Below are 52,814 nucleotides of genomic sequence, written 5' to 3' on the forward strand. Positions count from 1 at the left end.
GGCGAGATCGGGACGGGCATCTCGACGTCGAGCAGGATGCAGAGCCGACCCGAGTACAGGAAGTTCGGATCGTGGTTCACGAACCACCCGCCCCCGGCGATCCGCAGGTAGGTCTCACCGATGTATCGCGTGGCACCATCGTTGAAATCGGTGTCCTGCTCCTGCGCGAAGGACTGGCGGTCAGGCCAACGGTCGAGGATGAGCCGCTCGAGGGAAACGAGCGAGTCTCGCGTGTAATCGGTGACGACCTCGCGGGGGGTGAGGAAGTTCTCGAACCGCGCGAGGCGGGGGTGCATGATCTCCAGCCACTCGAGCAGCAGGCTGTCCTGCTCCGGCAGGTTCCCTGGCTCGCTGGTCCCGGTGCGTTCGTCGTCGGGCATCCATCGACCGTACCGGGCGGTCGCCGCCCGCGGCATGGGCAGTCCTCTCCTCGGCGGTCGCCTCAACGGCGCCTGGCGTTCACCGCGCCCCCTCGAAGGTCTGCGTCCCGAGCACGGCGAGCAGTTTCAGCTTGCCCTCGGCCGGCGTATGGGGTGCGGCGGTGAGCACGAGCAGGGACTGCGACTGGTCCTCGGTGAAGAGCGCCTGGCAGTCGAGCTCGATGGGGCCGATCTCGGGATGGATGAGCACCTTGTGGTCCTCGAACCGGCGCCCGACCTCGTGCGTCGCCCACAGACGTCGGAACTCCTCGCTGTGCGCCGAGAGGGCGTCGACGATCTCGCCCGCCGGCGACTGTGCGCCGAGCGAGCCGTAGGCCGCACGGAGGGAGGCGACCTGGGCCCGACTCTGTCGCTCGCGATCCTCCTCCGGGTAGCGGAGCCGCTCCTCGGGCCGGACGAACCAGCGGTGGATCGCGCTGCGTTCGAGGCCCTGGTACCGGCTCTCGTCGCCGAACAGCGCGCGGGCGGGGTCGTTCTGGACGAGCGTCTCGCCGAGGGCCGACAGGATGAGCGCCGGCGTGTCCGTGAGTCGGTCGAGGACCCGCAGCAGCGCGGGGGCGACGTAGTCCGAGGTCGCGAGGCGCGTGGGTGCGTTGTGGCCGGCGATCCGGTACAGGTAGTCGCGTTCCTCGGCGCTCAGTCGCAGCGCACGGGCGAGCGAACCGAGCATCTGCGTGCTCGGCTGGGGACCGCGCTGCTGCTCCAGTCGCGCGTAGTAATCGGTGGACATCGCGGCGAGCTGCGCGACCTCCTCGCGCCGGAGCCCCGCCGTCCGGCGCCGAGGACCGGCACTCAAGCCGACATCCGCGGGCTGCAAGGCCGATCGGTGACGGAGGAGGAAGTCTGCGAGCGCTGGGCGATCCATCCGGCCAGTATCCGCCCCTGAGGTCCGGCGATCCAGGGACCGCGGATCCCTGGATCGGCGAACCCTGGTGGCGAGCGTCGGACGGCCGCAGACTCGACGCATGCAGATCACCGGAAACACCGTCTTCATCCCCGGCGCGACGAGCGGCATCGGCCTCGCTCTCGCACGACGCCTCCACTCGGCCGGCAACACCGTCATCGTCGGCGGGCGCCGCACGGAACTCCTCGAATCGATCGCCGCCGAGGAGCCCGGCCTCCACACCGTGCGCATCGACACGACCGACCCGGCGAGCATCCAGGAGGCCGCGGCCCAGGTCATCGCCGAACACCCCGAGCTCAACGTCCTCATCACCATGGCGGGTGTCATGCGTGGCGAGGACTGGACGGCTCCGGACTTCGTCGCGACAGCGGAGGAGATCATCACGACGAACGTCCTCGGCCCCATCCGGCTGATCGGTGCGTTCATCGAGCACCTCCGCAGCCGGCCGGACGCCACCATCATGACCGTCTCCTCGGGCCTCGCGTTCACGCCGTTGCGCGTCACCCCGACGTACAACGCGAGCAAGGCCGCGATCCACATGCTGAGCGAGTCCATCCGCCTGCAGCTCGCATCCACGAGCGTGCACGTCGTCGAACTCGTCCCGCCCGCCGTCCGCACCTCGCTCATGCCGGGGCAGGAGACGAGCGACTTCGCGATGCCGCTCGACGCCTACGTCGACGAGGTCATGGCGCTCATCGAGGCCCAGCCCGACGCGACCGAGATCCTGGTGGAGAACGTCAAGTTCCTCCGGTTCGCCGAGGCCCGAGGCGACTACGCGCAGACCGTCGCGACGGTCAACCAGCTCGACCCGCACGGGAACTGAGTCAGCATCACTCCGAACCGAGTCAGGGTTCGACGTACTCCTGGCGGACGGCGCCCCGGGTGGCCAGCTCGAGGTACCCGAAGTCGTGGTCCGCGTTGAGGACGACTGCGTCGTTGGCGACCGCATACGCGGCGATCAGGCAGTCGAATGCCGCTGCCGCCCGGACCAGCCCGTTCTCCCACAGCGCCTGCTGCAGGGCCAGAGCCTCAGACGCGGACGGGTGCTCCCACGCAGGGAGCAGCCCGTCCATGTCCTCGCGAAGCTCGCGATACTCGTCGGCAGTGCGCGCCGAATGGCAGTACTCCAGGACCTGCGGAGGACACGTGATGATCAAGTGGTGCGGTGAGAGGTCCCGAAGTCGCTGCGCGATGCGGGCACTCGTGTGCGCCCGTAGCCAGATGCTGTTGTCGACGAGGTAGACGGTCACCGGGCGGCAGGCCCGACCGTCGGCGTGATCGTGGGTGCATCCAACTGATCCGGCTCGAACGACCGCCCGATGATGCGTTCGACAGCGGCAGGCTGACGGCGGACGGCGATGAGCGTCCTGAGGGCGAGGTCGACCGTCTCCCGGTTGGAGGTGGTTCCGGCGAGCTCCTTCGCCTGCTTGAGTTCGGCTTGGTCGATGTCGATGGAGGTGATGGTCATGGATGCTCCCGTCTTATATAGAGCATTGTATAACACGCGGCGGGCACTGGCGCCGACGGTCAGGACGTCGAAGGAGCCTCCACAGCCTCCAGGTCGAGGACGACGTCGCGCAGGCCGGCACCGCTGACCGTGACCGTGATGGATCCTGGCCCGGTGGGGCGGATGATGGCGAGCGCCCGCCCGTCGAAGGTGGTGCGGGTGGTGGCGTCGAACCGCTCGGTCGTGCTCGGCGTGCCGGTGCCGAACCCCGCGAGGACCCCGGCACCGGAGACGTCGATCGAGACCTGGCGGTCGGCTCCCGTGACGAGCACGCCGGCGGTGTCGCGCAGTTCGATCGCGACGAAGGAGAGGTCGGTGTCGTCGGCGCGGATCACCGTGCGGTCGGCGGTCGCGACGAGCTGGGTCGGGCTGGTGGCGGAGGCGAGCGCGGTGCGGCCGACCACCGCCCCTGAGCGATAGGCGACGGCCTCGAGCGTGCCCGGCCGGTAGACGGTCTCGAACGAGGCGAGCATCGGTCGGCGTGCACCCACCTGCCCGCGTGCGACCTCCGTCCCGTCGAGGAGCAGCGCGACCTCGTCGGCGTCCGCCGCGACCTCGACCGTGACCGGCGCTCCCTCGAAGCCCGGCCATGTCCATGAATCGACCGAGTCGCTCCACGCCCACGGCGACTGCATCGTGACCGTCTGACCGTGGCGCTCGGGGCGCAGCACGGCGATCGCCGGTTCCGTGCGCCGGCCGAAGACGATCTCCCGGTAATAGGAGACGGGTCGGCGCCAGCCCGTGAGGTCGAGGTCGCCGCACCAGGCGGTGAGGTACGGGAACTCGCGTTCGAGGGCCCCGTTCGCCTCGGGGTCCTCGGCGTAGGAGGTCGCCCCGATGCCGACCTCGCCGAGGTAGTCCCAGCCGGTCCACGTGAAGTCGCCGATGACGTTCGGGTTGGCCTCGACGAGCGGCCAGAGCTCGCCGATCTGTGTCGGGAACGTTTCAGAACCCACGATCACCCGGTGGGGGAACCGTTCGGCGTCGCTCGCGTAGCGGCCGTCCGCGTAGTTGAGGCCCAGCACGTCGAGCGCCGCGCTGGACTCCTCGGTGCGGGTCGTGACGGCGTCGGAGGAGCCGATGAGGCTCATCATGTTCGCGCCGGCCTCGCCCATCAGTTCGTTCAGCCCCTGGTCCGACGCCATGATCTCGTCGAGTTCGTCGAGCACCGACAGGGTCGCGTTCACGCCGTTCGTGACCGGTCGGGTCGGGTCGAGTGCGCGGACGTGCTCGGCGAGCTCTCGGGCCAGGATCGCGCCGTGCGGGGTCCCGACCTCGACGATCTCGTTGCCGATCGAGTACATGATGACGCTCGGGTGGTTGACGTCCTTGTCCACCATCGACTCCAGGTCCGACCGCCACCACTGCTCGAAGTCGAGTGACGGGTCGAAGGTGGTCTTGCCGCGGTGCCACTGGTCGAAGGCCTCGTCCATCACGAGCATCCCGAGGCGGTCGCAGGCGTCGAGCATGGCCGGTGAGGCCGGATTGTGGGCGGCCCGGATGGCGTTGAACCCGGCGTCCTTGAGGAGTTGCATGCGACGCTCCTCGGCACGCGCGATCGAGGCCGCCCCGAGCGGGCCGTTGTCGCTGTGGATGCAGGCACCCCGCAGGAGCACGGGTTCGCCGTTGATCCGGAGTCCCTTCCGCGGGTCGACGGTGACGGTTCGGATGCCGTGGACGGTGTGCACGGTGCTGCCGGCGTCCGACTCGTCGGCGGCGGGTGCCAGCGTGGTCTGCGCGGTGTACAGCGAGGGGGACTCGACGCTCCAGAGCGCCGGATCCTGGACGTAGAGTCGCTGCCGGATGGTCGCCGTGCCGCCCGGCGCGACCGTGACGGGCGTGCGGTCCTGTTCGACGACGACACTCGCAGGCGAGGTGAGCTCCGTGGTGAGGACATGGGACCTCGTCGTGAGGCCGCGGTTGGCGACGGTGGTCACGACCTCCAACACCGCCTGGTCGTCCTCGATACGGACCGTCGTGATGCGGACGCCGTCGGGCACGATGTGCGTCGGCTCGTCCACGTGCAGGAGGACCGGCCGGTGGAGACCTGCGCCGGCGTACCATCGCGAGTCCTGCCCAGAGCGCACCTCGATGCGCAGCGTGTTCGTCGCACCTGCTCGGAGGTACGGCGTGAGGTCGACGAAGAACCGCGCGAAGCCATCGGATCGGTTGCCCGCGAACTCGTCGTTGAGGTACACCATCGCGTGGCGAAAGGCGCCCTGCACCTCGAGTCGCACGATCCGCCCCGCCCACGCGCCTGGAGCCTCGAAGGTCTTCACGTAGCTGAAGGCCCCGGCCGGGAAGTACGCGGCCCCACCCTTCGCCGGGGCGTCGGCTGAGCGGTCGGCGTCGCGGAGGGCATCGTGCGGGAGCGTCACGGCCACCGAGTCGTCGGCACCACCCTGCACGGCCGCGAAGGGCCCCCGAGGTGCCCGGACGATCCAGCCGTCGGTGAACGAGGTGATGGTCATGGCGCGCTCCAGTGCGATTCGATGCGAAAGTCTTTCGTCGGTGGTCGACGGTCCGCTCACGGTATGCGAGCGGCTTCGCTCCGGTCAACGCGTCGACCACGAAACTGTTTCGCTACGCTGGGTCGATCCGTGACCCTGATCTTGGAGGAATCGCATGGCACGCACGCCGATGACCGGCCCGACCCTGGCGTCGATCGCCGAACGCGCCGGCGTCTCCGTCGCGACGGTCTCGAAGGTCGTCAACGGCCGCCAGGGCATGTCCGAGGCGACGCGGGCGCGCGTGGAGGCGGCCGTCCGTGAGCTCGGGTACCGCCCGGCCGCGCGCTCGGCTGGTAGCGGTCCACGCCAGGTCCACGTCGTGTTCGACACCCTGCACAGCGTGTACTCCCTGCGGGTGCTCGACGGCATGGTCGCGGCCGCGCAACGCCTCGACGTCGACCTCGTGACCCGGGTGCTGTCGCCCGCTTCCGGATTCGGGACCGACGGCGCGACCGGTGACGAGGTGGCGCTCGACCGCGCCTTCGTCGAGCGGGTCGCCGCGCGGGGCGCGCTCGGCATGATCGTCGTGACGACACCGATCGACGCCGACGTGGTGGACGCCTGCCTGGATGCGGGCGTCGCGCTCGTCGCGGTCGACTCCCCGGATCCGCTCGCCCGGTCGGTGGCGAGCATCGGCTCCAGCCACGCGGTCGGCGGGCAGCAGGCCGTCGAGCATCTCATCGGCCTCGGCCACCGGCGGATCGCCTTCGTGGGCGGCCACCCGGCGAATCCCGGGCTGCGTGCACGGGCGGTCGGCTACCGCGAGGCGCTCCGCTCCGCGGCGATCCCGCTCGACCCCGGGCTCGTGTCGGAGGAGGGGATGGGCACCTCGGCACCCGCCGTCGAGCGCATGCTCGCGCTCGACGACCCACCCACGGCCGTTTTCGCGACCAACGACGCCGACGCCTTCGCGGTCATCCGCACCCTGCTCCAGGCGGGGCTCCGCGTGCCGGAAGACGTCAGCGTCGTCGGCTACGACGACACGTACTCGGCCATGCTCACCGTTCCTCGCCTGACCACGGTGCACACCTCCATGCACGACATCGGCCGCGCGGCCGTCGACACCCTGCTCCGGCTGCAGGCGGGGGAGCGGCCGTTCTCGCACCACCTGGAGCTCGCGACGACGCTCATCGAACGGGAGTCGACCGGTCCCCGTCGGCCCGATGACCGCTGATCGGTCGGCACCCGTCGTTCAGCGCCGCGCTCCGATCAGGCGAACCGTCGCAGGTCGGCGAGCGTGAACCGTCCGGCGGGGAGCGCTGCGCGGATGCGTGCCTCGTCGAACCGCCGCTGGGGTCGCAGTGCCTCCGGGAGTTCGGGTGTCGGCGGTGCCGCGGCGTCGACGCCCTCGGCGAGCATCTGCGCCTGTGCTTTCGCGACGAGCGGTGTCACCATGAGCCGCTCGGTCAGACGCGCGAGCAACCGGATCGTCCAGACCGGCACCGGGACGTACAGCGGTCGTCGGCCGGCGACGCGTGCGATCCGCCGGACGGCCGTCCCCAGTGGCAGCGTCTCGGCGCCCATCACCGCGACCGTCGGCTCGGTGACCCGGCCCTCGAGGGCGGCGAGGAGGACGTCGACCGCATCGGCGACCGGCACCGGACGCACGAGGCGTTCGCGGTACCCGACGGTCGCGAACACGGGGAAGGTGCGGACGGCTTTCGTCACGTGGTCGATCATGTGGTCGCCGGCCCCGTAGATCATCCCGAACTTCAGGACCGTGTGCGGGATGCCCGACCCGCGGACGAGCTCCTCGGCCGCCCACTTCGTCTCGTGGTAGCCCGAGCCGCAGTCGGGGCGGGCGCGGAGGAAGCTCACGAGGACGAGGCGCCCGACGCCCGCTCGGCGGGCCGCGTCCACGACGGCCTGGGTGCCCCGGACGTGCACGCGCGCGAAGGTCTGCTCGCCGATCTCCCGGTTGATCCCGGCGCAGTGCGCGACGGCGTCGCAGCCCGCGAACGCCGTCGCGAGTGCCTCGGTGTCGTCGATGTCGACCCCGGTGCGCCGAGAGACGATCACCGTCTCGTGGCCGTCCCCCTGCAGGCGTTCGGCCAGGTGGCGACCGACGAACCCGGTCCCGCCGGTGATGGCGATGCGCATGACAACTCCTTCGCTTGTTAGCAATAGAGCTAAACCGTATATCGCAATTGTGCTAGATTGCAACCATGGCAGATACAGCGTCGGACATCTTCGCCGCACTCGCGCACCCGACGCGACGACAGATCCTCCAGGACCTCAAGGACGGCGAGCTGGCCGCCGGCGAGATCGCGTCGCGGTTCGACGCCACGGGGCCGACCATCTCGCGCCACCTCAGTGTGCTGCGGCAGGCCGGGCTCGTCTCCGAGCGTCGCGACGCCAACCGGATCCTCTACTCGCTCGTCGGCGAACGCCTCGCGCTGTCGGTCGGCGACTTCCTGTCGACGGTGTGCCCGGAGCAGATGGTGCTCCGCGAGGTCCGCAAGCGCCGCACCGCCTAGACGCGCGACCGGTCGTCTCCCGGCCGGGTCAGCGGCTGGGTCAGCGCAGCCCGCGGGCGACGCTCCGGACGATCGTCTGCGTCGCCGCCTGCCCCGAGCGGGTCGGCAGCAGCGCCCACACGTGGAACTGACCGACACCCTCGTGGAAGTCGAGGGACACCCCGGCCGCCCGGGCACGCGCGACGAGCAGTTCGGCGTCGGGGTTGAGGACGTCCCGCGTGCCGCTCAGCAGGGTGATCGGTCCGAGCCCGGCGAGCTCGCCGAAGAGGGGACTGACCGCCGGCTCGGTGAGCTCGAGGTCGCCGCGCCAGTGCTCCGCGAACACCCGACCGCCAGGGGTGGCGAGCCACGGGTCGCTCGGCTGCACGAGCGGGATCCGCGGGTTGCTCCACGTGAGGTCGAGCGCGGGGGACAGGAGGGTGGTCATGGGGAGGACGATGCCGTCATCGCGCAGGCGGAGCGCCGCGGACAGGGCGATCTGGCCGCCGGCGGAGTCGCCCGCGAGGACGGTCGGTCCGTGTCGGTCGAGGCTGCGTCGGACGAGCTCGACCATGCCCGTCCGGGCCTCCGCCGCGGTGCCGTAGGGCACGAGGGGGTAGATGGGCAGGGAGACGGTCGCGCCCGTCTCCGCCGCGATGGTGGCCGCGAGCACCCAGTGCTGGGGCGCGATCTCGCCGACCCACCCGCCGCCGTGCGCGTACACGACCCCGCCGGCGGAGGCACGCTTCGTCGGGCTGACCGTGTACACCGGCCAGTCGCCGAACCGCTCGACATCGACCCGGACGTCCGGCCGCAGCGTGGCCGGTGGTCCGTAGGGCACCGGTCTGAGCGTCCGTTCCCGGATCCGGCGCCGGGCACCCGCTTCGCTCACGAAGGCGCGGTTCGCGCGGATGAGGCGGAGCGCCGGGCCGACGAGGGCGTTGGGGACGATCAACACGGTGCCTCTTCTCTGGACGGTGCCGCCACGGTAGCAGCGCCCGCTGGGGAGGACTCCCCATCGCCCACGTGCCGGAGAGCGGACAGACTGGCGGCATGACCCGTCACCGCCTCCTCCCGTCCGTCGCCGTCGCCCTGCTGCCGGTGGGGCTCCTGCTCACCGGTTGCAGCTTCAGCGCCAGTGCCGGTCTCACCGTCCCCGCTTCGGACATCGCGGACGCCGCGGCCGGAGCCCTCGAGGAGCAGGTCGGCACCCGGCCCGACCTCGACTGCGGGGACGAGCGCGTCAAGCTCATCGACGAGACCACCGTCGACTGCACGCTCACCGACCCGTCCTCGGGCTCCGAGTACGACGCCGTCGTCACGATCAGCGACGTCGAGGGCACGAAGTACCACGTGGCCGTGCAGGTCGCCGACACCGCGAACTGATCACGCGGTCGGTCGCCGGGCGTGCCCGGTCGCATCGGTGTCCTCCTGACGCGCTCGGGCCCTGTGGTGCGTGGGAGACTGGCAGACGGCGTCGGTCGCTCGATCACGCCGTCGCAGCCCGCCCCGGAAGAAGCACATGACCGTCGTGACCCCAGCCAGCATCGAGTCCGTCTCCTGGGACGACGAGCGGGCGGTGCGGCTGCGTGCCGCGATGGACGAGGAGATGGGCGCGCGGTACGCGTCCGCCTGGGAGGACTGGAACGCTGAGGCGGCCCAGCGGGCGCAGGCGGCGTTCACCGTGGATCCCGCGGACATCCGGGCGACCTTCCTCGCGCTCGTCGACGGCGAGCCGGTCGGCCATGCCGCGCTGCGACGGCTCGGCGAGGAGTGGGAGCTCAAGCGCGTCGTGACCCTGCCCGGCCACCGTGGCCGGGGCGTCTCACGGCTGCTCATCGCGGCCGTCGAGGACACCGCGCGGGCCGAGGGTGCCTCCCGACTCATCCTGCAGACCGGCGACCGGCAGCCGGAGGCCGTCCGCTTGTATGAGTGGCTCGGCTACGAGCCGATCCCCATCTACTCGCCGTACGAGGTCATCCCGATGTCGCTCTGCTACGCGCGGCGGCTGCACTAGCGTCCGGTCGTCCGGCCGCTACCGTCAGTGCGAGGTGGTCGCCGGCTGCTTGCCGGAGCGCAGGCGCGAGATGCCGAGGACGATCCCGACCACGATCAGGCCGAGCACGAGTCCGAACACGGCCGACATCGCGGTGTCGGCGATCCAGACCACGACGGGTCCGGCCGCTTCGATGGCGTGCGTGACGACGTGGAAGAGGTCCAACGGGCCGTGCCAGATCGTCTCGGCGAGGTTCGCGACGACGAGGTGGCCACCGACCCACAGCATCGCGACCGTGCCGACGATGCTGATCACGCGGAAGACGGCGGGCATCGAGGCGACGATGCGCGCACCCGTGCGCCGGACGCCGCGCGAGGGGTTCTTCATGAGCCGGAGTCCGATGTCGTCGATCTTCACGAGGAGCGCGACCGCGCCGTAGACGACGGCCGTCATGACGAGGCCGATGACGAGGAGTGCGCCGAGGGTCATCCAGATGCCGATGTCGGCGTCGAGGCTGGCCAGCGAGATGAGCATGATCTCGGTGCTGAGGATGAGGTCCGTGCGGACGGCGCCGGAGACGAGCTTCTTCTCGTCGCGGACGTCCTCCTCCGCTGCTTCGTGGTGCACGCCGAACCACTCCATGACCTTCTCGGCGCCCTCGAAGCAGAGGTAGGTGCCGCCGATGATGAGGAGGAACGGCAGGACCCAGGGTGCGAAGGCGGTGAGCAGCAAGGCGATCGGGATGATGATGACGAACTTGTTGATCAGGCTGCCGCGGGCGATGCGCCAGACGACCGGCAGTTCCCGCGCCGGCGTGAGTCCCTGCACGTACTGCGGGGTGACGGCGGCATCGTCGATGACGACACCCGCGGTCTTCGCGCTCGCCTTCAGGGCGGCGCTGAGGATGTCATCGACAACGGCGAGCAGGCCGACCGACATGTGCTTCTCCTTGACTCGGGTGTCGCGCCACCGCGGGCTCGGCGGGGACGGAGTCCAGAGTAGTGCGGATCCGCGGCGTCGCAGGCGGTCGAGTGCGCATCACAGGCACGCTGGCGCGGGCGTCGTCCATCGGGTAGGGGCTGCTCCCTTCCGCCCGGATACCACCCCGGTACTGTTGGCACTCACGACAGATAGGGGATTTCGAATGGTCGAGACCACACCGCGCCGCTCACGGTCGGCCGTGCTCGCGCTGACCTTGACGATCGGAACGCTCGTCGCGGCGGCGATCATCGGCGGGTACTTCATCATCGTCGGCGATCAGGCCGACATCGCCGGACGCGTCTGGCTCACACTGCTGCTGCTCGCGGCGTTCGTCGGAGCCGTCTCACTCGACGCGGCAGCCGGACACGGGCCCAACAAGTGGTACCTGGCCGTGTCGACCCTGGTGAACATCTTCCTCGTCACGGTCGGGTTGTTGAAGCTGTGGAACGGGTGGCTCCAGCCCCCGAACACCGACGACGGCTTCGTCTGGTCCGGGCAGATCATGCTGTTCTTCGGCATCGTCATCATCACCCGCGTGGCACTGATCATCATCCAGGTGTACTTCCTGCACTTCGTCACGCGTGCCTCCTCCACCGTGATCAGGGCCACCGGCATCGTGACGATCTCGCTCATCATCGCGACGGTCCTCGTGCTCGTACTGCCGATGGCGTTCCCCGAGGGCACCTGGGCGGACTGGTGGTGGCGCATCGCAGCGGCCACGACGCTCGCTGCAGCCATCTCCGCCGTGATCCCGGTGATCGTGCGTGCGTTCTCGCCGAAGCCCGAGGGCGAACCGGTGAACTACGGCCAGCAGCCGTACCGTCCCGAGGTGTACCAGAGCGCGCCCGCGTACCCGGTCCAGGGCCACCCCGGGCAGCACCAGCCGCCCTACCAGGGGCAGCCGCAGCAGGGCTATCAGGGCCAGCCGCAGCAGGGGTACCAGGTTCAGGGCTACCAGAACCAGCCGCAGCAGGGGTACCAGGGTCAGCCGTATCCCGGTCAGTCCTACCCGGGGCAGCCGAGCCACGGTCAGGGTCAGGGTCAGCAGGGCCAGGGCTACCAGGCTGCGCCGTCCCAGGGGCAGTACGGGCAGCCGCAGGGGCAGCCCGCACCGCAGCCCGGCCAGCAATGGTCGGCACCCGCGTGGCAGGGCTCGGCGCCAGGTCAGCAGGGGCCGACGCCGAACGCCGCGCCGCAGCAGTGGGGACCTCCGCAGGCCGGGCCGCAGGCGCCAGGACGGCCGTCGAACCCGCAGCAGCCGCCCGCTCCCGCGCAGCAGCCGCCCGTTCCGCCGCAGCAGGTGCAGCAGCAGGTGCAGCCGCCCGCTCCTCCGGAAGAGGTGGCGCCGCCCGAGCGGCCGACGCCACCCGCCGAGTAGGCGAACGCACGATGAACCGGCTGGAAGCCCTCGCTTCCAGCCGGTTCTGTCGTACGAGCCGCTCTGCGCAGATCCGCGTACGGCCGGACGGAGCATCTTCGCCTCACGACGGATGTGCGGCGGGCGGCCTCCCGCGAGGATGGAATCGGCGCGGTGCGACCGCCCGCCGCCGGCTCCACACGACGGGTGACGATGCGCAAGCTCCTGAAGGTTCCACTGATCACGATCGCCACGATCGCCGGCCTGATCGGAGCGACCCTCGCCACCACGAGCATCGTCAACGCTGTCGCCAGCGCCGCTGAGGCGGCGGAACTGCAACCGTACGGTCAGCTGGTCGACGTCGACGGCAAGCAGATGAACGTCGTCATCAGCGGCGACGCATCCGAGACGATCGTCCTCCTGCCCGGGCAGGGCACCGCCGCACCCGGTCTCGACTTCCAGCCGCTCGTCGCCGAACTCCGCGACCAGTACCGCGTGGTCGTCGTCGAACCCTTCGGATACGGCCTCAGCGACCAGACCGACGTCCCCCGCACCTCGGCCAACATCGCGGGCGAGGTCCACGCCGCCCTGCGCGGCCTCGGCATCGACCGCTACGTGCTCGCCGGACACTCGATCGCCGGCATCACCGCCCTTGAATACCTCCAGCGGTACCGCGACGAGGTCACCGCGTTCATCGGCATCGACACGAGCGTCCCCACACAACCGGGTGCGGACGAGGCCACGCCGACCGACGGCCTCGAGGCCCTGAAGTCGCTCGGGATCCTCCGGGTGCTCACCGCGATCGCGCCCGACCCGACCGCAGGGCTGCCCTATGATACGGCGACGAAGCGACAACTCGCGATCCTCGCGAACCGCAACGCCATGAACCCGACGCTGCTCGACGAGATTGCGCACACCCCCGCCAACTTCCGCGCCGCCCGGTCGCAGTCGTTCCCGGCCGACCTCCCGATCCTCATGTTCGTGGTCGGAAACGACCCGGAACTCGCCGACTGGGTATCGCTCCACGAGGCCCAGCTCGCCGGCATCGAACGGTCCGAGCTCGTCCTCCTCGACGGCGGCCACTACCTGCACCACACCGAGTCGCCGCAGATGGGCGCCGACATCAAGCGGTTCCTCGGCGACACGCCGACCGGCTGACGACCCGGGCGGATCCGGGCTGGCGTGTCGACCGATGTCGGGTTAGGCTCGCTGTCTATCGAACGTATGTTCGAATGACGGGAGGCCACTCATGTTGATCACGAGCACCGAGATCGCGGTCTGGACGACGCCTGCAGGTGTGCCGGAGCGGTTGTTCTGGGAAGGGGCCCGGTACCTCGTGACCGACACGCCGACACCGCTCGAGCCGAACGTCGCCTTCCTCACCCACCCACCGGCGGCCACACCGGCATGGCGGTTCCAGGCGACCGCGACCGACGGCCGGACCTTCGTCTTCGACATCCGCCTCGACGCGGTCCGCGGCCGCTGGCAGCTCCTGCGGGCCTACGAGTGACCCGCCCCGCCGGTCACGACAGCCGAGCGCCCGCCGGCTGCAGCCGCACCACGATGGCTTTCGAGACCGGGGTGTTGCTTCGGTCGGCCGTCGCGTCGAGCGGGACGAGGACGTTCGCCTCGGGGAAGTACGCCGCCGCGCACCCCCTGGCCGTCGGGTAGGAGACGGCCCGGAAGCCGAGGAGTTCCCGGTCCGGCTGCCCCGGCCACTCGCTGAAGACGTCGACCGTCTGGCCGTCCTCCAGCCCGAGCTCCGCGAGGTCGTCCGGGTTGACGAACACGACGTTGCGTCCCTGCTTGATCCCCCGGTACCGGTCGTTCAGGCTGTAGATCGTCGTGTTGAACTGGTCGTGCGACCGCAGCGTCTGCAGGAGCAGACGGCCCGGCGGGCAGCGGAGCGGTTCCAGCTCGTTCACCGTCAGGAGCGCACGACCCTCGGGGTTCGTGAACGTGCGGGAGTCACGGGGACCGTTCGGCAACACGAACCCGTCCTCACGACGGATCTGCTCGTTGTAGTCCTCGCACCCCGGGATGACCCGTCCGATGTGCTCCCGGATGGTGTCGTAGTCGTCCTCGAACGCCTGCCAGGCGATACCGGAGTCCTCGCCGAGGGTCGCCCGCGCGAGTCGCGTGATGATCGCGACCTCGGAGAGCAGCCCGGGCGCTGCGGGTGGGATCCGTCCGTGCGAGGCATGGACGGCGCAGACGGAGTCCTCGACGCTGACCATCTGCGGGCCGCTCGCCTGCAGGTCGATCTCGGTCCGTCCGAGGGTCGGCAGGATGATCGCCGCGTCGCCCGTGACCACGTGCGAGCGGTTGAGCTTCGTCGAGATCTGCACCGACATCCCGGTTCCGCGGATCGCCGCTTCGGCGGCGGCGGTGTCGGAGATCGCGGCGACGAAGTTGCCGCCGAGCGACACCCAGGTGCGGATCTCACCGCGTTGCATGGCGCGGATCGCGTTCACCGCGTCGACCCCGTGCGCGCGCGGCATCGGCACACCGAACTCGTCCTCCATGGCGGTGAGGAAGGACTCCGGCATCTGCTCCCAGATGCCCATGGTCCGGTCGCCCTGCACGTTGCTGTGCCCGCGGATCGGCGAGGCGCCGGCACCGGGCTTGCCGATGTTGCCGCGGAGGAGGAGCAGGTTGATGATCTCCTTGATCCCGTTCACGGCGGCCTTGTGCTGCGTCAGCCCCATGGCCCAGGTGACGATCGTCGCGTTCGAGTCGATGTACCGTTGCGCGAACTCGTCGATCTGCTCGCTCGTGAGCCCGGTCGCCTCGAGCACCTCTGCTTCGTCGAGCTCGGCCAGATGCGCCGTGAGCTCCTCGAGCCCGAGACAGTGCTCGGTGAGGAACGCGTGGTCGAGCACGGTTCCGGGTGCGGCTGCCTCGGCCGCCAGGACGCGCTTCGAGACGGCCTGCAGGAGCGCCATGTCGCCACCGAGCCGGATCTGCAGGAACTGGTCCGAGATGACGGTGCCCCGCCCGACCATGCCCCGCACCGTCTGCGGGTTCTTGTACCGTTCGAGCGCGGCCTCGGGAAGCGGATTGACGGAGACGATGGTCGCCCCGGCCCGCTTCGCGTCCTCGAGGGCCGTGAGCATGCGCGGGTGGTTCGTGCCAGGGTTCTGGCCCATGACGACGATGAGGTCGGCCTGCTCGAAGTCGGCGTAGGAGATCGTGGACTTCCCGATGCCGATCACCTCGCCGAGCGCGGTGCCCGTGGACTCGTGGCACATGTTCGAGCAGTCCGGCAGGTTGTTGGTGCCGAACGCCCGCACGAACAGTTGGTAGGCGAACGCCGCCTCGTTCGACGCCCGTCCGCTCGTGTAGAACGCGGCCTCGTCCGGGGAGTCCTGCCCGCGCAGCTGTTCACCGACGAGCGCGAAGGCCTCGTCCCAGCTGACCGGCTGGTAGTGGTCGGAGCCCGCCGGCTTGTAGACCGGTTCCGAGAGTCGGCCCTGCATGCCGAGCCAGTACTCCGACTTGTCGGCGAGCTCGGTGAGCGAGTGCTCCGCCCAGAACGCGCTCGGGATGACGATCGGGGTCGCCTCCCAGATCACGGCCTTCGCCCCGTTCTCGCAGAACTCCAGCTTCTTGCGATCGTCGGGGTCGGGCCAGGCGCAGCTCATGCAGTCGAAGCCGCCACGCTGGTTGATCGACGTCAGCAGCTCGGCGGTCCGCAGCGGCCCGAGCTGACGGAGCGCCGGCTCCATCGAGTGCAGGATGCCGGGGAGGCCGACGGCCACGTGCTTCGGCTCGGAGACCGTGATCGCGGCGTCGGTGACGTCCTCGACGGGCGGCTCGGCGCTCATGCGCTGACCCCGTGCTCGCTGACCTCGTGCTCGACGACCTCGTGGACGACCGCCGGGTCCGGCGACGCCAGTCGGTGCGCTCCGCTGTAGACGACCATGGAGTCTCCGCGGAGGAACCCGACGAGCGTCATCCCGAGTTCGGTCGCCAACTCGGCCGCGAGCGACGACGGCGCGGAGACGGCGGCGAGCATCGGGATGCCGGCCATCGAAGCCTTCTGCGTGAGCTCGAAGCTCGCCCGACCGGAGACCATGAGCACCATGGACCGCAGCGGGAGCAGGCCCTCCTTCGCCGCCCAGCCGACCACCTTGTCGACCGCGTTGTGTCGACCGACGTCCTCCCGGAGCACGAGCATCTCGCCGGTCGTCGCGTCGAACAGGCCCGCAGCGTGCAGCCCGCCGGTCCGCTCGAACACGGCCTGCTGGGCGCGGAGGCGGTCGGGGAAGGTGATGAGGAGCGCCGGGTCGAGGCGGAAGTCGTCGTCCGCGACGGTGTACCGCGAACTCGTCCGGACGGCGTCGATGCTCGCCTTCCCGCAGAGCCCGCACGAACTCGTCGTGAAGAAGTTCCGCTCCAGGCTCGGGTCGGGGGCGGGGACGCCGGGAGCCAGGGCGACGTCGAGCACGTTGTAGGTGTTGACGCCCTCGTCGGTGGCACCGGCGCAGTACCGGGCGGTCCTGACCTCGTCACCCCGAGCGACGACGCCCTCCGAGACGAGGAACCCGATGGCGAGGTCGACGTCGTGGCCGGGCGTCCGCATGGTGATGGCGAGCGAACGGCCTCCGACGCGGATCTCCAGCGGCTCCTCGACGGCGAGGACGTCCTCGCGAGTGCGCGCGGGCTGTCCCACGGTGATCCGGGTGACGCGTCTACGCGCCGTGATGCGAGTCATGGCTCATGGCTATCACCACCTCCCGACGAGGGCAAGGTGCCTCACCGGATCCGCAGCCGCCGGTGAGGCTGACGAGCGGCCTAGGCTGGTGCCATGCCCGTCGACGCGATCATCCTCGCGGGAGGGCGGTCGTCCCGCCTCGGCGGGGTCGCGAAGGCCTCGCTGCTGCACGACGGACGGACGCTGCTCCAGCTCGCGATCGAGGCCGCACGTCTCACCGACGGGACGATCGTGGTCGTCGGACCCGATGCCGAGACGGCCGAGCCCGTCGCTGAGACGACCGAGCCCGTCCGATTCGTCCGCGAGCACCCCGCCTTCGGTGGTCCCGCCGCCGCCATCGCCGCGGGCTTGCACGCGCTCCACGAGCCCCAGCCCACTCGAAACCTCCGGTCCCCGAGCTTGTCGAGGGGCGTCGCCGTCCTCGCCTGCGACATGCCTGGCGCGGCCCCGGCGCTCGCCGTCATCCTCGAGACCGCGGCGCTCGCGACCGCCCAGGAACCAGACGTCGACGGTTGGATCGCGGTCGACGCGGGTGGCCGCGACCAGCCGCTGCTCGGCGTGTACCGGAGCGACGCGCTCGAGCGTCGGGTGGCCGAGCTGCAGGCTGCGCAGCCGAGCGGCGATCTCACGGGGGTCGCCGTGCGTCACCTCCTGTCCGGACTCGACCTCCGACGCGTCGCCGTCCCCGAGGGCGGCTCTGCCGACGTCGACACCTGGGCCGACGCGGCCGAGCTGGGCGTCGTCGCGAGCGATACGCCGACGACGCCGGCTCCGACGGATCCCGCGTCCACCACCACGTCCAGCCCCCCGAGGAGTCCCCATGACCGATGACCTGCACGCCGTCCTCGCCGAGTGGAGCGACCGGGTGTCCGAGGCGCTCGACCTCGGTGACGTCCCGGTCGACATCGACGCCGTCCTGGGGCTCGCCGGCACCGCTGCCCACGCGGTCCGTCGTCCTGCCGCACCGCTCACCACCTACCTCGTCGGCATCGCCGTCGGGAAGGCCGTCGCGGCCGGGGCCGACCCGACAGCCGTCGCGCAGGCGGCGACGGCGGCGGTCGAACGGCTGGCCGCCGCGGCGTCCGACGAACCCGACAGCGATACTCCCGACACCGGCGGCACGGCATGACGAGGTCGTCGTGGTCGGACGCCCGCCGCATCGCCCACGCGGCCGGGGTCGAGCAGCGATCGCAGGTCGTCGACAGCGTCGAGCTCATCACCGCGCTCGGCCACGTCCTCGCCGCGCCACTCGTGTCGCCCATCGCGATCCCGCACTACGCCTCCTCGGCGATGGACGGGTGGGCCGTCGCCGGCGCAGGGCCCTGGGAGCTGGTCCGTGGGGCCGCTGCGGAGCGCGCGCGCTCGGTCGGCCTGGAGGTCGGCACCGCGGTCGAGGTCCTGACCGGCGGGCTCATCCCGACCGGTGCCGTCGCCGTCCTGCAGCGGGAACACGGCGTCGTGGAGGAGACCGCCGACGCGCTCCGACTCGGTCTCTCCCCGCAGGCTCCGCGCGACGAACCGGCAGCGGGGCGCCACATCCGGAACGCCGGGACGGAATCACCGGCGGGGACGATCCTGCTGGACCAGGGCACCCGGCTCGGCCCCGTGCACCTCGCGGTCGCGGCCGGCGGCGGTTTCGACCGGGTGCCGGTGGTGCCGCGGCCGAAGGTCCGACTCGTCCTCACCGGTGACGAGGTCGTGACGAGCGGGGTGCCCGGCGCAGGGTTCGTGCGCGACAGTTTCGGCCCGTCGCTGCCGGGGGTGATCGCGTCGCTCGGCGGCGTCGTCACCTCGAGTGTCCGGGTGCGCGACGACGCCTCCGCAACGGCCGAGGCGCTCGGCACCACGACGCTCGGCACCACCGCGCTCACCGAGCCACCCGCCCGTCGGGCAGGCGAGGTCATCGTCACCACCGGTGGGACGGGCGGCTCGCGAGCCGACCACGTCCGCGCCCTCCTGCGTGATGCGGGAGCGGAGTTCCTCGTCGACGGTGTCGAGGTGCGCCCCGGCGGTCCGGCACTGCTCGCAAGGCTGCCGGACGGCCGGCTCGTCGTCGGCTTGCCGGGCAATCCGCTCGCGGCGTTGCTCAGCGTCCTCACCCTGGTGCAGCCGCTGCTCGCCGGCCAGCAGGGGCTCGGGCTGCCGCCCCTCCGGCCAGTGGTGCTCGCGTCTCCCGTCGACCCGACCCGCTCCGAGACGGTGCTGCGTCCGTACCGGGCGGTGCTCGACGCCGACTCGGCGGCCGTCACCGCAGAGCCGTCACCGTGGCACGGAGCCGCCATGCTCCGTGGCCTGGCCGACGCCGACGGCGTACTCGTGCACCCGGGCACCGGCGCGGCGGCGGGCACGGTGGTGCCGTCCCTCGACCTGCCCTGGTAGCGGCAGGCCGGGCCAGAGATCGGCGGTCAGCGGATCAGCGGATCAGCGGATCGCTCGTCCGCCCTGCGCCGCGGCCGTCATGAGCCGGAGCAGCTCCTCGCCGGCGAGGATGCCACGTCGCCCGGTGACGGTGAGGGTGTCGAGCGCGAACCCCTCGTCGTCGAGTTCGCCATGGGCCGGCCGGAACGCGAGGTCGGCGGTCTCGAGCATCGACTGGTCGAGGAGGGAGTCTCCGGCGGCGAGGACGAGCGGGCCGTCGAGTCGGCGCGCGACCTCGCTGACGGCGTCGTGCTTCGTGAGCGTCCGCGGCACGCAGTAGAGCTTGCGCCCCTGCAGGGACACCGTCCACCCGAGTCGCTCGCACTCCTGCTCGACCTGTTCCAACCAGCCTGCGGGGATCGCGTCGCGTTCGACGATCGAGTAGAAGAACAGCGCGTCCGCGACGTTCGTCTTGTGGATCCACGTCGGCGACGCCAGCTCCTCGAATCGCGCGAGCGCCTCGTCGAGTGGTGCGGTGTGGTCGGTGAGGTGCGTCCGCACGCGCTCACGCCAGTCGGCGTCGGGGACCCCGTCGACGAGGATCTCGCCACCGTTGCTCGTGATCGCGTAATCAGGGGCGCCGCCCGGCAACTGCACCCGCTGGTACTGCGCCACGGTCCTGGTCGTGACCGGCATGAACACGGCCTGCGTCCGCAGCTCGATCAGCAGACGCTCCGATTCGCGCGTCATGAACGAGATCGGGACGCCGTTCCAGAGTTCCGAGACGACGATCGACGGCGCCTCCGGGTCCGGGGTCTCGAGCCAGAACGCCTTCGGCGAGTAGATGAGGGTGCGGTCGAGGTCGCAGGCGACGAGCGCGCTCACTGGGCGTCTCCGGCGGCGGCGTCGCTCAGCGGGTTGATGAGCCCGACGCAGCTGTAGGGCAGGCCGGGCACGACCTCGACCGGCACCCCGCGTTGTTCGGCGAGGAGGAGTACGTGCGCCACGTCGTCGAGGGCGTCGGGCGACACGAGCACCTTCCACGGCACCCGGCGGAGGAGGACGCGCGTGGTCTCGCCGACGCCAGGCTTCACCAGGTTGACGCTCGGGATGTCGTACTGCTCGCGGATGCGCTCGACGGCGGCCCACCCGATCCAACTCGGCTCACGGTCGGCCGTGGAGGCCTCCTGCACGCCGGCGGCGACATCGTCGAGCACCTCGGAGAAGCGGCCCGACACGGCGTCGAGGAAGGCTCCGGAGACGTCGTGGCTGCTCAACTCCCGGTAGAACTTGGCGCCGTGGAACTGGTCGTCGGAGAGGAGCTCGCGGTTGTAGACGGTGCGTGAGACGAGCCCGGAGACGGTGGAGTTCAGGCAGGCCGAGGGGATGAGGTAGTCGTCGCGGGTGCCGTACACGGGGACGCAGTGGCCCGGGTCGGCGAGGACCGCCAGCTCGTCGGAGAATCGGACACCGTCGGTCTGGGCGAACAGCTCCAGCGCCTCCGTGAGTTCACGTGCGATGGCGCCCTTGCCGGTCCAGCCGTCGATGAAGGCGATCTGCTCGGGGTCGTGGTGGGCGGCGAGGTACCGCAGCGCCGTCCCGTCGACCCCGACGCCGCGGACGATGCTCATCGTGTAGTGCGGGGCGTCGATCCCTCGGACCTCCTTCGCCCAGCGGCGCATGAGGATGCCGATGGGCGTCCCGGCGCGGGCGAGCGACACGAGCACGGGCCGGTTCGCGCGGGACGCCAGGACGAGGTCCGTGACGACGCCGACGGCCACGGCGAGGCGACGGCTCGACCGCACGAGGGCGTCCCGGTACAGCTCCTCGTACTCGGGCGAGGGCAGGTACTCGATGGGCAGCGACTCGGCGTAGTGCGCGCGACCGCTCTGGATCGCGGCCTCGCGTTCGGACGCGTCGGCTTCGAGGCGGGTGTCGCCGAGGTCGGTGAGGAGCCACTGCACCTCGCTCGCGTCGTACGACCCGAAATCGGGGCCGGTGAGCGGCTCGGGCAGGGCGGCGGCGTCGATGGTCACGGTGCGGGGTTCCATTCGGCTGGGGTGGGGACGGATTCGGCGAGCAGGACGAGGAGGACGACGTCGGTGACGGTCCGGAGCGCCTCGACGACGCCACCGGGTTCGAGCAGCAGCTCGCGGTCGGCACCCGGTTCGGGGAACAGGACCACCGCCGCGAAGCGGGACCCGCCGCGCGAGAGGTTGTAGGCGAACCGGGGGCCACGGCCGTCGATGGTGCGGTCGTGGCTCGTGAAGGACACGGCGCTCGCGACGGCGTAGTCGTGGCGGTCGATCACCGCGATGGGCGACCTCGTGGTGGTCGAGAAACGGGTTGCCCCGCGAGCCTCGTCGAGCTGGTCGGCGACGACGAGCGGCACCGCGATGAACTCCTCGGAGCCGAGGACGAGGACCTCGCCGGCGGGGAGGGACGGCAGGACCCGTTCGGCGACCGCCCGGATCACCGCCTCGTCGAACCGGCCGGCGGTGCCGAACCGGGCGCTCCGCACCGGCGGGAGGTCGGTGGCGTCGACGACGTCGACCACTCCGGCGACCCGGTCGGCGACGGCGGCCGACGGTGCGGCGTCGATGACCTGTCGCGCGAGCGAGAGCACGTCGTGGGGGAGGTCGACGGCACCCGCGCCGAGTGCCACCACGGAGATCGTCGTGCCGAGTCGGGCGGCGAGCTCGTCGAACGCCCGCCGGTCCTCCTCGGATCGGAGGTCGATCAGGGCGGCGACGACCCACCGGGACTGCGGGGTGGTGGCGTGGAGCGCGGTGATGGTGTTCCGGACCGTTCGGCCGGTGCTCAGCTCGTCGTCCACGAGCACCGTCGTCCCGCCGGCGGTGGCCCAGTCGGGATCGCTCGGGTACAGCCGGTGGTCGCTCGCGTGGGAGTGCTCCTCCTCGAAGGGTGTGAAGGGGGCGTCCTCCTCGTGGCGCGTCGAGTGGAGGTAGGGCGAGCGGAGGGCGTCGGCGACGACGTGGCCGAGCCCGGTGGCCGTCTCGGCGTATCCGATGGTGACGAGCTCGGAGCCTGGCTCCGGCGCCGCGTCGCGGAGGCCGGCCAGCTGCTGTCGGACGGCGCGGAGCTCGGCGAGCCCGGTGGTGTCCGGCCGGCCGCGACGAGCGACGAGCCGCGCGACCGTCTCGAACGGGGCCGGGTCCGGTTCGGTGCCGTCGAGCGCGCACCGGACGAGGAGGCCGAGGAGCTCACCCGCCGCGAGGGCGAGCGCCGGCACCGTCGGGACGTGTTTGGCGAGCACCGTCGAGACGAGCAGCTGCGCGCGCTTCGGGTTGTCACGGAGGGCCAGCCCGACGAGGTCCTCCACGGGGATCAGGCTCCGGGCCTCGTCCGAGCGCAGGCGGATGCCCACGGCCTCGCTGACGAAGCCGCCCGTCCAGACCGTCACCGCATGCTCGTCTCGAGGAGGTCGACGAAGGTCGTCTCCTCCGCCGCCACCCCGAAGGCCTCGGCGCGCAGCAGGGTCTTCCGCGCCCACGCCTGGTGCGGTTTCATCTCGTTCATCTTGTTCCGGTACGGCGAGGCGTTCGCCCCGCCGCCGACGTCGCCCACCACGGACAGCGCGTCGACGTACTCCTCGTGGCTCACGACCGACATCGCGTGGACGACCGGCACGTGGCTCGGGTGGATGACCGTCTTGCCGAGTAAGCCGTTCGCCTGGTCGAGGGCGATCTCGCGGATGAGACCGTCGAGGCCCTTCAGCAGTAGCTTCTGCCGCAGCTGGGCCTCGTTGGCGTCCTGGAACGGGGTCATGCGCAACTGCGGGCGCATGAGGCGCTCTGCCGTCTGGAAGTGCTCCCACACGGTTCCGGTGATGACGAAGTCGTCGCCCGGGCGACCGAAGACGTTGACGACGTCGGCGATGACCGAGGAGACGAGCTTCACGTCGTACACGGTGAGGTCGCGGGAGCGCCGGAGTGAGAAGGCGCTCGAGAGGTCGGTGGCGCCGATCCGGACGGCGAGCACGTCCTCGCGGTGGGCCTTCGTGACGTCGACGATGCCGGAGAGCGTGTCGTCGCGGGTCTCGCGGTGGATCATCCGCGGCGATTCGAGGATCGGCATGACGCGGAGTCGTCGAGCGCCGTTCGAGCCGTCCTGGCCGTATTCGCGCTGCACCCGGCCGAGTGCCTCGAAGAAGCGGTCGGCCACCCCGTCGCTGTTCTCGTACTTGGGGATGACGAAGCCGCTCAGCAGGTCGAGGCCGGGACCGAGCATGCCGGCGACCCGCTCGAGCTGCTCCGGCGTGCGGACGCGGATGAAGAGCAGCGGCAGCACGAGGCGCTTGGACCCCGCACGCTTGGCGGCGAGCTGCTGCATCGCTTCCGCGACGTTCGTCTCGGCGACCTCGACCGCGTCGTCGGGGACCGAGTCCTCGAGGCACAGGACCATGCTCAGGCAGCCGTGTTTCGCCTGCTTCACGACGTCCTTCGCCAGGGTGGTGCGCGTGCCAGGGCTGTACAGCGTGGCGCCCAGCGCGGCGGCGAGATGCTCGGGAGGCGAGTCGATGCTGATGGGCTCGGGGAGCTTGTGGAACAGTTTCGCGGCGCGCTTGTCGTCCACGTAGCTGAAGTGGCGCATGGTCATCGTCTCCGGGGTTCGCGGCCGACGACGTACGGCGTCGGCTCGAAGCCGAACTGCCGGACAAGCGTCTTGAGGGGGATGTCTGCTGGAAGTGGTTCGAGGCGCAGCTCGAGACGGGAGCCGATGCGGAGCAGGGAGACGACCGGCACGCCGCCCGCCTCGTCGGCGGCGGCGAAGTTCTCGTCGTCGAAGAGTTGCACCGTGAGCGGCTGTCCCGCCGTTCCGACGAACAGCGCGCGTCGGATGAGGTGCACGTGGCGGAGCGCGAGGATCGCGTCGCCGCCGTCGAAGCCCAGGAGCGGTCGGTTGCCGGGCGTCGTCACCGGTGTCCCGTCGGCTCCGCCGTCGGCCGAAGCGACACCCGTGACGCGGTCGACGGTCTCCCAGACGATGGCCGTCGCACCGCCGACGATCAGGCTGCCGATCGCCGACTGCCGTGGGTCCAACCGCACGAGTGGGGTCTCGTCGTCGAGGACGCGGACCTCCTCCGCCGTCGGTGCGGGGAACGGCTGCGGCGTGCTCGGCGCTGCGGGAGCGGCAGGGCGTGCCGATGGAGTGGACGGAGCGGGTGACGAGCCGCCGCCGAGTGTGAGTCCAGTCGATGGCGCGGACGGCGGCGTCGGGGCCGGAGCCGCCGGTGCCGGGGTCGTCGCCGCAGGGCTCGACGGCCCGCCGAGTGTGAGTCCGGTCGACGGTGCAGCGGCCGACGGCGCGGCCGGTGCCAGCTGTGCCTCGGGCGCGGCCACGACGGGCTCAGGCCGCGGCTTCACCCGACGGCGGAGGTAGTCGATGTCCCGTCGCACCGGGGAGGTGTTGAGCGGCACGGCTCAGAGGTCGATTCGGAAGTCGCGCGCGACACCGGCGAGCCCGCCGGCGTAGCCCTGGCCGAGGGCGCGGAACTTCCAGTCGTCGCGGTGCCGGTACAGCTCGGCGAGCAGCAGCGCCTGGCTGGAGCGCACCTCCGACATCGGGATGTCGAAACGCACGAGCTCGCGGTCGTCGGCGGTCGCGACGCGCACGAAGGCGGAGCGGACGGGGGAGAAGTCCCCGGGCCCCCGGACGTCGGGGTCGATGTACAGCAGGAACGCGATCTTCGTGACCGCGTCCGGCACGCGGGACAGGTCGACGTCGATCTCCTCGTCGTCGGCCTCGGATGCGAAGGTGACCGCACCGTCCTGGCTCTCGACCTGGTTGAAGAACACGAGGTGGTCGTCGGAGAGCGCCTTGCCGTCGTCGCCGCACATGATCGCCAGCGGCACGGGTTCACTCTGCGGGCCGCGGCTCGCGATGACGTCCCAACCGAACCCGATGAGGAGCTTGTCGAGACCGGGGTTCTCAGCGGTCAGCGCGGCGTTCGCGCCCGCGACGAGCGAGGCCATCAGTGCCCGCCCAGCACGAGCCCGGCGTCGGGCTCCTGGAACTTGTCGGAGAGGAACCGGCCGTGGGTGGAGAGTTCGGCGATCGCGCCGATGCGGATCTGGTTGAGGAGGTCGCGGATGGTCTCCTCGATGAGCTCCAACTGCCGTGCGAAGACGATCGTGCTGCGGGAGTCGTCGCCGCGGTCCTCGGCGGGAAGGGCGAGGAACGAGCGCAGCGGCGTCGGCAGGTAGTCGGTGATCATCGCGTCGAGCAGCACCCGCTGCTCCGTCGAGGCGCCCTGCTCGGCGATCGTCGCGACCACGAGCCGCAGCTGGTCGTCGATCTGCCGCAGCTGCGAGGTGAGCAGCGTCGGGAGGTCGCGCCCCACGGAGCGCACCGAGTCACGGAGCTCGTCGAGGTGCCGGGCGGTCGCTTCGTCCTCCGTCTCGCCCACCGGTGCCGGTGCGGCGTCGACGACGCCCAGCGGATCGGTCCCACCGGTCCGCAGTGCGTTCAGCAATCGTCCGAATGCCATCTCTCGTCCCCCTCGTCCTCAGCGCCCTGACCTCGCAGCGAGCCGAGACTAGCGGAGTTCGCGCTGCTCAGCCTGACGGCTGCGCTCGAGGTACGGCTTCGCCTTCTCGAGACCGGACTCCAGAGCGGTGACCGTGCCCTCCATGTTCTTCGCGGCTTCGGCACGGAAGGTGTCGATCGCGTCCATGGTCTGGAACACGTTGTCGAACGCGCGCTGCAGGGTGTCGACGCTGACGCCGGCGGTGGAGGCCTGCTGGTGGATCCGCGTCGTCTGGTCCTTCAGCATCTCGCTGGTCTGCAGGATCATGTTGTTCGTCGTGGTGTTGATCGCGTCGATCTGATCGAGGACCATCTTCTGGTTCGCGAGCGCCTGGGCGACGATGACGGCGGTCCGCAGGGCGGCGATCGTCGTGGTGCGGGCCCGGTCGACACCCTTGATGAGTTCGAGGTTGTTCTTCCGGATGAGGTCCATCGCGAGGTAGCCCTGCACCGACACGGCCAGCTGCGTGAGGATGTCCTGGTGGCGCTGACGCACGGGGAACAGGACGTCGGCCTCGAGCTTCTGCGCCTCCTCGACACGGCCGGCGGAACGCGCCTGGTCGATCTTCTCGACACACGCGGCGTCGAGCGCCTTCGCGAAGACGGCGTACTCACTGAGCGCCTGCATCGTCTCCCACAGCTGGACCTTCTCGCCGGCGAGTGCGGCGTTGTCCTTGAGGAGCTCGTCCTGGCCGGCCATGAGCGACTTGATGATCTTGTCGAGCTGGGTCTGCGCGGACTCGTACTTCTGGAAGTACTTCGCGAGCTTGTTGCCACCCGGGATGAAGCCGAGGATCTTCCGGCCCACGCCGAGGTCGGCCTGGTTCGGCGTCAGGTCCTCGACGGTGCTGCGGAGGTCGCCGAGCGTCGTCGCGACCTTGATCTGCGCGCTGTCACCGGAACGCTTCGCGCCGGCCACCGAGGTCGAGGATCGTTCGAGCATGCGGGAGGAGTAGCCGCTGGACTGCACCATCTCCTTGCCGCCGATCTGGTTGATCCCCTCGATCTTCTGCGTGAACTCGGGGGACCGCGGGTCGAGCGTCGCCACCTCGGTCACGAAGGACCGCGCCTGCTGCTGGATCTCGGTCTGGCGTTCAGCGGGGACCGGGACCATGCCAGGTGCCTCTTCGGCCTGCACGACGTCCGGTGCGTCCGGTGCGTGCAGGACGAGGGAGGCTGCGGCCTGATCGTTGGCGTCCGGCGGAGTGAGTGGCGTGCTCATGGCTTCGACCTTGCTCTCGTGTGTGGCTGCTCGTGATGGGGTGCGTCGGGCGCTCAGCCGAGCTGGACGCCGAAGTCACCGGCGATGCCGGCGAGACCGGTGGTGTAGCCCTGGCCGAGGGCCTTGAACTTCCACTCGGATCCGTTGCGGTAGAGCTCGGAGAACAGCATGGCGGTCTCGGGGGCCGCGTCCTCGCTGAGGTCGAAGCGCACGATCTCCGTGCCGTCCTGGTCGACGACGCGGCAGTACGCGCCGCGCACCTGTCCGAAGTTCTGGCGACGCTCGTCGGCCTTGTCGATCGACACGGCGATGACCACGCGCTCGACGTCGGCCGCGACCGCGTTCAGGTCGACGGAGATCTGCTCGTCGTCGCCGGCACCGTCGCCCGTGCGGTTGTCGCCGAGGTGCTTCACGGAGCCGTCCGCGGCCGCGGGCTGGTTGTAGAAGATGAAGTCCGCCGAGGAGCGCACCTTGCTGTCTGCTCCGATGAGCAGGGCCGAGGCGTCGAGGTCGAAGGCCTCACCGCTCGTGGTGCGCGGGTCCCAGCCGAGGCCGACCGTCGCGACCGTGAGGCCCGGGCTGGTCTTGGTGAGCGAGAGGTTGTTGCCCTTTTCGAGGCTGAGTCCTGCCATGGTGATCGCTTCTCCTTCGATGGAACACGCGCTGAGGCGCCGGGGACTGCTGGGGGTGGTGCTAGAGGACCTGGGCGGCGGGGCCGAGGAGGTCCATGACGGAGCGGCCGTTCGCGCGCTCGCCGATCGCCTTGAACGCCCAGCCGTTGCCCTCGCGCGACACCTTCGAGATGATCATCGCGGTGTGCGGGCCGGAGTCGGTCAGCTGGTAGCGGGCGACCTCGGGCGAGCCGGGGGTCGAGTCGTCGATGATGCGGCTGAACGCGTTCTGCACGGTGTCGAAGGTCTGGCGGCTGTAGCTGCTGATCACGAAGACGATCTGCTGGACGGACGGGGCCACCTTCGAGAGGTCGACGAGGATCGTCTCGTCGTCGCCGTCGCCCGCACCCGTGAGGTTGTCGCCGGTGTGGGTGGCCGAGCCGTCCTTGCTGGCGAGCTGCTGGAACCAGATGGTGTCGAGCACCTTGCCGGTCGCGTCGAAGAAGATCGCCGAGGCGTCGAGGTCGATGTCGGGGGCGGAGGAGCGACCGAAGAGGCCGCGCTTCACCGGTGCGACGCCGTCCCAGCCGAGGCCCAGACGGATCCGCGTGAGTGCGCCACCGTCCTGCTTCGTCAGTGAGAGCGACTGGCCCTTTTCCAGACTCAGACCCATGGTTCCGTCTCCTAGATGCATCATCGTGTTGCGGGTGGTGAGGTGTCCGACGTGCGCCCCCGGCCGAAGCTGGGAGCGCACGTCAACGTTATCGGTTCAGCGAGGTGAACGCCCGGATTCCCGGTCCGTTCAGAGCAGACCGCGCGAATCGGAGCTCTTCGCCTGCAGCTCGTGGGCCCGGGCGAGCAGCCGCTGGAGCTCCTCGTCGTCGGCCGCCTTCGCCTGGTGCTTGGGCTTCAGGTTCGCGAAGGACTTCTGGCGCTCGACCATGCGGGTGTAGCTCGTCTCGAGTTCGACCTCGTCCACGTGGTGTCCGTCCGGGATGTCCTCCGGGGAGTCGGCGTGGTCGACGATCTTCTTCGCCTGGGTGCGGGCGTCGCTGATGATCGTGTGCGCACGACCGGCCGGGCTGAGGAGCGAGGCGAGGACCGTGACGGTCAGGATGCCGATGATGACGATGAGCGACAGGCCCGTGCTGATCTCGAACACCGGGATGTGCTCGCCACCGTTGAGGAACGGCAGGGTGTTCTCGTGCAGCGCGTGCAGGACGAGCTTCACACCGATGAAGCCGAGGATCGCCGCCAGGCCGTAGCTGAGGAAGATGAGGCGGTCGAGCAGGCCGTCGATGAGGAAGTAGAGCTGACGGAGGCCGAGGAGCGAGAACGCCGTCGCGGTGAAGACGATGTACGGGTTCTGCGTGAGGCCGAAGATCGCGGGGATCGAGTCGAGCGCGAAGAGCAGGTCGGTGCCCCCGATGGCGACCATGACGAGCAGCATCGGCGTGAGGACCTTCTTGCCGTTCTCGATGGTGACGAGCTTGTCGCCGTCGTAGCGGTCCGTGGTCTTGAAGAGACGCTTGGCGAGACGGATGACGAAGTTGTTCGCGTCGTCGCTCTCCTCTTCCGGGCGGAGGAGCTTGATCGCCGTGAAGATGAGGAACGCACCGAAGATGTAGAACAGCCAGGACCAGGCGTTGACCGCGGCGGCACCGAGGAAGATGAAGCCGGTGCGCGCGATGAGGGCGAAGACGATGCCGAAGAGGAGCACCTTCTGCTGGTCGGCCCGCGGGACGCGGAAGCTCGACATGATGATGAGGAAGACGAAGAGGTTGTCGACCGACAGGGCCTTCTCCGTGATGTAGCCGGCGAAGTACTCGGATCCGAGCGTGCCACCGCCGAAGAAGAGGACGCCGAGGCCGAAGACGATGGCGATGCCGACGTAGAGGGCCGACCACTTCGCGGCTTCCGGCAGCGTCGGCTCGTGGGCCTTGCGCACGTGGAAGATGAAGTCGAAGGCGAGGAGGGCCAGAATGCCGACGATCGTCAGCAGCCAGACGTATCCGGGGATTTCCATGGGCTGTGTTCTCCGCAGCGCTCGAGGTGGGGGACAGTTGAGGGTTAGTTGGTGCTGTCCCACTATATAGTTGGTATGGTCCAACGAACACCCGAACGCCCGTATTCAGAAAGAATTCAGCTATGAGCGAGGATCTCGGCCCAGACGACGCCGGTGCGGTCATCGAAGCCTCGCTCGCGACGGTGTCGCGCTGGTCGAGCCGGGCCGACAACCGACGGACGCTGCACGACGCCGACGGCGCGGCACTCACGAGCACCGACGCCTGGCTCCTCGACTACGTGCTCTCGGCCGGGCCGATCCGCATGTCCGCCGTCGCCGGCTGGATGTCCGTCGACAAGTCGACCGCCACCGCCGAGGTCCGCCGCCTCGAGCAGGGCGGGCTCGTCGAGCGCGTGACCGACCCGAGCGACCGCCGCGCCGTCCTCGTGAGCGCCACCGAGGAGGGCCGGATCGCCCTCGACCGGCACCGGCAGGCGGCCCAGCAGGTCTACAACACGCTCGTCGGCAAGTGGAGCGAGCGCGACCGCACCGAACTCGCCCGGCTCCTGTCGCGGTTCGTCGACGAGTTCTCCTGGGTCAGCGACGCGGTGTCCCAGCACAACGCGAGTCGCTGACGCGGTCCGTCGACGCGGAGTCGCTGACGCGTCAGTCGCGCACCAGCTCGTACACCGTGCTGCGGTGCACCGGGAAGACCCGCTCGACCCGGTACCCGAGCGCTTCGAGGTCGGCGACGTCCGGAGCCGCGTCAGAGCCCTCCACCGCCCAGACCCGCGGGTGGCCGGCGAGCTTGTCGTGGAGGTCCGCCAACGGGGCGGCGAGGTCGGCCAGCTCGGGTCGCTCGCGGTAGCTCTCCACGAGCGCCACGTCGTCGAGGCCGGTGAACGCCTCCGGGTACAGGTCGATGGCGAGTCGGGACTGCCGCGAGGGCTTCACCGACTGATCGAACACGACGGCGTCGCCCGGCGACGCGTGCGCCTGGACGACCTCGGCGGTCTGTCGGAGGTCGCTCCCGTCGTCCTTCGCGAACGGCCCGCGTTGCGTCACGAGGACCGGGACCGCGACGGCCATGACGAGGACGACGCCGACGGCGGTCGCCACGGCACGGTCCGCGCGCGCCGGGAGGAGCCCGACGAGCGTCCGGAGTCCGAGCGCCATCATGATCGCGACGGCCGGCACGCAGAAGGTGACGTAGCGGAGGTTGTACATCGGGGTCACGAGGGCGTTGCCGACGATGAGCAGGACGGTCGGGGCGAGTGCCCAGACGGCGACCATCGCGAGCCCTCGGCGCTCACCGACGGCGCGTCGCATCGTGAGGACGCCGATCGGGGCGAGGACGATGAGCGCCCAGGCGACGGCGGCGAAGACGGGTTCCTGGAACCACTGGCCGATGAACACCGACTCCGGGGTCGCGTAGTCGCGCCGCCCGAGGAACGCGATCTGCCCCCGCTGCGCGATCCCGGCGATCACGATGGGGACGCCGAGGAGCAGCGCCCCGGCGAGCGACCAGGCCCACGCCCGGACCACGGCGCGTCCGGGGCGCTGCAGGAGCATCCAGGCGGCGTGGACGATCAGGAGCATGGCGAGGTAGAGGAACAGGTACATCGAGGCGGCGCTCGCGACGGCGAACAACGCCCAGCTGCGGCGCGAGGTCGACCGGCGGCGGACGAGGGAGACGAACCACACCGTCAGCCAGACGACCGCCGCCATCCCCAGCGCGTACGAGCGCGTCTCCGCACCCATCCGCGTCACCTGCGGGATGACGGCGAAGAGCAGTCCGGCGGTGACGCCGACCGCCGGGGTGAAGAGTGACCGCGCGAGCACCACGACGCCGGCCGCCGCGAGGCCGACGCCGATCGCACTGGGGATCCTCGTGGCGGCTTCCGCGGTTCCGAAGGCGCCGGTCCAGACGTGCAGGAACAGGTAGTAGAGCCCGTGCACGGCGTCGATGTGGCCGATCATCCCGAACATCACCGGGAGCGGACGCTCCGCTGCGAGGACGCTCGCCGCCTCATCGCCCCAGTACGACGGGGTGCCGATCCCGATGAGCGAGACGACCGTGGCGAACACGCCGACGAGCGGGGCGATCGCCCGGCCGGCGAGACGCGCGCGGAGCATGCCCCAGCGTTCCTGCGGGCGTCCTGTCGGCACGGTGATCGTCGCGGTCATGGCTTCTCCTCGGACGCGACCACCTGACGCGTCGGCCCATCGTCCGCCGCGCGGATGAACGGCAGCAGAGAGATCCCTGTGAGGGCGCCCGGCTCACCAGCGCAGCCGGATCAGCGGTTCGTCTGCGCCTCGAGCTCGTCCGGGTAGCGCCCGCCGACGATGTGGACCGAGTCGGATCGCTCGGTGAGCGCATGGAGGTCGGCCTCGCTCAGGGTGAGGTCGGCTGCACGGAGGTTCTCCTCGAGGCGGTGCGGTTTCGTCGTCCCCGGGATCGGGACGATCCACGGCTCGCGACCGAGGAGCCAGGCGAGCGCGACCTGCGCCGGGGTGGCGTCGAGTCCGCGGGCGAGTTCCGTGATGCCCTCCATCAGCGCCAGGTTCTGCTGGAGGGCCTCCGGGGCGAAGCGGGGGATGCTGGCCCGCAGGTCGTTGCCCTCCTCGAACCCGGTCGTCGTGTCGATCGTGCCGGTGAGGAACCCCTTGCCGAGCGGGCTGAACGGGACGAAGCCGATGCCGAGTTCCGCACAGGCCGCGAGCACGCCCTCCTCGGGGCGCCGCCACCAGAGCGAGTACTCGGACTGGACTGCGGTGACCGGCTGGACGGCGTGCGCGCGCCGGATCGTCGACTCGGCCGCCTCGGAGAGGCCGTAGTGCTTGACCTTCCCGGCCGAGATCAGCTCGCGGACGGCCTCGGCGAACTCCTCGATGGGGTGCTCGGGGTTCACGCGGTGCTGGTAGTAGAGGTCGATCGTGTCGATGCCGAGGCGGTGGAGCGAGCCGTCGACGGCCGTCGCGACCTCGTCCGGGCGGAGCATGCGGCCCGTCGCCGTGTGGGTGTCGGGGTCGACGTGGTTCGCGAACTTGGTGGCGATGACGACCTGGTCCCGGACCGGGCGCAGTGCCTCGCCGACGAGTTCCTCGTTGCGGTGGGGTCCGTAGATCTCCGCGGTGTCGAAGAAGGTGACGCCGCGATCGACGGCCGAGCGGAGCAGGTCGATCATCGGGCCACGGTCGGGACGGCCGCTGTAGCCGCCGGTCATGCTCATGCAGCCGAGGCCGATGGCCGAGACCGTGAGACCGCTGGTGCCGAGGGTGCGTGTGTGCATGGGGACTCCTGGGGTTCGGGGTGGTGCGTCGGGACGGAGGTGGGGTCGGTGGAGGTCTGGTCAGTGGGGGTCGGCCGGCGCGGTGGTCGTCGCGAGTGCCCGGGTGGCCGCCCAGCTGGCGAGGAGGGTGAGGGCCTCCTCCGTGGGGGTGCCGGGTTCCGCGGCGTAGATCATCAGGCTGAGGCCGGGGTCCTCGCGGAGTTCGGCCGCCTCGAAGACGAGGTCGACCTCGCCGACGACGGGGTGGATGAAGTGTTTGCGGCCCGTGGTGTGTCGGCGCACATCGTGCATGCCCCACTTGCGGCGGAACGCCTCGCTGCGGGTCGAGAGCTCGCCGACGAGGTCGTGGAGGCCCTTGTCGTGCGGGTCGCGTCCCGCCTCGCCGCGGAGGATCGCGACGGTCGCGTCCGCCGCCGCGTCCCAGTCCGGATAGAAGCGGTCGGCGTGCGGGCGGTCGAGGAAGCAGAAGCGGGCGAGGTTCGGGGGACGGTCGGATCCGTCGAACAGGTCCACGTACATCGCCCGGCCGAGTGCGTTCGCCGCGAGGATGTCCATCCGGCCGTTCCGGATGATCGCGCAGCCGGCGGTGATGGAGTCGATGATCACCTGCAGCCCCGGGCGCACCGTCGGTGTGCGGGACGGCTTGGTGGGGCGTCGGGTGGAGACCGGCCCGGCGGCCCGGGCGAGGGCGAACAGGTGCTCGCGTTCGGCGTCGTCCAGCACGAGTGCCGTCGCGATGGCGTGCAGGACACTCTCGGAGGCACCGCGCAGGTCACCGCGTTCGAGTCGCGAGTAGTACTCCACGCTCATCCCGGCGAGGAGGGCGACCTCAGCCCGACGCAGCCCCGGGACCCGACGGTTGGGGCCTGCCGGCAGCTCGACCTGCTCGGGGCGGATGCGTGCTCGACGAGTGACGAGGAACTCGCGAACGTCCTCTCGGTTGTCCATGCCGACGAGCCTAGACACGTCCCGACCGGCGAGGGAGGCCCTGCCGAAACACCCTTCAGCGGGGTGCCCGGGTGGGGAGTTGTCCCCATCGCGCCGACGAGCAGGGGCGGACAGACTGCAGGAGTCCGCTGTCGAAAGGAACTCCGATGCAGCTCTCCCGCGTCACCGCCCTGATCACCGTCCCGATCGCCGCCGCCCTCGTGCTCGCCGGATGCGGCATGCTGCCGGGCCCCGAGGCGAAGCCGAAGGAGACGGCGTCCGCATCGGCATCCGCGACCCCGTCCGAGAAGCCGAAGGCATCGGGATCCGCCGACGGTGAGGTCACCGAGCCCGGTGCCGAGGTCGGCATCGACGAGGAGATCGTCTACGAGTCGCAGGGCACCGACGACGTCACCGCACTCATCAGCGCGAAGCTGACCGAGGTCACGCCCGCGACGCCTGAGCAGGTCTCGTTCCTGAAGTCGCAGTTCGACGGCGGCGAGCTCGACGGCCTCGACCTCACGCTCATCCGGCTCGAGATGACGAAGGTCTCGGGCGACCCGGTGGCGTTCAACAGCGACGCGACCTCCTTCTCCCCGGTCGACGCCGACGGCGAGAAGGTCCAGGAGGTCACGCTCATCGGGTGGGACGAGTGCGGCTCCGAGTCCTTCACGGAGGAGTTCGACGGTGGAGCACCGATCACCCAGTGCTACGTCGCGGCTGCACCCTCGGGCGGCAACGCCCCGGCCGGCCTCATGTACGACGGCGGGTTCACCGAGCCGAACCCGTACGACTCCTACGACGGAAAGCCGATCCTCCTCATCAAGGACTGATCGCCGCAGACAGACGAACGCCGGTGACCCGTGGGGTCACCGGCGTTCGTGTGATCTGGAGGTCAGTTCTTGAACGCGTCCTTCACGTTCTCACCGGCCTGCTTCACGTCGGACTTGGTCTGATCGGCCTTGCCCTCCGCGACGAGCTTGTCGTTGTCGGTCGCCTTGCCGACGGCCTCCTTGGCCTTGCCAGCGAGGTCCTCGGCGGCGTTCTTGATCTTGTCTCCGGCGCTCATATATTGCTCCTCACGTGTTCTTCGGGCTGTCGATCCGCACTGATCGAATCCGACAGGGCGACCTGGTGGACGCACTTCAGGTCTACACCCGACGCCCAGCCGAGTCACAACGAGGTCAGCGGACTCCCAGACAACGGGCCGTCGACGACGCTGAGCGGATAAACTCGTGGGCGGTGTGCCGGGAAGTCTGGTCGGCGGGTGGTCCAAGCAGGGCCGCTCCGACGCTCGACCGATCCCGCCCCGAAGGACTCCCATGACCGATGCACCGAACCACCACGAGCTGCCGGCCGATCAGGCGCCGCACTCCATCTGGCGCGGCATCCACCAGACCCTCCAGCAGGACACCGTCGGCGGAGCCCTCCTCGTCGTCGCCACCGCCCTCGCCCTCGTCCTCGCGAACACCGGCGCCTCCGACTTCTACCTGAGCGTCCGAGACTTCACCTTCGGCCCCGAGGCGCTCCACCTGAACCTCTCCGTCGGCGCCTGGGCCGCCGACGGTCTCCTCGCGATCTTCTTCTTCGTCGTGGGTCTCGAGCTCAAGGAGGAGTTCGTCGCCGGCAAACTCCGGAACCCGAAGACCGCCGCGCTCCCGATCGCCGCGGCAGTCGGCGGCGTCGCCGTCCCCGCGCTCATCTACGTGCTCGTCAACCTGCAGTCCGGCCCGGACGCGCTCCAGGGCTGGGCGATCCCTGCTGCGACGGACATCGCGTTCGCCGTCGCCGTCATCGCCGTGGTCGGGAAGTTCCTGCCGCCGGCGTTGCGGACCTTCCTGCTCACCCTCGCCGTCGTCGACGACCTCATCGCCATCAGCATCATCGCGATCTTCTACACCGACCACATCGAGTTCGTGCCGCTCGCGCTCGCCGCGGTGCCGCTCGCGATCTTCGCCGTGCTCGTGCAGCGCGGCGTCCGGGCCTGGTGGATCCTCATCCCCCTCGGTCTCGCCACCTGGGCGCTCATCCACGCCTCGGGGATCCACGCGACCGTCGCCGGCGTCCTGCTCGGCTTCATGGTGCCCGTCGTCGCGACGAAGCGCGCACGAGTCCGGGTGGGGGAGGATGCGAGCGGCAAGCCGATCTACGACGGACTGGCCGCACATTTCGCCGACCGCTGGAGCGTCGTGTCCACCGCGGTGGCCGTGCCGATCTTCGCGTTCTTCTCCGCCGGCGTCGTCATCGGCGGCCTGTCCGGCCTCGTCGAGTCGTTCCAGGACACGATCGCGCTCGGCATCGTCGCGGGTCTCGTGCTCGGGAAGCCGCTCGGCATCACCCTGACGACGTTCCTCGTCACCCGACTGCCCGGTCTCCGGCTCGACCCCTCGATCCGGTGGGTCGACCTCATCGGCATGGCCTTCGTAGCGGGGATCGGGTTCACGGTGTCGCTGCTCGTCGGTGAGCTCTCCTTCGGCGTCGGCAGCGAGTCCGACGACCACGTGAAGGTGGGGGTGCTCGCCGGTTCGCTCATCGCGGCGGCCATCGGTGCGGCGATCCTCAGCGCGCGGAACCGGGTCTACCGCCGGGAGCTCACGCCTGGAAGGGACCTCACGCCTGGAAGTAGTACGCCGAGTGGAGACGACAGCCGGGGTTGAACGCCGCGGAGCAGTTCGGGCACGCGTCGACCGTGAGGTAGCGCTCGATCGTCAGCTCGCTCGAGCACACGCCGCACAGGATCGCCTCGCGGTCGCGTTGCTCGCGCGGCCACTGCTCGGCCGGATGGTCGGCGCACTCGGCGTGACACCGGTGGCACGGGTAGTACTCGCCGCAGCAGGCGAAGCGGATGGCGATGACGTCGAGCGGCGTCGCGTAGTGCACGCACCGCGTCTCGTCGTCCACGGTGCGGCCGAGCACCCGCACCCCGCTCACCGGACGCCCCGTGCCGTGAGGGCGTCGCCGAGTTCGTCGGCGTGCTTGAGCGACACCACGAGGAACGGGACGACGAAGGTGACGGGGTTGGAACGCACCCCGCGGGCGCGTTGGGCGTCCCGCACGCCGGCCGCCAGCCGGGCGAGCACCGGGATGGTGTTGATCGCGACGGCGAGCATGAGGGCGATCCTGGCCGGGTCGACCCCGAACCGGCCGAACGGTCGGAGGGCGCGCTCGAAGGCGTCGAGCAGGTCCGCGACGCGGGTGCTGAGCACCAGCAGGGCCGCGAGGAGGATGGCCGCGACGATGCGTGCGGTGTTCGAGACGGCCGACTCGAGGTCGACGAAGAGCAGCTGGCCGATGACGGTGATCGTGATGATCCAGCGGATGAGCACGAGCTGACGGCCGAGCTCCGCGAGGCCCAGTCCGGACACGAGGTACGCGAGCACGGTGACCGCCGCGGCGATCCCCGCCGTCCACCAGCTGGTGGGCAGCAGCGAGATGGCGAGGACCACGAGGAGGATGCCGAGGGCTTTCGGTCCGGCGGGCGCCCGATGCAACCAGCCGGTCCCCGGTCGATACAGGGTGATCACGACGTCACGTCGCCAGACTCGCGCGATAGCTCGCGATGACGTCGGCCGGGTCGCCCTCCGCCGTGACCTGACCGCCGTCGAAGAGGAGCGCGACGTCGCAGCGGGCGGCGAGCTCCAGGTCGTGCGTCACGAGCACGAGCTGGTGCCCGGCCTCCGGTCGCAGGAGGTGGTCGGCCACCGCGGCGCTGTTGCGGGCGTCGAGGTAGGCCGTCGGTTCGTCGGCGATGAGGAGCGCCGGCCGACGGATGACCGCGCCGCACAACGCCAGGAGCTGTTTCTGCCCGCCGGACAGCTCGTGCGCGGAGCGGTCGGCGAGGCCGGTCAACCCGAACTCCTCGAGTGCGTGCGCGACCCGCTCGGCGGTCTCGGCCTTCGAGCCGGACGTGCCGCGGAGGGAGAAGGCGACGTCTTCGGCGACGGTCGGCATGACGATCTGCGCGTCCGGATTGCTGAACACGATGCTCACCAGGCGTCGCAGCCGGGCGGTCTCCCGCGCGGTGTCGACGCCGTGGACGTGGACGGTGCCCGAGGTCGGTCGGCTGAGGCCACCGAGAAGGCGGGCGAAGGTCGACTTGCCCGAACCGTTCGCCCCGATGACCGCGATGCGTGCGCTGTCGAGCTGGAGGGTCACGTCGTCGAGGGCGGTGGTGTCGCCGAGGCGCGCGGTGACGCGGTCGAGTCGGAGGGCTGGGGGTTCGATGTCCTCGATCATCGCACGACCTCGAACACGGCGGCGACGCCGAGACCACCGCCGACCGAGGCTGCGGCGAGGCCGAGGGTGCCGGCCGGGGCTCCGCCGCGGACGAGCCGGGAGAACAGGCGGACGACGGACACCGCTCCGCTGGCACCCCAGGGGTGGCCGAGGGCGAGGGCGCCGCCGTCGGCGCAGAGCCGCTCGTCGTCCTCGGCGACGCCGAGCCGGTCGAGGACCGCGAGGGTCTGCGCGGCGAACGCCTCCACGAGCTCGACCGCCTGGACGGAGGCGAGGTCGACGCCTGCCCGCTCGAGGGCCTCGAGGATCGCGGGGGCGGCACCGATCCCCGGGAGAGCCGGGTCGCATCCGACGACGGCGTGCCCGCGCAGCGCGAGGCCGGGCACCGTCCCTCGGGAGGTGGCTCCACCCGGAACGAGGAGGACGGCCGCGGCTCCGTCGCTCACGCGGCAGGTGTTGCCGGCGGTGAGTGATCCGTCCGCGAAGAGCGGGGTGAAGCGGGGGAGCAGGCGGTCGAGGTGCCGCGTGGTCGGCTCGTCGTGGTCGGCCGCGCCGGACAGGGAGACCAGCTCCTCGGTGAACCGGCCCGCCTCCTCCGCGACCGCCGCGCGGTGCGTGCTCCGCGCCGCGTACGCGTCCTGGCGTGCGCGGGAGATCCCGTCGTGGCGCGCGAGATCCTCCGCCGCCCGCGTCATGTCGGGGTCGTGCCAGCCCGCGGGCGCGAACGGAGCGCGGGCGTAGGCGACGCCGTCGACGGAGCGCACCGGCGCGGTCGAAGCGCTTTCGACCCCGCCCGCGATCCGTGGTCGCGCGTCGCCGGCTGCGATCGCGGTGGCGGCCTCGATGATCGCCGCGAGCCCGCTGCCGCACTGACGGTCGACCGTGAGGCCGGGCACCGCGAACCCGAGCCCGGCGCCGAGGGCGGCGACCCGGGCCGGATTGCCGCCGGGACCCATGCAGTTGCCGAGCACGACGTCGGCGATCTCGGGCGCTCCACCGAGCACCGCACCTGCATCCTCGTGCACGGCGCGGACGACCGGGACGGCGAGCTGCTCGACGGTCAGCGCGGCGAGGGCCCGACCGCGCGTCGCGATGGGCGTGCGGCGCGCGGCGACGACCACCGGGCTGGTGCTGATGTCAGGGCGCAAGGGTGGCCACCTCCCCGGCGCGGACGCGCTCGATGACGGCGGCTCGCGCGGCCTTCCCCGTGGTCGTCCGGGGCAGTTCGTCGACGATGAACCACCGGCGCGGGTGGTGCGACGGCGGGAGGAGGCTGGAGACGGCCGCCCGCAGCTCGGCGCGCGTCGGACGGGCGCCCGGCCGCGCTTCGACGACCGCGGTGACGAGTTCGCCGACGCCGTCGTTCGGGAGGCCGAACACGACGGCGTCCGCGATGTCGTCCACCAGCCGCAGCGCCTCCTCGACGTCGGACGGGATCACCGTCGCGGCGGCCGTGAGGATCGCGTCGTCGCTGCGTCCGAGGAGGGAGAGCCGAGCGCCGTCGAGTCGGGCACGATCACCGACCGTGGCCCAGACGCCGTCGCGGTGCAGCGCTCCCGACCCGCCGAGGGTGCTGCTCGCGAGGTAGGGCGACCGGACCCAGAGCACCTCGTCGCGCACCTCGAGCGCGACCCCGGGGAAGGCGCGGAGGCCCGGCTGCTCCGGGTCGGTGCCGTCGTCGACCGCGACGAAGGAGAGTTCGGCGGCGCCGTAGTACGAGACCACGCGGACGCCGAGGGCCGTCGCCCGCTCACGGAGCGCCGGATCGAGGGAGGCGCCGCCGACGAGGGCCGCGCGTAACCGCGGGGGCCGGCCGTCGTCGAGGAGCCGCCGCAAACCGTTGGGGGTGCCGTGGAAGAGCGTCGCGTCCTGCGCCTCGCCGGCGGTGAGGACGTGACGGCTCGGCAGGATCAGCCCGAACCGGGCAGCCGCAGCGTGCGCGATCGAGAAGAGCGACAGGGAGGAGGCGGGCGGCGAGGCGAGGGCGAGCACGTCGTCGGGGTCGGCGCCGAGCAGCTGCGCCACCGGCGCGAACGAGCTCGCCCAGGAGTCGGCGGTCCGCAGCACGATGCGCGGGGCGCCCGTCGTGCCCGAGGTCGTCGTCGACCACGCCTGGCCGGGCTGCGGTCCCGCAGCGCTGGCGCGATCGCAGACGGCGCGCCAGTACGGGTCGCTCCACCGGTCGTCGCCGAGCAACGGGACGTCGCCCGCCGCGCGGACCTCCAGCGCACGTCGGACGAGTTCCGCCGGAGCCCCTCCCCGCAGCGGGACGATGCGTCCGGCGTCCGTCGTCATGCGACCCTGGCGGGCTCACCCGGTCGCGTCGACCCGACACCGGCGGCGTGACGGAACGCCCGGGGGTAGGCGCGGGCCAGCGTCATCGTGATGACCGTCGCGAGGACCGCCTTGACGAGGTCGCCGGGCAGGAAGACGAGGCTCTGCAGCACGGTCTCGCCGAGCGACAGCCGGGTGACGAGGGACTGGACGGGGACACCGACGGCGTAGATCACGACGATGCCGCCGAGGAGGACGCCGAGGGCCGTCCGCCACCAGCGCAGCCGTCGGCCGCCGGCATGCACGATGAGACCGATGACGAAGGCGCCGACGATCCAGCCGAACAGGTAGCCGGCGCTCGGACCGACGAAGACGCCGACCCCGCCCCGACCACCCGACAGCAGCGGCAGCCCGATCGCGACGAGGGCGAGGAGGACGAGCATCGAGAGCATCCCGCGCCACGGACCGAGGATCGCGCCCGCGAGCATGACGCCGAGGGTCTGCGCCGTGATCGGGACGGCACCCAGGACGGAGAACGCCCCCGGCAGCCCCAGGGCGGCGACGATCGCGGCGAAGACGGCGATGCGGGCGATGTCGGTCGCGTCGATCCGGAGCCTGCTCATGTGATGCCTCTGTCTCGGGGAGGGATGGTCGATCCGTCCAGGCGATCCGGGTGGTCGATTCCCACCTGAACACTGTTCACCTGAACAGCGTTCACTATAGTTGGAACCATGTCCGGTTCCGCAACCACCCGTCGCCATCGGCGCGACGACGTGGCCGACGTCGCCCTCCGGATCCTCGACGACCACGGCCTCGCAGACCTCACCATGCGTCGCCTGGCCGCCTCCCTCGACGTCCAACCGAGCGCGCTCTACTGGCACTTCGAGAACAAGCAGACCCTCATCGCCGAACTCGCCGACCGCATCGTCGACGCCCACCCGGCCCCGGTCGACGCGGTCACGGACGCCGGCGCCGACTGGCGGGCACGGACCCGGATCGAGGCGGCAGCCCTCCGGGACGCCCTGCTCGCCTACCGCGACGGCGCCGAGGTCGTCTCGAGCACCTACGCGCTCGGGCTCGGCTCCGGACGCGTGCTCCGCCGGCTGACGGACGCCGTGGCGCTCGCCGGTCTCGACGAGGCGACCACCCGACGAGCGGGCACCGCGCTCCTGCACTTCGTCCTCGGCCATGTGTCCCACGAGCAGCAGCGCCTGCAGTACGACAGCGTCGGGGTCCTCGGTGCCGGCGTGACGTCCGATCCGCGAGACCCCGATGACCAGGCGGAGGGGTTCGCCTTCGGTGTCGGACTGCTCGTCGACGGACTCGGGGCGCTGGTGGTCCGCTGAGACGGATCACCGTGGTGGGTCACCGAGACGGATCGCTTACCACAGCGGCGTGAGCGGACGCCTATCCTCCAGCTGTGGCGGAGCCCAGGGTAGCGTTGGCGAGGACACGAGGAGGACCGACGATGGCGATGGGTGATGACGACGATGTGGACATCGTCATCGACGCCTGGGCCGCGGCATTGCCCGACGTGGACTTCGCGCCGCTCGACGTCGTGTCGCGCCTGCGCCGGCTCGTCCCGCACCTCCAGGAGGTCCGTCGGGTGTCCTTCGCGGCCAGCAAGCTGCGGCCGTGGGAGTTCGAGTTCCTGTCCATGCTGCGGCAGCACGGCGCCGAGGGGATGACCCCGTCGATGCTCGCCGGCCGACTCCACGTCACCAGCGGCAACCTCGCGAGCCAGCTCGACCGCCTGGCGGCCCGCTCGCTCGTCGTCCGCCAGAAGAACGCGGCCGACGGCCGGAGCAAGATCGTCGTCCTCACGACGCTCGGCCGGCAGCGGGTGGACGAGGCGATGCGCCGCCTGGTGGCCGACGAGAACGCGATGCTGTCCGGCCTCAGCCGTGACCAGATCTCCGTGCTCATCGAGAGCCTCCGGGTGATCGGCGCGACCCTCGAACGTGGCGAGGGGCGCGGCTAGCGCGCCCTTCGACAAGCTCAGGGACCGGGGTGGGGCTCAGGGACCGGGGCTCCGCCCTACTCCACGAGCTTGCCGACGACGGAGACGTCCTGCATGAGCTCCTGGATCTCCGCGGGGATGGCGGGGATCGCCTCGCGCTCGATCCGGCCCCGCCCCGACCAGACGAGGTTCACCTGCAGCTCCTCGTCGAGCTCCGGGAAGTCGGAGCGGTTGTGGCACCCGCGGGTCTCGCGACGTTCGAGCGCCGCTTCGAGCGTGGCGCGGGCCGCGAGGGCGGCCGACTTCAGGTCGAAGGCGTGAGCGAGGTCCTGGAACCCAGCGATGTCGGGGTGGACGCCGACGTCCGCGATCCGCGCCTCGATCGCGTCGAGCTCGGCGAGCCCGGCGAGGAGCCCGGCTTCGTCGCGGACGACCCCCGCGTGCTCCGTCATCGTGTTCCGGATCGCGCGCTGGAGGGCGCGCACGTTCTCGGGTCCGTCGCTGGCGAGGAGCCCGTCGATCTCCGCCCGGGCCTCGTCGACCGCCTCGGCGGACCGGACGTGGGCCTCGAGACCCGCCGAATACTGGGCTGCGGCCTCGCCGACGATGCGCCCGAACACGAGCAGTTCGATGAGGGAGTTGCCGCCGAGCCGGTTCGCGCCGTGCAATCCGGACGATGCCTCGCCGATCGCGTACAGCCCGTCGACGTCCGTCCCGTGGTCCTCGGGCCGCACCCACACGCCGCCCATCGAGTAGTGCGCCGTCGGGGCGATCTCGATCGGGGTGGTGGTGATGTCGAGCATCTGCAGCTCCAGCAGCGTCTGGTAGACGCGTGGCAGGCGGCGCATGATCGTCTCGCGCGGCAAGTGCGAGACGTCGAGGAGCACGCCGCCGTTCGGGGTGCCGCGCCCCTCCTTGATCTCGGTGTACGCGGCCAGGGCGACGCGGTCGCGGGTCGACAGCTCCATGCGCTCGGGGTCGTACCGCGCCATGAAGCGCTCGCCGAGCCCGTTGCGGAGGATGCCGCCCTCGCCGCGTGCCGCCTCGGAGACGAGGGTCCCCGCGGCGTTCTCGGGCTCGATGAGGCCTGAGGGGTGGAACTGGACGAGCTCGGGGTCGCGGATCCGGCCGCCGGCCTCGACCGCGAGGCGGAACGAGTCGCCGGTGTTCTCGTCGCGGCGCGAGGAGGTGCGTCGCCAGATCCGGTTGTGGCCACCCGCCGCCAGGATCACGGCGTCGGCGTGGATGAGGTAGCGGGTCCCGGTCTCGAGGTCGAAGCCGTACGCGCCGAAGATGACGTTGTCGCGGACGAGGAGCCTCGTGATGTAGACGGTGTCGAGGATCGGGATGTCCAGCTGTGCCGCCCGGTTCACGAGCGTGCGCTGGATCTCGAGTCCGGTGTAGTCGCCGGCGAAGGCCGTGCGCCGGAAGGTGTGGGCGCCGAAGAACCGCTGCGAGATCCGGCCGTCCTCCTCGCGGGCGAAGGGCATGCCGTACCGCTCGAGGTCCTCGATCCCGCGGGCGGCCCCCTCGGTCACGATCTGCACGGTGTGCGGGTTGGCGAGCAGGTAGCTCTCCTTGAGGGTGTCCGCGGCGTGCTGCTGCCAGGAGTCCTCGGGGTCGATCGTCGCGAGGGCCGCGTTGATGCCGCCGGCCGCGAGCGAGGTGTGTGCGTCGGCCTTCTGACGCTTGCCGACGGCGATGACGTCGACACCCCGTTCGGCGAGTTCGATCGCTGCGCGGAGACCGGAGCCGCCCGTTCCGATGACGAGGACGGAGGTGGACAGGCGTTGCTCGTGCACGGGAGACTCCTTCGGCGATGCGGCGCGTGATGCGCTCACCCGTGCAGCATAGGCACGCTGATCCGAGGAACCAAGGCCACCCTAACTGAGGCTCGCCTTATCGGTACTCCGGGAATGCCGGGCCGGCTGCATCGGCTCAGAACCGCAGGTCGTCGGGCCGTTCCAGTTCGATCCAGGTGTCGACGTCGGGCCGGATCGTCGCCGGGGCGGCTTCCAGGACGTCCGCCCGGCTCAACGGCCCGAAGTCGAGGCCCGTGATGCTCACGAGGTCGAGGATCGGCAGCTGGAAGGTACGGAACGGGCCGAGTGGCGGTACGGCGTCGTCATCGCGATCACCCGTGGCCGTCGGCTCGTCGAGGTCGATGTCGTCGAGCTGCGCGGACTGGTCGAGGAGGTAGCCGGAGGCCGCGAGCGCACCGGCCGACGACCACGCCGCCACCTTCCAGAACCGCTTGGGGATGCGGATGCCGCGGTAGAGCGGATCGTCGTCGGTGAACACGGGGCCCGTGAAGACGGACAGCCGCAGCCGTCCGGCCGAGGCGTACTCGAGGACGAGGTCTTCGAGGCCGTTCCACAGCTCGAGGGACTGGTTGAAGTCCGCGGCCTGCGGAGCGGCGTTCGTGTAGCAGAAGGTGTCGACGTTGGCGCGGCGGGCGACGTCCGCAGGACCCCACACCGGGTCCCTGCGGCGCACGAGGTGGCCGCGGTCGAGGTCGTTCCGCGCGTAGAGCTCCGGCCCGGCCTGCTCGCCGGCCGGGATGCGCTCGTCGAGGTGCCAGTCGTCGCCGCGACCCAGGTCGAGCAGGGCGGCGCCGTCGATGTCGACCCCGGTGGCTGCTGCGAGCCGGCGGTCGGGGTCGAGGAGGACGGAGAAGTGCGTGTAGTCGAGGCGCCGGAGTCGAGCGCGTTCCTGCGGGTCGTTCGGGGCCGGGAGGGCGAGCGGTTCGTCGACGCCGAGGAAGCCTGAATCAAAGCCGGTCATGGGTATGAGTCGATCATGATTTGGATCGAATCGGAACGCTGAACGTCTGCCCGCATCTCCCCGTCTCCGAGCGTTCACCGCGGAGCAACCGGTTCTGCAACAAATGAGAGCGCTCTCTTGACCTCGTCCGAACGAGCGCTTAGTGTGTCCTGCATGCCCGTGGGAACGTTCCCACGGGATTGGACCGCGGACCCTGCAGACGGGTTCAGCGGCCACCGAAGCGCACACACAAAGGAGTGACTGTGAACAGCACGCGCCGCGGCATCGCCGCCGCATCCATCGCGGGGGCCTCGATCCTCGCCGTCCTGGCCAGCGGGTGCAGCTCGCCCGCAGGCGGTGGCGGAGACGAGAAGATCACCCTCTCGGTCACGACGTTCGGCACCATGGGCGTCGACGCCAACTACGAGCAGTACATGGAGGAGCACCCGAACATCACCATCGAGGCGACCAACCTCGAGGGCGGTGGAGCCGCCCGTGACGACGCCTACGCGAAGATCGCCGCGGGCACCGGCCTGAGCGACGTCGTCGCCATCGAGGAGGGCTGGCTCGGGACCATCTCCGAGGTGAGCGACTCCTTCGTCGACCTGCGGGACTACGGCATCGAGGACGTCAAGGACACCTGGCTCGACTGGAAGTACGAGCAGGGCACCGACGCCGAAGGCCGCGTGATCGGCGCCGGTCTCGACATCGGCCCGCAGGGCATCTGCTACCGAGGCGACCTCTTCGCCGCCGCCGGCCTGCCGAGCGACCGGGCCGCGGTCGCCGAGTACCTCGGCGGCGAGGACGCGACCTGGGACCGCTTCTTCGAGGTCGGTGAGGAGTACGTCGCCGCGACCGGCCAGGCGTTCTACCACAGCCCCCGATTCTTCTGGAACTCGTTCGTGAACCAGCAGGAGGAGGGCTACTACAAGGCCGACGGTGAGACCCTGAACATCGAGGGCAACGACGTGCTCAAGGAACAGTTCGAGAAGATCGTCGAGGCGGAGAACGCCGGCCTCGGTGCCGGGCTCCCCGGCTGGGACGTCGGTCCGGAGGCCAAGGAGGGCAAGTTCGCCACCTACATGTGCCCGAGCTGGATGCTCGGCATCGTGCAGGGCTACTACGACGAGGGCACGACCGACAGCGGCTGGGACTTCGCCGACGTGATGCCCGGCGGTGCGGCCAACTGGGGTGGCGCGTTCCTCGGTGTCGCCGAGAACTCCGAGCACAAGGAGGAGGCGGCCGAGCTCGCCCTCTGGCTCGCGTCCCCCGAGGCACAGGCGGCGTCGTTCGAACTCGCCGGACCGTTCCCGAGCACGCTCGACGGGCAGGAGCTCGTGAAGGGCTCCACCAACCCGTTCTTCAACGACGCACCGGTCGGCGAGATCTTCGCCGCACGATCCGAAGGCGTCGTCGCCCAGGTGAAGGGTCCTGAGGACTCCAACATCCAGGACAACGTGTTCGGTCCGATCCTCGACCGCGTGAGCCAGGGCGAGATCACCGACGGTGAGACCGCCTGGAACGAGGCGGTCAAGCTGCTCGACCAGCTCGTCGGCTGACCTCCTCTCCGACGCAGCTCGCCGGGGCGTCCGTTCGCACGCGGACGCCCCGGCACCCCTCCCGCTCCCTCCTTCGGATTGGCAGAGCCATGACCAGCACCGCAACCGTCCGCCGGCCACCGGCCGCGCTGACCTTCAGACAGAAGCTGAACCGCTTCGACTACCGCGCGTCGCCGTACCTGTACATCGCGCCGTTCTTCATCCTCTTCGCCCTCATCGGCATCTTCCCGATCGTCTACACCTTCAACGTGTCGCTCTACGAGTGGCACCTGCTGAAGGGGCAGGGCGACTTCGTCGGACTCGACAACTACGTCTCGGTCCTCTCCGACCCGTTCTTCTGGAACGCGTTCGGCAACACGATCAGCATCTTCCTGCTGTCGGCCGTCCCGCAGCTCGTCATCGCGACGGTGATCGCGGCGCTCCTCGACCAGACGCTCCGCGGACGCACCTTCTGGCGGATGAGCATCCTGCTGCCGTACATCGTCGCGCCGGTCGCCGTCGCCGTCATCTTCCTGCAGATCTTCAACCAGTACCACGGACCGATCGCCGGGCTCCTCGAGGCGTTCGGGCTCGACCCGATCCGTTGGGCGTTCGACGTCTTCCCCTCCCACGTCGCCATCGCGAGCATGGTGAACTGGCGCTGGACCGGGTACAACGCCCTCATCCTCCTCGCGGCCATGCAGGCCATCCCGCGGGACGTCTACGAGTCGGCCGCCCTCGACGGGGCGAACAAGATCCGACGGTTCTGGTCGATCACGATCCCGATGATCCGGCCGACGCTCATCTTCGTCGTCATCACCTCGACGATCGGCGGGCTGCAGATCTTCACGGAACCGAAGCTGTTCGACCCTCGGAGCAACGGGGGATCGGACCGGCAGTTCCAGACGATCGTGCTCTACCTGTACGAGCTCGCCTTCCCGAGACGCGACTTCGGTCGGGCCTCCGCGACGGCGTGGATCCTGTTCCTCGTGATCATCCTCGCCGGGCTGATCAACTTCGCGATCACCCGGGCGATCCGCACGAACGACGCACGCCCGGTGCGCATCCCGAAGGTGCGCGACCCCCTCATCACGACGCGGGCGATCACCACCACGTCGACCAAGCGCCGTGCGAACACCACGAGCCGTGCGGACACCACGAGCACCACCGAGCAGCGAGGCGGACGAGCATGAGCACCCTGATGGAACGCACCCGGACCGCACCACCGGTGACACCCGCGGAACCGCAGTACCGGAAGGGCAAGGACCACGAACGCCCCGGCGTCCTCACCTACGCCATCCTCATCGCCTTCTTCGCGGTCTCCGCGTTCCCACTGTGGTGGTCGTTCGTCATCTCCAGCCGGCAGTCGTCCGACACCAACCTGGTGCCGCCGGCGATCCTCCCCGGCCCGAACTTCCTCAGCAACGCCACGAAGGTGTTCGAGTCGGCGCCCTTCCTCCAAGCCCTCGCGAACAGTGTCATCATCTCGGGCGCGATCACCGTCTCCGTCGTCTTCTTCTCGACACTCGCGGGGTACTCCTTCGCGAAGCTGAAGTTCCGGGCGAGCAACGGCCTGCTACTCGCCGTCATCGCCACCATGGCCATCCCCACCCAGCTCGGCATCATCCCGCTGTTCATGCTCATGGCCGAATGGCAGTGGGTCGGGACACTGCAGGCCGTCATCATTCCGGGACTCGTCACCGCGTTCGGCGTGTTCTTCATGCGCCAATACCTCGTCGACGTCATCCCCGACGAGCTCATCGAAGCGGCGCGGGTCGACGGCGCCTCCATGTGGGGCACGTTCTGGCACGTCGCCCTCCCGGCCGCACGCCCGGCGATGGCGGTCCTCGCCCTCTTCACCTTCATGGCCGCGTGGACGGACTTCCTCTGGCCGCTCCTCGTGCTCGGACCGCGGAATCCGAGCGTGCAGACGGCGCTCGCCGCACTGAGCGCCAGCGGGGGACAGACTCCCGACCACTCGCTCGTCCTCGCCGGCGCGGTGCTGTCGGTCATCCCCCTGCTGATCCTCTTCATCCTCGCGGGCAAGCAGTTGGTCGCCGGGATCATGCAGGGCGCGGTCAAGGGGTGACGCCCGCGCCGCATAAGGTGTCTTCACACCGGCACGACTGAGGAGACACACCATCGACACCGATGCGGACATCACCGTCCCCACACTCATCGCGGTCGCGGCGCTCGCCGGCGTCTCGAAGTCCACCGCCTCCCGGGTCATCAACGGGTCCTCCCAGGTGACCCCGGAGGCGGTGGCCTCCGTGAACGCCGCCGTCGAGCAACTGCACTACGTGCCCAACCGCGCGGCCCGCAGCCTCGTCCGCCGGCGGGCGCAGACGATCGCGATGGTCATCCCGCAGCGCACGGCGGAGTTCTTCGCCGACCCGTACTTCGCCGAGGTCATCCAGGGCGCGGCCATGTACGCCTCGTCGACCGACTACACCCTGACGCTCCTGATCGAATCCGACGTCGACCCCGACAAGACGCGTCGGTTCCTCACGGGCGGCAACGTCGACGGGGCGCTGGTGCTGTCCCATCACACGAGCATGCAGGCGTACGCCAAGCTCGCGGCCTCGCTCCCGGTGGTCTTCGGGGTCCGAGGGCTCGAACCGACGGACCCGCCAGGGCACGTGGTCGACGTCGACAACGTGGAGGCGGGCGCGCTCGCGACGCGACGGCTCGTCGAGGCGGGGCGGCGTGACATCGCGACGATCACCGGTCCGCTCGACACCGCGGCGGGCGTCGACCGTCTGGCGGGGTGGCGACGCGCGTTGGGTGCCGCTGGGCTCGAGCCGGGGCTCCAGGAGGAGGGCGACTTCACGCCCACGAGCGGTGCCCGGGCGATGGAGCGGTTGCTGGCCGCCGGGAGGCCGGTCGATGCGGTGTTCGCGGCATCCGCGCAGATGGCGACGGGGGCGCTCGGGGTGCTGCGCGACCGGGGGATCCCGGTGCCTGTGCGGATCGCGATGACCTCGGTCGACGACAACGTGTTCGCGGCGGACGCCTACCCGGCGTTGACGACCGTCGACCTCCGCACCGCTGAGAAGGGGGCGCTGCTCGTGCAGACCCTCCACCGGCTGATCGCCGGTGAGGACGTCCCCGAGATGACGACGATCCCGTGCGGGTTGGTGGAGCGCGACTCCGTGTGAGGGTGCGGGGGCTGGGTGGGCGGTGTGGCGTTCCGGCCTCAAGCCCCCTCAGAACCGGATCTGCGTCTTCGGTCCGGCTCCGGTCGCCCGGGGGAGTCCGTCGGCGAGCACCTGTGGGACCTCGTCGAGGGTGATCACGGTGCCGATCAGGCGTCGGACGGTGTCGGGCATGGTGGCGAACCGGCTGGCGGCTTCGTCGATGGAGGCCGAGCCGCCGAGGACGGCATGGACGGTCGCATCGCGGGCGATGAGCGTGCCGGAGGGGAGGCCGGCGTCACCGGCGGGCACCCCGAGCAGGGCGATGCGGACGCCCGCGGTGGCGTTGTCGAGCAGGCGACGCGTGACCTCGCCGGAGCCGGTCGCCTCGATGATGACGTCGAACCGCTCGTCGCCGAGTTCCGCCGGATCGCGGGTGTCGAGGTCGAACCCGGCGGCGAACCTCCGGTCGGATTCGCGTCGGGCGGCGACGGTGACGGTGGCTCCGGACTCGGCGGCGAAGAGTGCGGCGAACATGCCGAGGGTCCCCGCGCCCCACACGAGTACGCGGTCGCCGGGGCCGGGTTCCGTGAGGCGGACGCCGCGGAGGGAGCATGAGGCCGGCTCGACCATCGCACCGAGGTCGGCGTCGACGCCTGGCGGGAGGCGGTGCACGGCGCGTTCGGGGAGGACGAGGAGTTCCGCGAGGGCGCCGTCGAGTTGGCCGAGCACGCCGAGTTCGAGGTGTTCCGGGCAGAGGTGGTGGCGTCCGGATGTGCAGCGGTCGCAGTGTCCGCAGCCGATGAAGGTGTCGCCCGTGACGAGGTCTCCTGGGGTCGCCGTGGTGACGTCGTCGCCCACCGCGACCACGCGACCCGCCCACTCGTGCCCGGGTTGGAGCGGGAGGGTGGTGCGGCCGTCGGTGAGGTAGGGCATCGTGCCGCGGAAGAGGGCGACGTCGGTGCCGCAGATTCCGGTGCGTTCGATGCGGATGAGGACGTCGCCGGGGCCGGGCTGCGGGTCCGGTCGGTCGAGGACGGTCGCCGTGTTCGGGGCGGTGATGCGTAGGGCTCTCATGCGGTCTCTCCATCGTGACGGCGTGTGTGCTCAGCAGCGTAGCGTCGGTGGGTCGTCGGTGCGCGGTGGGGGCGGTCGCGTGGCCTGCGCGAGGCTCGCCGAACCCGACAGACCCGGTCACCGAGCCTGTCGAGGTGTGCCGAGCGGCAGGGCCGCGACCCGACCGACTCCCGCCGACCAGCCTCGGTCACTGAGCTTGTCGAAGTGCTTACGGAGACGCCTCCACACCGAGCCAAGCTTCGGTCGCGGGGCTTGTCGAGGTGTGCTGAGCGGCGGGCCCGCGTCCCGACCGACTCCCGCCAACTAACCCCGGTCACTGAGCCAGTCGAAGCGCTCATCGGGGCATCTCCACACCCTCCCGAACTCGGCATCTGGAATGTCAGTGGTCCATGGTGGACTGGAGTCATGACCGAGACCACCACCTTCGCAGTTCGAGCTGGCGACGAGTACGCCGCGCAGCTCGCGGAGTTCTCGGATGAGTACGCGGAGATCGGCCGGCTCCGCGCCGTGCTCGACGCGCGTGAAGCGCGCCTGCTCGCCAAATCTGCTGCGTACGCCGACGCCCTCGCAGACACGGTGGTCCCCGCCGTCTACCCGCCCGCCGAGCGACGTGCACTCTCGCGACGCTCGACGTGCGCGATGCTCGCGATGGCGACGCGTTCGTCGGAGCGGACGGTCCTGCACGCGACGGACGACGCCGAGCGGCTCGTGAACGAGGCCCCCGCAGTGTTGGCGGCGCTCGAGGCGGGCACGATTTCCGGACGGCACGCGCGGACGATCACCGACCAACTGCGTGAGGTCCCGACCGTCGGCCGTGTCTCCTTCCTCGCCGAGGTCCTTCCCATCGCGGAACGGTCTACCGTTGCGCGGCTGAAGCAGCGCGCGAAGGATCTCCGCGAGCGACTCCACCCAGAATCCATCACCGCCCGCGCTGTGCGTTCCGAGGCGGACCGCCGCGTCGAGTTCGAGCCAGCTTCAGACGGTATGGCCTGGGTGCATCTGTTCACGACCGCGCCGATCGCGCAGGGCATCGTCGAGCGGCTTGAGAGTGCAGCGTCCGAATCACGTCGCGCGGGCGATCAGCGCACCTGCGGACAGCTCCAAGCCGACGCCCTCGCCGCGCTCGCCCTCACCGGCGTCACGCCAGACGATGTCGCGTCGAACCCGGCACTCCCGCACCCGATTGAAGTGCAGGAACACATCAAGCCCACCGTTCAGATCACCGTCCCGGCGCTCAGCATGGCCGGCGTCTCCGACGCACCCGCAACCCTCGACGGATACGGGCCGATCGACCCGGAGGCCGCAGCGCGGATCGCGGTGAACGCACCCTCCTTCACCCGGATCCTCGTCCAGCCCGAAACCGGAGCCGTCCTCTCCGTTGGGCGGAATCAGTACCGGGTGCCAGCCGATCTCCAACGGGCGGTGCGGCTCCGAGACGGCACCTGTCGCGCACCCGGCTGCGGCAGGCGCGCTAGAGCATGCGACCTCGACCATTCGGTCGCCTGGCAGGACGGCGGGACGACGGATGTCGGGAATCTCGCCTGCCTGTGCCGACATCATCACCGGATGAAGCACCTTCCCGGCTGGAACCTCGACCACCAGCCGGACGGCGTCCTCGACTGGACGACACCCGACGGCAAACACCACCGGACAGCCCCGGACCCCGCACCGTTCTGACCGTTCCTAGTCCCTGAGCTGCGCCGCACTGAGCCTGTCGAAGTGTCGAAGGGTTCCTCGTGCGCACTTCGACAGGCTCAGTGACCGGAGTCGAGCGCGCGCACAGGCAGGACGCTGCCTGTGTCCCTCAACACTTCGACAGGCTCAGTGACCGGCGGGAGCGGCCCCGGAACGTCCCGTTCCGAGCCCGCCGAAGGGCGCCCCGAACGCACTTCGACGTGCTCGTGACCGGCGGACGTGTGCGCCGAACGTCCCGCTCCCTGAGCTTGTCGAAGGGTTCCTCGTGCGCACTTCGACAGGCTCAGTGACCGGGGCGAGGTGT

At 70.5% G+C, this 52,814-nt stretch carries 55 protein-coding genes (1 of these 55 cut by a window edge); 21 read left to right on the top strand and 34 right to left on the bottom strand.

What is annotated here, in order from left to right; translation table 11 throughout:
• Window positions 1–380, bottom strand: partial view of a hypothetical protein gene (locus tag QRN26_RS04900; protein WP_285035593.1) — the 5' portion only. 190 nt of this gene lie to the left of the window's left edge; 380 of the gene's 570 nt are visible here — the first part of the coding sequence; its start codon is at window positions 378–380; its stop codon lies off the left edge, out of view.
• A gap of 79 nt (window positions 381–459) precedes the next feature.
• Window positions 460–1,305: a helix-turn-helix transcriptional regulator gene (locus QRN26_RS04905; protein WP_285035595.1), complete on the bottom strand. Its 846-nt coding sequence runs from the start codon at window positions 1,303–1,305 to the stop codon at window positions 460–462.
• Window positions 1,306–1,405: 100 nt separating this feature from the next.
• Here QRN26_RS04905 and QRN26_RS04910 point away from each other — a divergent pair, with 100 nt between their 5' ends.
• Window positions 1,406–2,167, top strand: coding sequence for an SDR family oxidoreductase (locus QRN26_RS04910; protein WP_285035597.1), 762 nt, complete (start codon window positions 1,406–1,408; stop codon window positions 2,165–2,167).
• A 22-nt stretch (window positions 2,168–2,189) separates the two neighbouring features.
• Here QRN26_RS04910 and QRN26_RS04915 read toward each other — a convergent pair whose 3' ends face one another.
• The 3 genes from QRN26_RS04915 to QRN26_RS04925 are packed head-to-tail and all read right to left on the bottom strand — an operon-like array spanning window position 2,190 to window position 5,322.
• Entirely contained in the window at window positions 2,190–2,594 is a 405-nt protein-coding gene (locus QRN26_RS04915) for a PIN domain-containing protein (protein ID WP_285035600.1), read from the bottom strand.
• On the bottom strand, window positions 2,591–2,812 hold the full coding sequence (locus QRN26_RS04920) for a type II toxin-antitoxin system VapB family antitoxin (protein WP_056779915.1): 222 nt from the start codon (window positions 2,810–2,812) through the stop codon (window positions 2,591–2,593). The genes QRN26_RS04915 and QRN26_RS04920 overlap by 4 nt, the downstream gene beginning before the upstream one ends.
• Window positions 2,813–2,871: 59 nt before the next feature.
• On the bottom strand, window positions 2,872–5,322 hold the full coding sequence (locus tag QRN26_RS04925; protein ID WP_285035602.1) for a glycoside hydrolase family 2 TIM barrel-domain containing protein: 2,451 nt from the start codon (window positions 5,320–5,322) through the stop codon (window positions 2,872–2,874).
• A 154-nt stretch (window positions 5,323–5,476) separates the two neighbouring features.
• Between QRN26_RS04925 and QRN26_RS04930 the strand changes: the two genes are divergently transcribed.
• Window positions 5,477–6,535 carry a LacI family DNA-binding transcriptional regulator gene (locus tag QRN26_RS04930; protein ID WP_285035603.1) on the top strand — a complete coding sequence of 353 codons (1,059 nt, stop codon included), beginning with the start codon at window positions 5,477–5,479 and terminating at the stop codon, window positions 6,533–6,535.
• Window positions 6,536–6,570: 35 nt separating this feature from the next.
• Here QRN26_RS04930 and QRN26_RS04935 read toward each other — a convergent pair whose 3' ends face one another.
• Complete coding sequence (locus tag QRN26_RS04935; RefSeq protein WP_285035605.1) at window positions 6,571–7,461, bottom strand: NAD-dependent epimerase/dehydratase family protein; 891 nt, start codon at window positions 7,459–7,461, stop codon at window positions 6,571–6,573.
• 65 nt (window positions 7,462–7,526) lie between these two features.
• Here QRN26_RS04935 and QRN26_RS04940 point away from each other — a divergent pair, with 65 nt between their 5' ends.
• Window positions 7,527–7,838 carry a metalloregulator ArsR/SmtB family transcription factor gene (locus QRN26_RS04940; protein ID WP_056009664.1) on the top strand — a complete coding sequence of 104 codons (312 nt, stop codon included), beginning with the start codon at window positions 7,527–7,529 and terminating at the stop codon, window positions 7,836–7,838.
• A 40-nt stretch (window positions 7,839–7,878) separates the two neighbouring features.
• On the opposite strand, the gene QRN26_RS04945 is transcribed toward QRN26_RS04940, so the two are convergent.
• On the bottom strand, window positions 7,879–8,775 hold the full coding sequence (locus QRN26_RS04945) for an alpha/beta hydrolase fold domain-containing protein (protein WP_285035608.1): 897 nt from the start codon (window positions 8,773–8,775) through the stop codon (window positions 7,879–7,881).
• A gap of 95 nt (window positions 8,776–8,870) precedes the next feature.
• Here QRN26_RS04945 and QRN26_RS04950 point away from each other — a divergent pair, with 95 nt between their 5' ends.
• On the top strand, window positions 8,871–9,203 hold the full coding sequence (locus tag QRN26_RS04950; protein ID WP_285035610.1) for a DUF4333 domain-containing protein: 333 nt from the start codon (window positions 8,871–8,873) through the stop codon (window positions 9,201–9,203).
• Between the two features lie 136 nt (window positions 9,204–9,339).
• Window positions 9,340–9,834, top strand: coding sequence for a GNAT family N-acetyltransferase (locus tag QRN26_RS04955; protein ID WP_285035612.1), 495 nt, complete (start codon window positions 9,340–9,342; stop codon window positions 9,832–9,834).
• Between the two features lie 24 nt (window positions 9,835–9,858).
• On the opposite strand, the gene QRN26_RS04960 is transcribed toward QRN26_RS04955, so the two are convergent.
• A complete protein-coding gene (locus tag QRN26_RS04960; protein WP_285035613.1) occupies window positions 9,859–10,752 on the bottom strand; it encodes a DUF808 domain-containing protein in 894 nt (297 codons plus the stop codon).
• Between the two features lie 205 nt (window positions 10,753–10,957).
• On the opposite strand from QRN26_RS04960, the gene QRN26_RS04965 reads away from it, so the two are divergent.
• From QRN26_RS04965 to QRN26_RS04975, 3 genes are all read left to right on the top strand, one after another.
• Window positions 10,958–12,172, top strand: coding sequence for a hypothetical protein (locus QRN26_RS04965; protein WP_285035615.1), 1,215 nt, complete (start codon window positions 10,958–10,960; stop codon window positions 12,170–12,172).
• 192 nt (window positions 12,173–12,364) lie between these two features.
• Entirely contained in the window at window positions 12,365–13,309 is a 945-nt protein-coding gene (locus tag QRN26_RS04970) for an alpha/beta fold hydrolase (protein WP_285035616.1), read from the top strand.
• Window positions 13,310–13,400: 91 nt separating this feature from the next.
• Window positions 13,401–13,661: a hypothetical protein gene (locus tag QRN26_RS04975; protein ID WP_056009647.1), complete on the top strand. Its 261-nt coding sequence runs from the start codon at window positions 13,401–13,403 to the stop codon at window positions 13,659–13,661.
• Window positions 13,662–13,674: 13 nt separating this feature from the next.
• On the opposite strand, the gene QRN26_RS04980 is transcribed toward QRN26_RS04975, so the two are convergent.
• Complete coding sequence (locus QRN26_RS04980; RefSeq protein ID WP_285035618.1) at window positions 13,675–15,978, bottom strand: FdhF/YdeP family oxidoreductase; 2,304 nt, start codon at window positions 15,976–15,978, stop codon at window positions 13,675–13,677.
• Window positions 15,975–16,868, bottom strand: coding sequence for a formate dehydrogenase accessory sulfurtransferase FdhD (fdhD, locus tag QRN26_RS04985; protein WP_285035620.1), 894 nt, complete (start codon window positions 16,866–16,868; stop codon window positions 15,975–15,977). The genes QRN26_RS04980 and fdhD overlap by 4 nt, the downstream gene beginning before the upstream one ends.
• Window positions 16,869–16,961: 93 nt before the next feature.
• Between fdhD and mobA the strand changes: the two genes are divergently transcribed.
• From mobA to QRN26_RS05000, 3 genes are read left to right on the top strand one after another with little or no spacing between them, the layout of a single operon-like run.
• Complete coding sequence (gene mobA / locus QRN26_RS04990) at window positions 16,962–17,699, top strand: molybdenum cofactor guanylyltransferase (protein WP_285035622.1); 738 nt, start codon at window positions 16,962–16,964, stop codon at window positions 17,697–17,699.
• Complete coding sequence (locus QRN26_RS04995; RefSeq protein ID WP_056779876.1) at window positions 17,689–17,997, top strand: DUF6457 domain-containing protein; 309 nt, start codon at window positions 17,689–17,691, stop codon at window positions 17,995–17,997. The genes mobA and QRN26_RS04995 overlap by 11 nt, the downstream gene beginning before the upstream one ends.
• The gene (locus tag QRN26_RS05000; protein ID WP_285035625.1) at window positions 17,994–19,247 is read left to right on the top strand and encodes a molybdopterin molybdotransferase MoeA; all 1,254 of its coding nucleotides are present in this window, start codon (window positions 17,994–17,996) and stop codon (window positions 19,245–19,247) included. The genes QRN26_RS04995 and QRN26_RS05000 overlap by 4 nt, the downstream gene beginning before the upstream one ends.
• Before the next feature lie 42 nt (window positions 19,248–19,289).
• On the opposite strand, the gene QRN26_RS05005 is transcribed toward QRN26_RS05000, so the two are convergent.
• The 11 genes from QRN26_RS05005 to QRN26_RS05055 all read right to left on the bottom strand — a co-directional run bounded on the left by QRN26_RS05005 (window position 19,290) and on the right by QRN26_RS05055 (window position 29,634).
• Entirely contained in the window at window positions 19,290–20,111 is an 822-nt protein-coding gene (locus tag QRN26_RS05005) for an HAD family hydrolase (RefSeq protein ID WP_056779872.1), read from the bottom strand.
• On the bottom strand, window positions 20,108–21,262 hold the full coding sequence (locus QRN26_RS05010; protein ID WP_162235751.1) for a cysteine protease StiP family protein: 1,155 nt from the start codon (window positions 21,260–21,262) through the stop codon (window positions 20,108–20,110). Before QRN26_RS05010 ends, QRN26_RS05005 begins: the two co-directional genes overlap by 4 nt.
• A complete protein-coding gene (locus QRN26_RS05015; RefSeq protein WP_285035628.1) occupies window positions 21,259–22,650 on the bottom strand; it encodes a phosphoribosyltransferase domain-containing protein in 1,392 nt (463 codons plus the stop codon). The genes QRN26_RS05010 and QRN26_RS05015 overlap by 4 nt, the downstream gene beginning before the upstream one ends.
• Window positions 22,647–23,840 (bottom strand): HpcH/HpaI aldolase/citrate lyase family protein, encoded by a 1,194-nt coding sequence (locus QRN26_RS05020; protein ID WP_056779870.1) that lies wholly within the window; start codon window positions 23,838–23,840, stop codon window positions 22,647–22,649. Before QRN26_RS05020 ends, QRN26_RS05015 begins: the two co-directional genes overlap by 4 nt.
• 2 nt (window positions 23,841–23,842) lie before the next feature.
• Window positions 23,843–24,667 (bottom strand): hypothetical protein, encoded by an 825-nt coding sequence (locus QRN26_RS05025; protein WP_285035631.1) that lies wholly within the window; start codon window positions 24,665–24,667, stop codon window positions 23,843–23,845.
• 3 nt (window positions 24,668–24,670) lie between these two features.
• Window positions 24,671–25,222: a TerD family protein gene (locus tag QRN26_RS05030; RefSeq protein WP_056009620.1), complete on the bottom strand. Its 552-nt coding sequence runs from the start codon at window positions 25,220–25,222 to the stop codon at window positions 24,671–24,673.
• Window positions 25,222–25,737 (bottom strand): hypothetical protein, encoded by a 516-nt coding sequence (locus tag QRN26_RS05035; protein ID WP_056009617.1) that lies wholly within the window; start codon window positions 25,735–25,737, stop codon window positions 25,222–25,224. Before QRN26_RS05035 ends, QRN26_RS05030 begins: the two co-directional genes overlap by 1 nt.
• Before the next feature lie 48 nt (window positions 25,738–25,785).
• Window positions 25,786–26,997, bottom strand: coding sequence for a toxic anion resistance protein (locus QRN26_RS05040; RefSeq protein WP_056009614.1), 1,212 nt, complete (start codon window positions 26,995–26,997; stop codon window positions 25,786–25,788).
• A gap of 53 nt (window positions 26,998–27,050) precedes the next feature.
• Window positions 27,051–27,629 (bottom strand): TerD family protein, encoded by a 579-nt coding sequence (locus QRN26_RS05045; RefSeq protein ID WP_285035636.1) that lies wholly within the window; start codon window positions 27,627–27,629, stop codon window positions 27,051–27,053.
• A gap of 61 nt (window positions 27,630–27,690) precedes the next feature.
• Entirely contained in the window at window positions 27,691–28,281 is a 591-nt protein-coding gene (locus QRN26_RS05050) for a TerD family protein (protein WP_056009608.1), read from the bottom strand.
• Window positions 28,282–28,410: 129 nt separating this feature from the next.
• Window positions 28,411–29,634, bottom strand: a complete 1,224-nt coding sequence (locus QRN26_RS05055; RefSeq protein ID WP_079704613.1) for a TerC family protein — start codon at window positions 29,632–29,634, stop codon at window positions 28,411–28,413.
• A 122-nt stretch (window positions 29,635–29,756) separates the two neighbouring features.
• Between QRN26_RS05055 and QRN26_RS05060 the strand changes: the two genes are divergently transcribed.
• Window positions 29,757–30,248 carry a MarR family winged helix-turn-helix transcriptional regulator gene (locus tag QRN26_RS05060; RefSeq protein WP_056009603.1) on the top strand — a complete coding sequence of 164 codons (492 nt, stop codon included), beginning with the start codon at window positions 29,757–29,759 and terminating at the stop codon, window positions 30,246–30,248.
• Between the two features lie 31 nt (window positions 30,249–30,279).
• Here QRN26_RS05060 and QRN26_RS05065 read toward each other — a convergent pair whose 3' ends face one another.
• From QRN26_RS05065 to QRN26_RS05075, 3 genes are all read right to left on the bottom strand, one after another.
• Window positions 30,280–31,800, bottom strand: a complete 1,521-nt coding sequence (locus QRN26_RS05065) for a glycosyltransferase family 39 protein (RefSeq protein WP_285035640.1) — start codon at window positions 31,798–31,800, stop codon at window positions 30,280–30,282.
• 110 nt (window positions 31,801–31,910) lie between these two features.
• Window positions 31,911–32,906, bottom strand: coding sequence for an aldo/keto reductase (locus QRN26_RS05070; RefSeq protein ID WP_056009597.1), 996 nt, complete (start codon window positions 32,904–32,906; stop codon window positions 31,911–31,913).
• A gap of 60 nt (window positions 32,907–32,966) precedes the next feature.
• Entirely contained in the window at window positions 32,967–33,854 is an 888-nt protein-coding gene (locus tag QRN26_RS05075; protein ID WP_056009594.1) for a helix-turn-helix transcriptional regulator, read from the bottom strand.
• Between the two features lie 146 nt (window positions 33,855–34,000).
• Between QRN26_RS05075 and QRN26_RS05080 the strand changes: the two genes are divergently transcribed.
• Window positions 34,001–34,666 (top strand): hypothetical protein, encoded by a 666-nt coding sequence (locus tag QRN26_RS05080; RefSeq protein WP_056009591.1) that lies wholly within the window; start codon window positions 34,001–34,003, stop codon window positions 34,664–34,666.
• Between the two features lie 62 nt (window positions 34,667–34,728).
• Here the strand turns inward: QRN26_RS05080 and QRN26_RS05085 are convergent, their stop codons facing one another.
• Window positions 34,729–34,902 carry a CsbD family protein gene (locus QRN26_RS05085; RefSeq protein WP_082455973.1) on the bottom strand — a complete coding sequence of 58 codons (174 nt, stop codon included), beginning with the start codon at window positions 34,900–34,902 and terminating at the stop codon, window positions 34,729–34,731.
• A gap of 253 nt (window positions 34,903–35,155) precedes the next feature.
• Here QRN26_RS05085 and nhaA point away from each other — a divergent pair, with 253 nt between their 5' ends.
• Entirely contained in the window at window positions 35,156–36,490 is a 1,335-nt protein-coding gene (gene nhaA, locus QRN26_RS05090; protein ID WP_285035646.1) for a Na+/H+ antiporter NhaA, read from the top strand.
• Here the strand turns inward: nhaA and QRN26_RS05095 are convergent.
• Genes QRN26_RS05095 through QRN26_RS05120 form a run of 6 tightly spaced genes read right to left on the bottom strand, consistent with a single transcriptional unit; the run spans window position 36,444 to window position 40,966 of the window.
• On the bottom strand, window positions 36,444–36,764 hold the full coding sequence (locus tag QRN26_RS05095) for a CHY zinc finger protein (RefSeq protein WP_056779848.1): 321 nt from the start codon (window positions 36,762–36,764) through the stop codon (window positions 36,444–36,446). The genes nhaA and QRN26_RS05095 overlap by 47 nt on opposite strands.
• Complete coding sequence (locus tag QRN26_RS05100; protein WP_056009585.1) at window positions 36,761–37,357, bottom strand: energy-coupling factor transporter transmembrane component T family protein; 597 nt, start codon at window positions 37,355–37,357, stop codon at window positions 36,761–36,763. The genes QRN26_RS05095 and QRN26_RS05100 overlap by 4 nt, the downstream gene beginning before the upstream one ends.
• Before the next feature lie 4 nt (window positions 37,358–37,361).
• The gene (locus QRN26_RS05105) at window positions 37,362–38,069 is read right to left on the bottom strand and encodes an energy-coupling factor ABC transporter ATP-binding protein (protein WP_285035647.1); all 708 of its coding nucleotides are present in this window, start codon (window positions 38,067–38,069) and stop codon (window positions 37,362–37,364) included.
• On the bottom strand, window positions 38,066–39,217 hold the full coding sequence (locus QRN26_RS05110; RefSeq protein ID WP_285035649.1) for a thiolase family protein: 1,152 nt from the start codon (window positions 39,215–39,217) through the stop codon (window positions 38,066–38,068). The genes QRN26_RS05105 and QRN26_RS05110 overlap by 4 nt, the downstream gene beginning before the upstream one ends.
• On the bottom strand, window positions 39,207–40,364 hold the full coding sequence (locus tag QRN26_RS05115) for a class I adenylate-forming enzyme family protein (protein WP_285035652.1): 1,158 nt from the start codon (window positions 40,362–40,364) through the stop codon (window positions 39,207–39,209). Before QRN26_RS05115 ends, QRN26_RS05110 begins: the two co-directional genes overlap by 11 nt.
• Window positions 40,361–40,966, bottom strand: coding sequence for a biotin transporter BioY (locus QRN26_RS05120; protein ID WP_056009577.1), 606 nt, complete (start codon window positions 40,964–40,966; stop codon window positions 40,361–40,363). Before QRN26_RS05120 ends, QRN26_RS05115 begins: the two co-directional genes overlap by 4 nt.
• Window positions 40,967–41,074: 108 nt before the next feature.
• Between QRN26_RS05120 and QRN26_RS05125 the strand changes: the two genes are divergently transcribed.
• Together QRN26_RS05125 and QRN26_RS05130 are read left to right on the top strand one after the other, a co-directional pair.
• Window positions 41,075–41,689, top strand: coding sequence for a TetR/AcrR family transcriptional regulator C-terminal domain-containing protein (locus tag QRN26_RS05125; protein ID WP_285035654.1), 615 nt, complete (start codon window positions 41,075–41,077; stop codon window positions 41,687–41,689).
• 128 nt (window positions 41,690–41,817) lie between these two features.
• Entirely contained in the window at window positions 41,818–42,324 is a 507-nt protein-coding gene (locus QRN26_RS05130; RefSeq protein ID WP_056011686.1) for a MarR family winged helix-turn-helix transcriptional regulator, read from the top strand.
• 56 nt (window positions 42,325–42,380) lie between these two features.
• On the opposite strand, the gene QRN26_RS05135 is transcribed toward QRN26_RS05130, so the two are convergent.
• Both QRN26_RS05135 and QRN26_RS05140 read right to left on the bottom strand, forming a co-directional pair.
• Complete coding sequence (locus QRN26_RS05135) at window positions 42,381–44,144, bottom strand: L-aspartate oxidase (RefSeq protein WP_157579907.1); 1,764 nt, start codon at window positions 44,142–44,144, stop codon at window positions 42,381–42,383.
• Window positions 44,145–44,241: 97 nt separating this feature from the next.
• Entirely contained in the window at window positions 44,242–45,087 is an 846-nt protein-coding gene (locus QRN26_RS05140) for a DNA/RNA non-specific endonuclease (RefSeq protein WP_285035658.1), read from the bottom strand.
• Between the two features lie 236 nt (window positions 45,088–45,323).
• Here QRN26_RS05140 and QRN26_RS05145 point away from each other — a divergent pair, with 236 nt between their 5' ends.
• The 4 genes from QRN26_RS05145 (at window position 45,324) to QRN26_RS05160 (ending at window position 49,762) form a co-directional block, all read left to right on the top strand.
• Window positions 45,324–46,625 carry an ABC transporter substrate-binding protein gene (locus QRN26_RS05145; RefSeq protein WP_369796441.1) on the top strand — a complete coding sequence of 434 codons (1,302 nt, stop codon included), beginning with the start codon at window positions 45,324–45,326 and terminating at the stop codon, window positions 46,623–46,625.
• 89 nt (window positions 46,626–46,714) lie between these two features.
• The gene (locus QRN26_RS05150) at window positions 46,715–47,797 is read left to right on the top strand and encodes a carbohydrate ABC transporter permease (RefSeq protein ID WP_082455972.1); all 1,083 of its coding nucleotides are present in this window, start codon (window positions 46,715–46,717) and stop codon (window positions 47,795–47,797) included.
• Window positions 47,794–48,693, top strand: coding sequence for a carbohydrate ABC transporter permease (locus QRN26_RS05155; RefSeq protein WP_285035663.1), 900 nt, complete (start codon window positions 47,794–47,796; stop codon window positions 48,691–48,693). Before QRN26_RS05150 ends, QRN26_RS05155 begins: the two co-directional genes overlap by 4 nt.
• Before the next feature lie 88 nt (window positions 48,694–48,781).
• A complete protein-coding gene (locus QRN26_RS05160; protein ID WP_350223909.1) occupies window positions 48,782–49,762 on the top strand; it encodes a LacI family DNA-binding transcriptional regulator in 981 nt (326 codons plus the stop codon).
• A gap of 48 nt (window positions 49,763–49,810) precedes the next feature.
• Here QRN26_RS05160 and QRN26_RS05165 read toward each other — a convergent pair whose 3' ends face one another.
• A complete protein-coding gene (locus tag QRN26_RS05165) occupies window positions 49,811–50,815 on the bottom strand; it encodes a zinc-dependent alcohol dehydrogenase (RefSeq protein ID WP_285035664.1) in 1,005 nt (334 codons plus the stop codon).
• Between the two features lie 405 nt (window positions 50,816–51,220).
• Between QRN26_RS05165 and QRN26_RS05170 the strand changes: the two genes are divergently transcribed.
• The gene (locus tag QRN26_RS05170) at window positions 51,221–52,492 is read left to right on the top strand and encodes an HNH endonuclease signature motif containing protein (RefSeq protein WP_285035665.1); all 1,272 of its coding nucleotides are present in this window, start codon (window positions 51,221–51,223) and stop codon (window positions 52,490–52,492) included.
• The last annotated feature ends 322 nt before the right edge of the window (window positions 52,493–52,814 follow it).

This window comes from Plantibacter sp. ME-Dv--P-095 (genome assembly GCF_030209365.1).
Lineage (GTDB): Bacteria > Actinomycetota > Actinomycetes > Actinomycetales > Microbacteriaceae > Plantibacter.

What these genes read in the sequence shown, in the direction of transcription:
- QRN26_RS04905 (WP_285035595.1), bottom strand. Translation starts at nt 1,305, where the DNA reads ATGGATCGCCCAGCGCTCGCAGACTTCCTCCTCCGTCACCGATCGGCC.
- QRN26_RS04910 (WP_285035597.1), top strand. Translation starts at nt 1,406, where the DNA reads ATGCAGATCACCGGAAACACCGTCTTCATCCCCGGCGCGACGAGCGGC.
- QRN26_RS04920 (WP_056779915.1), bottom strand. Translation starts at nt 2,812, where the DNA reads ATGACCATCACCTCCATCGACATCGACCAAGCCGAACTCAAGCAGGCG.
- QRN26_RS04925 (WP_285035602.1), bottom strand. Translation starts at nt 5,322, where the DNA reads ATGACCATCACCTCGTTCACCGACGGCTGGATCGTCCGGGCACCTCGG.
- QRN26_RS04930 (WP_285035603.1), top strand. Translation starts at nt 5,477, where the DNA reads ATGGCACGCACGCCGATGACCGGCCCGACCCTGGCGTCGATCGCCGAA.
- QRN26_RS04935 (WP_285035605.1), bottom strand. Translation starts at nt 7,461, where the DNA reads ATGCGCATCGCCATCACCGGCGGGACCGGGTTCGTCGGTCGCCACCTG.
- QRN26_RS04940 (WP_056009664.1), top strand. Translation starts at nt 7,527, where the DNA reads ATGGCAGATACAGCGTCGGACATCTTCGCCGCACTCGCGCACCCGACG.
- QRN26_RS04950 (WP_285035610.1), top strand. Translation starts at nt 8,871, where the DNA reads ATGACCCGTCACCGCCTCCTCCCGTCCGTCGCCGTCGCCCTGCTGCCG.
- QRN26_RS04955 (WP_285035612.1), top strand. Translation starts at nt 9,340, where the DNA reads ATGACCGTCGTGACCCCAGCCAGCATCGAGTCCGTCTCCTGGGACGAC.
- QRN26_RS04960 (WP_285035613.1), bottom strand. Translation starts at nt 10,752, where the DNA reads ATGTCGGTCGGCCTGCTCGCCGTTGTCGATGACATCCTCAGCGCCGCC.
- QRN26_RS04965 (WP_285035615.1), top strand. Translation starts at nt 10,958, where the DNA reads ATGGTCGAGACCACACCGCGCCGCTCACGGTCGGCCGTGCTCGCGCTG.
- QRN26_RS04970 (WP_285035616.1), top strand. Translation starts at nt 12,365, where the DNA reads ATGCGCAAGCTCCTGAAGGTTCCACTGATCACGATCGCCACGATCGCC.
- QRN26_RS04975 (WP_056009647.1), top strand. Translation starts at nt 13,401, where the DNA reads ATGTTGATCACGAGCACCGAGATCGCGGTCTGGACGACGCCTGCAGGT.
- QRN26_RS04980 (WP_285035618.1), bottom strand. Translation starts at nt 15,978, where the DNA reads ATGAGCGCCGAGCCGCCCGTCGAGGACGTCACCGACGCCGCGATCACG.
- fdhD (WP_285035620.1), bottom strand. Translation starts at nt 16,868, where the DNA reads ATGACTCGCATCACGGCGCGTAGACGCGTCACCCGGATCACCGTGGGA.
- mobA (WP_285035622.1), top strand. Translation starts at nt 16,962, where the DNA reads ATGCCCGTCGACGCGATCATCCTCGCGGGAGGGCGGTCGTCCCGCCTC.
- QRN26_RS04995 (WP_056779876.1), top strand. Translation starts at nt 17,689, where the DNA reads ATGACCGATGACCTGCACGCCGTCCTCGCCGAGTGGAGCGACCGGGTG.
- QRN26_RS05000 (WP_285035625.1), top strand. Translation starts at nt 17,994, where the DNA reads ATGACGAGGTCGTCGTGGTCGGACGCCCGCCGCATCGCCCACGCGGCC.
- QRN26_RS05020 (WP_056779870.1), bottom strand. Translation starts at nt 23,840, where the DNA reads ATGCGCCACTTCAGCTACGTGGACGACAAGCGCGCCGCGAAACTGTTC.
- QRN26_RS05030 (WP_056009620.1), bottom strand. Translation starts at nt 25,222, where the DNA reads ATGGCCTCGCTCGTCGCGGGCGCGAACGCCGCGCTGACCGCTGAGAAC.
- QRN26_RS05035 (WP_056009617.1), bottom strand. Translation starts at nt 25,737, where the DNA reads ATGGCATTCGGACGATTGCTGAACGCACTGCGGACCGGTGGGACCGAT.
- QRN26_RS05040 (WP_056009614.1), bottom strand. Translation starts at nt 26,997, where the DNA reads ATGAGCACGCCACTCACTCCGCCGGACGCCAACGATCAGGCCGCAGCC.
- QRN26_RS05045 (WP_285035636.1), bottom strand. Translation starts at nt 27,629, where the DNA reads ATGGCAGGACTCAGCCTCGAAAAGGGCAACAACCTCTCGCTCACCAAG.
- QRN26_RS05050 (WP_056009608.1), bottom strand. Translation starts at nt 28,281, where the DNA reads ATGGGTCTGAGTCTGGAAAAGGGCCAGTCGCTCTCACTGACGAAGCAG.
- QRN26_RS05055 (WP_079704613.1), bottom strand. Translation starts at nt 29,634, where the DNA reads ATGGAAATCCCCGGATACGTCTGGCTGCTGACGATCGTCGGCATTCTG.
- QRN26_RS05060 (WP_056009603.1), top strand. Translation starts at nt 29,757, where the DNA reads ATGAGCGAGGATCTCGGCCCAGACGACGCCGGTGCGGTCATCGAAGCC.
- QRN26_RS05065 (WP_285035640.1), bottom strand. Translation starts at nt 31,800, where the DNA reads ATGACCGCGACGATCACCGTGCCGACAGGACGCCCGCAGGAACGCTGG.
- QRN26_RS05070 (WP_056009597.1), bottom strand. Translation starts at nt 32,906, where the DNA reads ATGCACACACGCACCCTCGGCACCAGCGGTCTCACGGTCTCGGCCATC.
- QRN26_RS05075 (WP_056009594.1), bottom strand. Translation starts at nt 33,854, where the DNA reads ATGGACAACCGAGAGGACGTTCGCGAGTTCCTCGTCACTCGTCGAGCA.
- QRN26_RS05080 (WP_056009591.1), top strand. Translation starts at nt 34,001, where the DNA reads ATGCAGCTCTCCCGCGTCACCGCCCTGATCACCGTCCCGATCGCCGCC.
- QRN26_RS05085 (WP_082455973.1), bottom strand. Translation starts at nt 34,902, where the DNA reads ATGAGCGCCGGAGACAAGATCAAGAACGCCGCCGAGGACCTCGCTGGC.
- nhaA (WP_285035646.1), top strand. Translation starts at nt 35,156, where the DNA reads ATGACCGATGCACCGAACCACCACGAGCTGCCGGCCGATCAGGCGCCG.
- QRN26_RS05105 (WP_285035647.1), bottom strand. Translation starts at nt 38,069, where the DNA reads ATGATCGAGGACATCGAACCCCCAGCCCTCCGACTCGACCGCGTCACC.
- QRN26_RS05115 (WP_285035652.1), bottom strand. Translation starts at nt 40,364, where the DNA reads ATGACGACGGACGCCGGACGCATCGTCCCGCTGCGGGGAGGGGCTCCG.
- QRN26_RS05120 (WP_056009577.1), bottom strand. Translation starts at nt 40,966, where the DNA reads ATGAGCAGGCTCCGGATCGACGCGACCGACATCGCCCGCATCGCCGTC.
- QRN26_RS05125 (WP_285035654.1), top strand. Translation starts at nt 41,075, where the DNA reads ATGTCCGGTTCCGCAACCACCCGTCGCCATCGGCGCGACGACGTGGCC.
- QRN26_RS05130 (WP_056011686.1), top strand. Translation starts at nt 41,818, where the DNA reads ATGGGTGATGACGACGATGTGGACATCGTCATCGACGCCTGGGCCGCG.
- QRN26_RS05140 (WP_285035658.1), bottom strand. Translation starts at nt 45,087, where the DNA reads ATGACCGGCTTTGATTCAGGCTTCCTCGGCGTCGACGAACCGCTCGCC.
- QRN26_RS05150 (WP_082455972.1), top strand. Translation starts at nt 46,715, where the DNA reads ATGACCAGCACCGCAACCGTCCGCCGGCCACCGGCCGCGCTGACCTTC.
- QRN26_RS05155 (WP_285035663.1), top strand. Translation starts at nt 47,794, where the DNA reads ATGAGCACCCTGATGGAACGCACCCGGACCGCACCACCGGTGACACCC.
- QRN26_RS05165 (WP_285035664.1), bottom strand. Translation starts at nt 50,815, where the DNA reads ATGAGAGCCCTACGCATCACCGCCCCGAACACGGCGACCGTCCTCGAC.
- QRN26_RS05170 (WP_285035665.1), top strand. Translation starts at nt 51,221, where the DNA reads ATGACCGAGACCACCACCTTCGCAGTTCGAGCTGGCGACGAGTACGCC.